Here is a 57,671-nt window from a genome sequence, read left to right on the forward strand (position 1 = left end):
ATGCCATCTGCTGATTCTATTTGGCAAGATCTTCAACGTTCCTTTAAAGAAGAGCTGAATCCGGCCAGTTATAGTGCTTGGATCGAGACTGCCAATGTCTTGTCGTTTGAAAAAAATCAGCTGCTGATCGAAGTACCCAGCGATCTTCATAAATCTTATTGGGAAAAAAATCTAGCTGCCAAAATTGTTGAAATGGGATTTATGAAAACTGGTGAAGAATTGATTCCTAGTTTTGTGACTGTCGAAGAAGCAGAAGCTTTAAAAACAGCCCCTTCTACTATTCAAACAGCTGCAGAAGAAAACGAGCGGCCGCCGAAATCGATCTTAAATGAAAAATACACATTTGATACCTTTGTCATCGGGAAAGGCAATCAGATGGCCCACGCTGCTGCTTTAGTTGTTGCAGAAGATCCTGGGTCTATTTATAATCCGCTGTTCTTCTATGGTGGCGTTGGTTTAGGGAAAACCCACTTGATGCACGCGATCGGTCATCAAATGTTGCTGAAACGTCCCAATGCCAAAATCAAGTATGTTAGTAGTGAAAATTTCACCAATGATTTCATTACTTCTATTCAAAAGAACAAAATGGAAGATTTCCGAAACGAATACCGCAATGTTGATCTTTTGCTGGTGGATGATATTCAATTCTTAGTCAATAAAGAAGGAACCCAAGAAGAATTCTTTAATACCTTCGAAGAACTGTATCGCAATAATAAACAGATCGTCCTGACAAGTGATCGTTTGCCAAATGAAATCCCGACTTTGCCGGAACGTTTGGTTTCCCGTTTTGCTTGGGGCTTATCCGTTGATATCACCCCGCCGGATCTAGAGACGCGGACTGCGATTTTGCGGAAAAAAGCCGAAGCCGAACGCTTGGAGATCCCCGACGATACGTTAAGTTATATCGCTGGGCAGATCGATTCGAATATCCGGGAACTTGAAGGAGCACTCGTGCGGGTGCAAGCTTTTGCTACGATGCAAAACTCAGACATTACAACGAGCTTGGCAGCTGAAGCCATCAAAGCCTTGAAATCAAGCCATGGCTCGACCCAAGTTTCGATTTTGCAGATCCAAGAAGAAGTCGCAAAATACTATCACATTCATGTCAATGATCTAAAAGGGAAAAAACGGGTCAAAGGCATCGTGGTCCCACGCCAGATCGCGATGTATCTCTCTCGAGAATTGACCGATAGTTCTTTACCAAAAATCGGCGGCGAATTTGGCGGCAAAGACCATACAACGGTCATTCATGCCCATGAAAAAATTCAGCATTTAGTCGAAACAGATCCCACGATCAAAAATGAGATCGCTGAAATCAAACAAATCCTCTTCAGCTGATCTGTGGATAAGAAAAGAAGAACCAAAAAAGTTGTCCACAAGTTATTCACAGGCATTTTCGTTAGTCTAATCACTCTTTTCTCGAGTTATCCACATTACTAACAAGCCTATTACTACTATTACTTTTATTTAATAACTATAAATTAAAGGAGTATCGCTATGAAGCTAACTTTAAACCGAACAGAGTTCATGCAAGAATTACAAACTGTCCAACGGGCGATTTCAACCAAAACCACCATCCCGATCTTAACTGGAGTAAAATTATCCCTTTCCGAAAAAGGATTGACCATGACTGGGAGCAACGCCGATATTTCCATTGAAACTTTTTTGAGTGTGGAAAACGAAAAAGCGCAAATGCAAATCGAAAAAACAGGAGCGATCGTTTTACAAGCACGTTTCTTCAGCGAAATTGTTCGTCGTTTACCTGAAAGTACCTTAACGTTAGAAGTTTTAGACAATAATCAAGTAGCGATCACTTCTGGAAAAGCCAACTTTACCGTCAACGGCTTGGATGCCGATAGTTATCCACATTTACCAGTTGTCGAAAGTCAAGATTCGATCGAGATTCCAGCGCACGTATTGAATAAGGTCGTTAGTGAAACAGTCTTTGCGGTTTCGCAACACGAAAGCCGTCCGATCTTGACTGGGGTCCACTTTGTCTTAGAAAATCAAAAATTATTAGCTGTTGCGACGGACTCACACCGTTTGAGCCAACGGGTGATTCCATTGGAAAGCGGAGAAACAGCCTTCAACATCGTGATTCCTGGCAAAAGCTTAACGGAACTTTCTCGTTCCTTAACAGATGAAGAAGAAGCGATCCAAATCAGCATTATGGATAACCAAGTGTTGTTCCAAACGAAAACCATGAAATTCTATTCTCGTTTATTGGAAGGAACTTACCCAGATACCAACCGTCTGATTCCTTCAAGCTTCAATACTGAGATTGAATTTTCTGTCCCAGAATTGTTACAAGCCATCGAACGGGCGTCATTGCTTTCTCATGAAGGCCGTAACAACATCGTTCGTTTGGCGATCTCCGAAGAAGCCGTTGTCTTATATGGAAACTCACCAGAAATCGGGAAAGTGGAAGAAGATCTTTCTTTTGAAAAAGTGACCGGCGACCCATTAGAGATCTCTTTCAATCCTGACTATATGAAAGCAGCACTACGAGCCTTTGGTGACACCAGCATCGTGATCCGCTTTATCTCAGCGATCCGTCCCTTTACGTTGGAGCCAACAGAGAGCAAAGGCAGCTTTATCCAGCTGATCACACCGGTGCGGACCAACTAGTTTTTCATATCTTTTGAAAAAAGTTGAAACAATCATCTGAAAATGAATAAATGAGTTAAAAGGGCTTAAAATCGTTTTTAAGCCCTTTTTTCTATTTTTGCTTCTTTTTTGTCTAAAAGCAGTAAGTCTTCTGAGAGTGAAAAATATGCCGATGAATTTGTTTTCTTGGCAAAAAAAGAGTATAATAGAGCTAAACGCTCTTTGATAGAATTGAGGGGAATTATGAAAATGCAAATACCGTTAGAAACGGAATACATGACACTTGGACAAATGCTCAAAGAAGTCAGTGTGATCAGCAGCGGCGGCCAAGCGAAATGGTACCTTGCAGAGCACACCGTTTTTGTCGACGGCGAGCCAGAAAATCGACGAGGGCGCAAATTGTATGCGGGAATGCGTGTTGAGCTACCTGATGAAGGTACTTTTTTTATGGTGAAGAAGGAAGACGCCGATGCGGCTGAATGAGTTGCATTTAAGCAATTATCGGAACTATGATTCGCTGACACTGACTTTTGAGAAAGGTCTGGTCATTTTTTTAGGCGAAAACGCGCAAGGAAAAACCAATATTTTAGAAAGCATCTATGTATTGGCGATGACCAAAAGCCACCGCACCTCCAGCGAGCAAGAGCTTATCCGCTGGGACACAGAAGGGGCGCGGATCTCTGGCAGTGTCAGTCGGGGACGCTCAACGATCCCGTTAGAACTGTTTTTGTCAAAAAAAGGACGAAAAACGAAAGTAAACCACATTGAGCAAAAAAAGCTCAGTAGTTACATAGGGCAGCTGAATGTCATTTTATTTGCTCCAGAAGACCTCTCCCTTGTAAAAGGAAGTCCCCAAGTCCGCCGCAAATTTCTCGATATGGAAATTGGGCAGATCGATCCAATCTATCTCTATGATCTCGTTCAATACCAATCCGTTTTGAAACAGCGCAATCAATACTTAAAACAGCTGAATGAAAAAAAACAGACCGATGAGATCTATTTAGATGTTTTAACGGAACAGCTGGTGGCTTTCGGCAGTAAAATCATTTTAGCCAGACAACGATTTGTTCAGCGCTTGGCGTATTGGGCAAATCAGCTGCACCAAAAGATCAGCCAAGGAAAAGAAACCTTGCAGATCGACTACTTATCGAATGTGCCTGGTGAGGCGAGTACGCTGGAGGAGATCCAACAGCAATTTGTCAAAGCCTTGGCACTAGTCAAAGACCGTGAACGATTTCGGCAAGTCACGTTGGCAGGTCCCCATCGAGACGATCTGGATTTTTTGATCAATGAGAAAAATGTTCAGACCTTTGGTTCGCAAGGACAGCAGCGAACGACCGCCTTAAGTGTTAAATTGGCAGAAATCGATTTGATGAAAGAAGAAACGGGGGAATATCCCGTCCTTTTATTAGATGACGTCATGAGTGAGCTGGATGATTCCCGACAACTGCATTTATTGGAGACCATTGAAGGAAAAGTTCAGACCTTTCTGACAACGACGACATTAGAACATGTGAAAGACAAAATGTCTGTGGAAGCAGAGATTTTTTATGTAGAGCAAGGACATATTAAAGGAGAATAGACTGAATGACAGAAGAAGAAAAAAGCTTAGTTGAACGTGCGAAAGCCTATGATGCCAGTCAGATCCAAGTGTTGGAAGGACTAGAAGCCGTCCGCAAACGACCTGGGATGTATATTGGTTCTACCAGTTCAGAAGGTTTGCACCACTTAGTATGGGAAATCGTCGATAACTCGATCGATGAAGCACTAGCAGGCTTTGCCTCAAGTATTCAAGTGATCATTGAACCAGATAATAGTATTACGGTCGTCGATGACGGTCGAGGGATCCCCGTTGATATCCAAGCCAAAACAGGCCGTCCAGCGGTAGAAACCGTCTTTACGATCCTGCATGCCGGCGGGAAATTCGGCGGTGGCGGCTACAAAGTATCTGGTGGACTGCACGGGGTAGGTTCCTCCGTCGTTAATGCGTTATCCACGACTTTAGACGTAAAAGTCTATAAAGAAGGCAAAGTGTATTATCAAGAATACCATCGTGGGGCAGTCGTTGATGACTTGAAAGTGATCGATGAAACCGACCGCCACGGAACGACCGTCCACTTTGTTCCAGATCCAGAGATCTTTACGGAAACAACCGTATTCAATTTTGATAAATTAGCGACACGGGTTCGGGAATTAGCCTTCTTGAACCGTGGCTTAAAAATCTCGATCGAAGACAAACGGGAAGAAAAACCCGTCTTGAAAGAATATCATTACGACGGCGGGATCAAGAGCTATGTGGAGCATTTGAATGCAAGTAAGACAGTGATTTTCCCAGATCCGATCTACTTAGAAGGAGAACAACAAGGAATCACGGTTGAAGTTTCCATGCAATATACCGATAGCTACCACAGCAACCTGTTGAGTTTTGCCAACAACATCCATACCTATGAAGGCGGAACCCATGAATTCGGGTTTAAGACTGCCTTGACACGGGTGATCAACGATTACGCCCGCAAGTCAAAATTGATGAAAGAAAACGACGAAAACCTGACCGGAGAAGATGTTCGGGAAGGATTGACGGCAGTTATCTCTATCAAGCATCCAGATCCTCAGTTTGAGGGACAAACGAAAACCAAATTAGGAAATTCGGAAGTGCGGACAGTCACTGATCGTCTTTTTTCCGAACATTTCACGAAATTCTTGATGGAAAACCCGAATGTGGGTCGTCAAGTCGTGGAAAAAGGACTTTTGGCATCAAAAGCCCGTCAAGCAGCCAAACGTGCCCGAGAAATGACTCGCCGAAAAGGTGCGTTAGAAATCAGTAACTTACCTGGGAAATTAGCCGACTGTTCCAGTAATGATCCAGAAAAGTGCGAATTGTTTATCGTCGAAGGAGATTCTGCCGGCGGTTCAGCAAAACAAGGCCGCAGTCGCGAATTCCAAGCGATCTTACCGATCCGTGGGAAAATTTTAAATGTCGAAAAAGCCAGCATGGACAAAATCTTAGCAAACGAAGAGATCCGTTCGCTGTTTACGGCAATGGGAACTGGGTTTGGTGCTGATTTTGATGTAGCAAAAGCCCGTTACCACAAGCTAGTTATCATGACCGATGCCGATGTCGATGGTGCCCATATCCGGACCCTACTTTTGACGCTGTTCTATCGTTATATGCGTCCAATCGTTGAAGCTGGTTATGTCTATATCGCACAACCGCCATTGTACGGTGTCAAACAAGGGAAAAATATCCACTATATCCAACCCGGCAAGAATGCCGAACAAGATTTGAAAAATACGATTGAATCACTGCCTGCGACACCAAAACCAACGGTTCAACGCTACAAAGGTCTAGGGGAAATGGATGACCACCAGTTATGGGAAACCACGATGGACCCTGAAAACCGGATGATGCTGCGGGTCAGCGTAGATGATGCCATAGAAGCCGATCAAATTTTTGAAATGCTGATGGGGGATCGCGTCGAACCAAGACGGGCCTTTATCGAAGAAAACGCGCACTACGTGAAAAATCTTGACATCTAGCCAATCGTAGAGGAGGAAACAGCTTGAGTGAAGAAGCAAAACAAAATATTCATGACGTCAATCTGACCAGTGAAATGCGCGAGTCCTTTATCGATTATGCAATGAGTGTAATTGTTGCTAGGGCTTTACCAGATGTGCGGGATGGCTTAAAGCCGGTTCACCGCCGAATTTTATATGGAATGAATGAATTAGGGGTCACACCAGACAAGCCCCATAAAAAATCAGCCCGGATCGTCGGCGATGTCATGGGGAAATACCATCCCCATGGGGACAGTGCGATCTATGAATCAATGGTGCGGATGGCACAGCCCTTTAGCTATCGCTACATGCTAGTCGATGGCCACGGAAACTTTGGTTCAGTCGATGGTGACGGTGCCGCTGCGATGCGGTATACCGAAGCCCGCATGAGTAAACTAGCGATGGAGATGCTGCGGGACATCAACAAAGATACCGTTGATTTCCAAAGCAACTATGATGATACAGAACGAGAACCAGCGGTATTACCTGCCCGCTTCCCGAACCTTTTGGTCAACGGGACGACTGGGATCGCTGTTGGGATGGCGACCAATATCCCGCCTCATAACTTGAATGAAGTCATTGCCGCCATCGATCTATTGATGGAAAATCCAGAAGTCACAACGAGTGAATTGATGGAAGTCCTACCAGGACCAGACTTCCCAACTGGCGGGATCGTGATGGGAAAATCCGGTATTCGCCGTGCCTATGAAACAGGGAAAGGTTCGATCACTGTTCGCGGAAAAGTCGAAGTGACTGAAATGCCCAACGGCAAAGAACGGATCTTAGTGACTGAATTGCCATATATGGTCAATAAAGCGAAGTTGATCGAACGGATCTCTGAGCTGCACCGTGACAAACGGATCGAAGGAATCACCGATCTGCGGGATGAATCGTCTCGTGAAGGCATGCGGATCGTGATCGACGTTCGTCGCGACGTCAGTGCGTCGGTGATCTTAAACAATCTCTACAAAATGACTGCACTGCAATCTTCTTTTGGCTTTAATATGTTAGCCATTGAAAAAGGCGTGCCGAAGATTTTGAGCTTGAAACGAATTTTAGAAAACTACATCGAGCACCAACAAGAAGTGGTGACTCGTCGGACACAGTTTGATAAAAACAAAGCAGAAGCTCGTGCCCACATCTTGGAAGGATTACGGATCGCATTGGATCATATCGATGAGATCATTGCTTTGATCCGAGCATCAAATTCTGATGATGAAGCGAAAAATAGCATGATGGAGCGCTTCAAATTGTCCGATCGCCAAGCGCAAGCGATTTTAGATATGCGTTTGCGTCGCTTGACTGGTTTGGAACGCGACAAGATCGAAAACGAGTACCAAGGCTTGTTAGAATTTATCGCTGATTTGACAGACATTTTAGCAAATCCACAACGGGTCCTAGAAATCATCCAAACGGAGTTGCAAGAATTAGGCCAACGCTTTGGCGATGATCGGCGAACTGAATTATTGGTTGGAGAAGTCTTGAGTCTTGAAGATGAAGATTTGATCGAAGAAGAAGAAATCGTCATTACCTTGACGAACAATGGGTACATCAAACGAGTAGCTAAGTCTGAATTCCGTGCACAACGCCGCGGCGGACGTGGCGTTCAAGGAATGGGGATCCACGATGAAGATTTCGTGAAGACATTGGTTTCTTGTTCGACTCATGACACATTACTGTTCTTCACCAATAAAGGGAAAGTTTACAAAGCCAAAGGCTATGAAATTCCTGAGTATGGTCGGGCAGCCAAAGGGATCCCTGTGATCAATCTCCTAGGGATCGATTCTAGCGAACGGATCGAAGCGATCATTTCGGCTTCTGGTGGGCCTCAAGAAGGACGCTACTTGTTCTTCACGACGCGTCTAGGTGTGGTCAAACGGACCTCAGTGACGGCCTTTTCAAATATCCGTGCCAATGGTCTGATTGCGATCGGTCTTCGGGAAAATGATGAGTTGGTCAACGTGATCGAAACCCATGGCGAAGATGTCGTGATCATTGGAACCCACGATGGTTACTCTGTGACCTTCAAAGAAGCCCTTGTGCGGGATATGGGTCGGACAGCTGCTGGTGTGCGAGGCATTCGTCTAAGAGATGGAGACTACGTGGTAGGCGCTGCAGTGATCACAGAAGACAGTGAAGTCTTGGTCATCACTGAGAACGGCTATGGCAAGCGTACCAAAGGCTCTGAATACCCAATCAAAGGTCGTGGCGGAAAAGGGATCAAAACAGCCAACATTACGGCGAAAAATGGTCCATTAGCCGGCTTGACGACGGTCAGCGGTGAGGAAGACATCATGGTGATCACCGATAAAGGCGTCTTGATTCGTTTCAATGTAGCGACTGTTTCCCAAACTGGTCGGGCAACCTTAGGGGTTCGTTTGATGAAGATGGAAAACAATGCCAAAGTAGTGACGATGGCAACGGTTGAACCAGAAGTCGAAGAAGAACTAGCGACTGCTGAAGAAACAGCGGTACAAGACGTACCAGTTGTGGAAGAAGCAACGGAAGACACCACGGATACACAAGAATAAGCAATACGTTTTCTAGGAAGACAGCAAGCTGCGAACCTGCAGCTTGCTGTCTTCTTACTCTTTTTCAAAAAATCGGCAGCAGCTGACGTATTTATCAGTGTAAGCGATTGTTTGCGGTGATGGGTAGATGCAGGGACGCAAAAAAATAGCTTGCAGTAGGGACGAAAAAAGTGTATAATAATTATTTGTGAGTAGTCTAATTAGACCACTCTCTCTGCTCCTAGAAAACTAGGGGCCAAAGTCCACAGGGAGGTGAAAAATCAATGGAAAACACGAAATATGAGATCTTATATATCATTCGTCCAAACATTGATGAAGAAGCAAAAGCCGCATTGATCGCTCGTTTTGACTCAATCTTAACTGATAACGGCGCTGAAGTTATCGAATCAAAAGATTGGCAAAAACGCCGTCTAGCGTATGAAATGGATGGATTCCGTGAGGGTATCTATCACATCGTTAAAGTTTCTTCTTCAACAACTGCAAGTGCAATCAACGAGTTTGACCGTCTTGCGAAAATCAATGATGACATTATCCGTCACATGATTGTCAAAGAAGAAGCATAATATTGTTTCACATGAAACAAAAGCGATGAGGAGATGATGAACTTTGATTAATAATGTTGTACTAGTAGGAAGACTAACCAAAGATCCTGATTTACGTTACACTTCTAATGGCACTGGTGTCGCAACTTTTACCTTGGCGGTAAACCGCAATTTTACCAACCAAAGTGGAGAGCGCGAAGCTGATTTCATCAACTGTGTTATTTGGAGAAAACCAGCGGAAACATTAGCAAACTATGCACGCAAAGGAACTTTATTAGGGGTTACTGGACGTATTCAAACCCGTTCATACGACAACCAACAAGGCCAACGTGTTTATGTAACAGAAGTCGTTGCTGACAACTTCCAATTATTAGAATCGCGAAATGCTTCCGAGCAAAGACGCACAACTGATAGCGGATCTGGCAGTAACAATACGTATAACTCAAACAGTTCTTCTGGATTTGGTAACAATAACTCAAATCAAACTCAATCCTCTCAACCATCAGGAATGCCTAATTTTGATCGAGACAACTCCGATCCATTCGGAAACTCATCAATCGACATTTCAGACGATGATTTACCATTCTAAGAAATTGATAGGAGGGAAATAGGATGGCACAACAAAGAAGAGGCGGACGCAAACGTCGTAAAGTAGACTACATTGCTGCAAACCATATTGAACATATCGATTATAAAGATATTGAATTACTAAAACGTTTCATTTCAGAACGCGGTAAAATCTTACCACGTCGTGTAACTGGTACTGGTGCGAAAAACCAACGCAAACTTACCATTGCAATCAAACGTGCGCGTATCATGGGATTACTTCCATTCGTAGGCGAAGAATAAATCAAATGATTTTCATTGACAAGTTTCTTTTGAAGCTTGTCAATTTTTTTATCCATCGAAGAGTAACTTGTTATTTTATATATAGATAGAATAACGAATGATAGAAAATTTTTCCTGGTTGGTTCACCAAAAAAGTTTCACGTGGAACTTTTTTGCATCAATCGCCTATTTGATTGTTTTGTGGTAAAATAAAGAACAAAGCTTCAAAAAAATGGGATGATACATTGAGGGGTAAAAAAGATGGCAGCAATTGGGTTGATTTCAATTGATAATTACGATGATTTGATTGAGAAAAAAGACGACAAACAAGTTTCTTATTTGAACTCGCTGATCACGACATTGATTTCTGATTGGGCAAGTGAGAATCATGTTTTTTACAAACGAATCAATTCCGAGCGGTTTCTTTTCGTCGCGAAGTATTCAGATATTGAGCGGATGAAGGAAGAAAAATTCCAATTTTTGACTAGAGTACGGCAAGTTGCGGAAAAAAATGATCTGCCATTAACAATCAGTATGGGGATCTCCTATGGGGAAGAGTCTTTTGAAGAGATCGGGGAAGTGGCACAAAACAATCTCGACATTGCGTTAGTTCGCGGCGGTGATCAAGTCGTTTTAAAAGAAGCCAAAGAAGAAGCGAAACCGCAATTCTTTGGTGGCAATACAGACGGCACACCCAAGAGAACGCGTGTTCGTTCTCGTGCCATGAGTACGGCGTTGAGAAAGATTTTTGCTGAAAACCAGCGGATCTTTATCATGGGTCATCGTTACCCAGACATGGATGCCTTAGGTTCGGCTTTTGGGGTGGCTTACATGGCGATGATGAGCGATAAAGAATGCTACATCATTTTAAATCCAAAAGAGATCACCGCAGACATTCAGCGGGCATTGGAAGAATTGAAAAAATACCCCGAGCTGGAACGATTTGTGATCACTGGGGAAGAAGCAGTTAATTTATCAAATGAAGAAAGTGTGCTAGTGATGGTAGATTACCATAAGCCATCGATGTCGATCTCGCAAGCGGTCTATGATGAATTTGACAAAATCGCAGTGATCGATCACCATCGTCGCGGGGATGAGTTTCCCGATAAGCCACTATTGACGTACATTGAATCTTCCGCGTCTTCGGCATCGGAACTGGTAGCAGAATTAATCCAGTATCGTGCTTCTCGCAGATCGCAAGTCCCGAAATTTATTACGACTTCTTTATTAGCGGGCATCTACGTGGATACGAAGAACTTCACGGTGCGAACCACTGGTCGGACCTTTGATATTGCTGGTTATTTGAAAAACCAAGGCGCAGATACGTCATTGGTTCAATACATGTTGAGTACGGATCTCGATTCCTATTTGATGATCAGTGAACTGGTTTCTCGCAGCCAGCATTTCCGAGAAGATATCGTGATTGCTGCAGCGGATGAAGATCGGGTGTACGATAGTGTCACCGTTGCGAAAGCGGCCGATACTCTGCTATCGATCAATGGGATCCATGCCGCATTTGTCATTACGAAACAACCAGGAGATTTGATCGGTATCAGTGCTAGAAGCACTGGTAAAGTCAATGTACAAACCTTGATGGAGGCATTAGGCGGCGGCGGACATTTTACCAACGCAGCCACGCAAATAAAGAACAGCAGCATTGGTGATGTAGAAAACCAGCTGCGAGCGGAATTAACGAAAAATGAACAATAACAAGGAGTGACCAAGATGAAAGTTATTTTCTTACAAGATGTCAAAGGTAAAGGCAAAAAAGGCGATATCAAGGAAGTCCCTAATGGCTACGCACAAAACTTTCTGATCAAAAACAACTTAGCCAAACCTGCCAACAATGAAAGCATGGCAGAATTAAAAGGCAAACAAAAAGCCAAAGAAAAACAAGACGCAGAAGTCTTAGCAGAAGCGAAAGAGTTAAAAGCACTTCTTGAAAAAGAAGAAACCGTTGTGAAGATCAATGCCAAAGCAGGGGAAGATGGCCGCTTGTTCGGTTCGATCCCATCAAAACAAATCGCAGATGCCTTGAACAAGCAATACAAAATCAAAATCGACAAACGCAAAATCGAATTGGATCAGCCGATCCGTGCATTAGGCTTTACGCAAGTACCTGTAAAATTGCACCCACAAGTAACAGCAACGATCAATGTTCATACCATCCAAGAATAAGCATTACTCCCAACAGTCACATGTTGGGGTTTTTTTCGGCAAACGTCCAAGCAATCTTGTACTTTGGATGGGAATCTTGTAGAATGAATGGACGAAGGAGCGAATGGCATGAATGAAGTTTGGCAAAATCAAGTTCCCCCACAAGATATTGAAGCGGAACAAGCGGTCCTAGGGGCAGTCTTTTTAGATGCCGATGCGATCATCGATGCAATGGAAGTAATCGCCCCAGAAGATTTTTATCGCCGCAGCCATCAAATAATTTTTCAAGCAATGATCCAGTTGAACGACCGTAGTGAATCGATCGACTTGATTACGTTGAAAGCAGAAATTGAAAAAAGCAACAGTCTTGAAGATGTTGGCGGCCTGACGTATCTGACTGAATTGAGTCAAGCTTCACCATCAGCAGCAAGTATTGCTTATTATGCGAAGATCGTTGACGACAAAGCCACGTTACGCAATCTGATCCAAACAGCGAGCCGCATCGTAACCAAAGGCTTTGAACAAGATGAAGATGTGCAGTCGATCATTGATCAAGCAGAAAAAAGTATTTTAGAAGTATCCGAAAAGCGCAATAGCAATGGCTTCCAATCGATAGCGGAAGTCTTGAATCGGACGATCGAAACGATCGATCAGTTGGCGCAAAACAACGAAGAAATCACCGGATTACCTACGGGTTATGCGGCTTTAGACAAAATGACGGCGGGGCTGCAAAAAGAAGAGCTGATTATTCTCGCTGCCCGCCCCGCGGTAGGGAAAACCGCGTTTGCCTTGAATATCGCGCAAAATGTCGGAACGAAAACCGATCGTTCCGTAGCGATCTTTAGTCTGGAAATGGGGGCTGAATCATTGGTCAACCGGATGCTTTGTGCGGAAGGCTCGATTGAGGCCAGTCACTTGCGGACGGGGCAGCTCTCAGAAGAAGAGTGGCGGAATTTGATCGTTGCCATGGGCAGTCTTTCTAACGCCAATATCTATATCGATGATACCCCTGGGATCAAGATCTCTGAGATCCGGGCACGTTGTCGGAAACTGGCGCAAGAAAAAGGCAATCTCGGCTTGATTTTGATTGACTATTTGCAGTTGATTGAAGGAACGGGTCGCGAAAACCGCCAACAAGAAGTCTCTGAGATCTCTCGCCAATTAAAGAAACTGGCGAAGGAATTGAAAGTGCCGGTGATTGCACTGTCTCAGCTTTCTCGGGGTGTGGAACAACGACAAGACAAGCGTCCTGTTTTAAGTGATATCCGAGAATCAGGATCGATCGAGCAGGATGCCGATATCGTTGCTTTCTTGTACCGAGATGACTACTACCGCAGCGAAGGCGACGATGACGATGAACCAGAAGAACAACAAAACAACAATGTGATCGAAGTCATTATCGAGAAAAACCGGAGTGGTGCCCGAGGGACCGTCGAACTTCTATTCATCAAAGAATACAATAAGTTCTCCTCGGTCTCGCCGCGAGAAGAGTTCGGGTAAGACACCAATTATTTGAAAAACAAAGGCTCCTGCTGCCGTCTGCATTGCGCTGATGGCTGCAGGGCTTTTTTTATGTGTCGACTTTATTCGTTTTTACGTGTATAAATAATTAATGAGAAGAAAATAGTTCGTTTTTTACCCCTGAAAAATGAGAATTTAAAACGATTATTCGATTTTAGATTGAAAGAGCTTGCGAATCTTGTTACAATACTTAAGGAATGCACTAATTAAAGAAAGAGGTCATTATATGTCATCTGTAGTAGTAGTAGGTACACAATGGGGCGATGAAGGTAAAGGAAAGATTACGGACTTTTTGAGTGAAAACGCGGAAGTCATTGCACGTTATCAAGGTGGAGACAATGCCGGCCATACGATTAAATTTGACGGTGTGACCTATAAACTGCATTTGATTCCTTCTGGGATCTTTTATGCAGATAAAATCAGTGTCATTGGAAACGGGGTCGTTGTGAACCCGAAATCATTAGTTAAAGAATTAGCATACTTGAAAGAAAACAATATAATAACAGAAAACTTGAAGATCTCTGATCGTGCACATGTTATTTTACCTTACCATATCCATTTGGATCAGCTGCAAGAAGATGCCAAAGGTGACAACAAGATCGGTACGACAATCAAAGGGATCGGACCAGCCTATATGGATAAAGCGGCCAGAGTCGGCATTCGGATCGCTGATCTTTTAGACAAAGAAATTTTTGAAGAACGTCTGCGTATCAACTTAGAAGAAAAAAATCGTCAATTCGTGAAAATGTTTGATGCAGAGCCAATCGCCTTTGAAGACATTTTTGAAGAGTATTACGAATATGGCCAACAAATCAAAAAATATGTGACGGATACTTCGGTGATCCTTAACGATGCCTTAGATGAAGGCAAACGGGTTTTATTTGAAGGGGCACAAGGCGTGATGCTGGATATCGACCAAGGAACCTATCCTTTCGTGACATCATCCAACCCCGTTGCTGGGGGAGTCACTATTGGTAGTGGTGTGGGTCCTTCAAAAATCAACAAAGTCGTTGGTGTCTGCAAAGCTTACACCTCTCGGGTAGGCGATGGTCCTTTCCCAACGGAACTGTTTGATGAAACAGGTGAACAAATTCGTAAGATCGGTCGTGAATACGGAACAACGACAGGACGTCCTCGCCGTGTGGGCTGGTTTGATACCGTCGTGATGCGCCATTCAAAACGGGTCTCAGGGATTACGAACCTATCCCTTAACTCGATCGATGTTTTGAGCGGCTTAGAAACCGTGAAGATCTGTACGGCTTATGAACTAGACGGCGAATTGATCTATCATTACCCAGCAAGTTTGAAAGAGTTGAACCGCTGCAAACCAGTCTACGAAGAACTTCCTGGCTGGTCTGAAGACATTACTGGCTGCAAAACATTGGCAGATCTGCCAGAAAATGCACGCAATTACGTTCACCGCATCTCTGAATTAGTCGGTGTCCGCATTTCGACCTTCTCGGTAGGACCAGACCGCAGCCAAACCAACATTTTAGAAAGTGTTTGGGCGCAAATCTAATCTGACGCAAAAGCTTCAGAACAAGACGAAGATTTCCTGTGTTAAAAGCAGTCAACGATAAGTTTGGCTGCTTTTGATGAGAATTTCTTCTGTCTTGTTCTTTTTTTGCTATAATAGGGGGTAACGAGAGGGGTGAAACCATGTTTCAAATCATGACAGATTCCTGCTGTGATTTACCAGCAGCAAGATTAGCGGAGCTAGATGTTGCGTATATTCCGATGCTGATCGAATTAGACGGCAAAGAATATATCGATGATATGGGCAAAGAATTTGATACGGAATGGTTTTTAGGAAAACTAAAAGAGCATGCGCAGCCGACAACTTCTCAAATCAATGTCGGACGTTATATGGAGTATTTTCGGCCGTATGTCGAAGCGGGCACACCGGTCCTTTATTTAGGTTTTTCTTCAGGAATGAGCGGCTCATTCCAAAGTGCCGTCCAAGCCGTAGCCTTACTAAAAGAAGAATACAAAGAAGTTGCGATCACCTTGATCGATACGCGCTCTGCGAGTTTAGGCGAAGGCTTCTTAGTGGCTGAAGCAGCCCAACAAAAAGCCCAAGGACGTTCGTTGCTAGAAGTCAGCCAATGGGTAGAAGAAAACAAACTGCGTTTAGATTCATGGGTCACCGTCGACGATTTAAAACAATTGGAACGCGGCGGCAGAATCTCTAAAACGGCGGCAGCGATCGGCGGATTGCTGAACGTGAAACCAATCATTACCGTCGATACTGCGGGAAAATTACGCAGCGTTGATCGAGTGCGGGGACGCAACAAAGCGATCCAAAAAATCGTGGATCAAACCATCGCCAATCTTCACGAATCAAAAACCAATACGGTTTATTTTGCCAATGCTGGCGATGCCGAAGCAGCGGAGAAAGTCATCAAACGTTTGACCGAAAAAGTTCCTGACATTATTATTCATCATTATCCATTAGGTCCAACGATCTCCAGTCATACCGGCTATGGCTGCTTGGCGCTGTTTTCATTCGGCAAAGCCCGTTTAGAACAAGCGTAACCTGCCAAAAAGCGCCCGAAGCACCTAGGTAAAATAAAAGAAACGCTCCAGTTGCAGCCTTGGTGGCGGGCAACTGGAGCGTTCTTTTTTTCAAAAGCAGCTTATTGATTCATTTCTGCTACGCGTTTTTGGACATCTTTGTTTTCTAAGAATTCATCGTAGGTCGTTTCGGCACGATCCACCACGCCTTTGCTAGAGACCGCAATGATACGGTTCGCAAGGGTTTGAATAAATTGGTGGTCATGAGAAGCAAACAACAATGAGCCGGTGAAGGCCATCAAGCCATCGTTTAATGCGGTGATCGATTCTAAGTCCAAGTGATTGGTTGGATCATCCAATACCAATACGTTGGCTTTTGAAAGCATCATTTTCGACAACATGCAGCGAACTTTTTCGCCCCCGGAAAGAACGTTGACGGGTTTTAATACTTCGTCACCAGAGAACAACATGCGACCTAGGAAGCTGCGCAAGAAGGTATTGTCGTCTTCTTCTTTGCTTGCGTATTGACGCAACCAATCAACGATCGGAGTATCCGTATCAAATTCGCTGGTCGTATCTTTTGGCAAGTACGCATGCTGCGTGGTCACGCCCCAACGAACACTACCTGTATCAGGAGTGATTTCCCCCATGATGACTTTGAATAGCGTTGTGGTGGTGATATCGCTATTGGCAACAAAAGCGACTTTGTCGTCTTTGTTCAAGGTGAAAGAGATATTGTCTAAAATCTTTTTGCCGTCGATCGTCACACTGACATTGTCGACTTGCAGCAAGTCATTCCCGATTTCACGTTCTGGTTTAAAACCGACAAACGGGTAGCGGCGAGACGAAGGTTGAATATCATCAAGAGTGATTTTATCCAACATTTTTTTCCGAGATGTTGCTTGTTTGGATTTTGATGCATTGGCACTAAAGCGTGCGATAAAGTCTTGCAGTTCTTTGATCTGCTCTTCTTTTTTGGCATTTGATTGGGATTGTAATTTCGCAGCTAATTGGCTTGATTCCAACCAGAAATCATAGTTGCCGACAAACAATTTGATTTTGCCGAAGTCTAGATCGGCCATATGGGTACAAACTTTATTTAAGAAGTGGCGGTCATGGGAAACAACGATGACGGTGTTGTCAAAGTTGATCAGAAACTCTTCTAACCAGTTGATAGATTGGATATCCAATCCGTTGGTAGGCTCATCTAGGAGCAAGACGTCTGGCTTACCGAAAAGGGCTTGTGCCAGTAAGACTTTCACCCGTTGACCAGCAGTTAGATCTTTCATCAAGACATGATGCAATTCATCGGGAATGTTCAAGCCTTGCAAAAGAACCGCTGCTTCGGGCTCTGCTTCCCAGCCATCAAGTTCCGCAAATTCGCCTTCTAGTTCGGCGGCACGAATCCCATCTTCATCAGAAAAGTCTTCCTTCATGTAGATCGCGTCTTTTTCTTTCATCACTTCGTAGAGACGTTTATGGCCCATGATGACCGTTTCGATCACTGGAAACTCTTCGTAATCATAGTGGTTCTGTTTCAAGACAGCCATCCGTTCATCAGGACCTAAAGAAACATTCCCGGTCGAAGGTTGGATCTCACCAGATAAAATTTTTAAAAAAGTTGATTTACCAGCACCATTTGCACCAATCAAACCATAACAATTACCAGGCGTAAACTTAATATTAACATCATCAAACAGTTTGCGGTCTGAAAAATGCAAACTTACATCACTTACTGTAATCAATTCTTTTCCTCACTTTATATAAATTGACATGGAGTCTCCTAGCATTATAGCGATGAATGTTGAAACTTTCAAGTAAAGCCGAAGATTTCATCGGGAAAGGCTTAGGGCTGGTGAAAGAAAAATTTTGGCTGCTGCTGCCTTCCTAGTAGAACCTGACGGCTTCCTATGCTAGAGTATTGGTAGAATAGTTAGACAAAGGAGCAGACGAATGGTGGATTGGTTGGTTGGATTGTCGCCATGGCAGCAAGCGCTGGTGGGGACGATCTTTACGTATGGTATGACGGCGCTTGGGGCAGCGCTAGTCTTTTTCTTCAAAGAAATCAATAAAAATGTCCTGAATACGATGCTGGGGTTTGCCTCTGGCGTGATGATCGCTGCTAGTTTCTGGTCGTTATTAGATCCTGCGATCGCACGAGCCGAAGAAAATGGCGACATTCCGTGGCTGGTGGTCAGCATCGGGTTTGGTTTGGGTGGTTTGTTTCTATATGCAGCAGATAAGACGCTCCCGCATATGCATTTTGGGCCGAATCATGAAACAGAAGGTTTGCCTAGTCATTTGAAGCGAACGATCTTGCTGGTCTTTTCCATCACGCTGCATAATATCCCAGAAGGCTTGGCGGTAGGGGTAGCGTTTGGGGCGGCGGCTAGTGCCGATGATCCGCGAGCAGCGATCTTAGCGGCGCTTTCGGTAGCGATCGGGATCGGGATCCAAAATTTTCCAGAAGGCGCAGCCGTTTCGATCCCCTTGCGCCAAGAAGGGTTAAGCCGAACCAAAGCCTTTATGTACGGGCAAGCGTCAGGGATCGTAGAACCGATCGCCGGTGTGATCGGAGCTTTGCTGGTAACGAGTATGTCCGCTGTCTTGCCGTATGCGTTGGCTTTTGCAGCGGGTGCTATGATTTATGTAGTGGTGGAAGAATTGATTCCAGAAGCGCAGCAAACCTTAACGAGTCGCCGCCATTTTGCGGTCTTTGGCGTCATGCTAGGCTTTATCTTAATGATGGTTTTAGATGTCGCATTAGGCTGATCGATAAAAAAACACCTGACTGTTGGAAAGTCAGGTGTTTTTGGTTTTCCTGCAATTAACGATAATATTTTCTTGGCTTTTGGCGAATCGAGGTTAACCAGCGAACGATCAAAACGGCTAGCAGCAAAGGAATCCCGAAACGGAAAATCAATCCGATCAACCCACCAACAATACCTAATACGACGGATAAAACAAGGGATGCTGCGATTAAAACTGCCACGACAGTAACGATTCTTCCTAATAAACTTTCTGTATTCATTGTGACTCCTCCTAGACTTTTTTTCTTATCCCTAGCATAGCAAGAAAGAAAAAGAAACACATCCAACTTAAGACGGAATAATTGCTCCGCCGTGCGCCATAGGTTTGTGATAAACTAAACATGAATGAATCATGAAAGGAGTCAAAAAGAATGAATGCAGAAATTCTCACGAGCCAAGTCATCACAGAAGGAGGGTGCAATGCCTGTTTATCTTATGAACTCAATACCTTCACGCTGCAGCTGCCGGATGGTCGTAGTTTTTCGTTAGAAAACTTGGATGCTGCTTCCTTGGTGATGCCCATTGCCCAGATCAATCAGTGGCAGACGCGTTTATTATTAGAAGAAGACGAAGGATTGATCTATCAAAAAGGAACGCAAGAAGTAATTTTCGTAGAGGGCAGCCGTCAGGATACGTTTTCCAGCAAAGGACAGACGATTTCTTGTCCGAAAAAGAGTTGCGAAGCTGACGTCTTTGCCACAACCAATCGAGTGCTGACAGAATTGTTTGGCATCGAACCGATTTCCTTCGTTCTGCGGGCTGCACAAGCATAAGAGGACGAAAAAAAGCCGCTTGCGCATGTACCGACCTTTTAAAGTTAGCTTTTTAGTCTAACTATTGGAAGTCATGACAGCAAGTGGCTGTTTTTTCGTATCGTTACTTACGGATCTGGCCTTCGCCATAAATAATGTATTTGGTAGAAGTCAGTGCTTCTAACCCCATTGGCCCACGGGCATGGAGTTTTTGCGTCGAGATGCCGATCTCGGCACCAAAGCCAAACATAAAGCCATCGGTGAAACGGGTCGAGGCATTGACGTAAACCGCCGCCGCATCAACTTCTTTCAAGAAGCGTTGGGAAGCGAAATAATCATCGGTGATGATCGCTTCGGAGTGCTTCGTATTGTAGCGATTGATGTGGGCAATGGCTTCTTCTAGCGAAGCCACCACTTTGATCGCTAAGATATAGTCTAAAAACTCGGTTGCCCAGTCCTCTTCAGTGGCAAGCTGTGCATTGTTCAAAAACGCCAATGCTTTTTGATCCCCTCGCAATTCGACTTGCTCGGCAAACTGCTTTTCTACCATAGGCAAAAACTCCGCTGCCACTGCTTCATGGACGAGGATCGTTTCGATGGCATTGCAGACAGAAGGGCGTTGAGTCTTTGCATTCGTGACGATCGCCAGTGCCATCGGCAGCTGGGCTGCTTGGTCGATGTAGATATGATTGTTGCCGGTGCCGGTTTCGATCACTGGCACCGTGGCGGTCTCTTTGACACGACGAATCAAGCCGGCGCCTCCCCGAGGGATCAAAACATCCAAGTAATCTGTCAGCCGCATCAGCTCAGCCGCTGTTTCGTGGCTCGTGTCTTCGATAAACTGGATCGCATGGCGGGAGTGTCCATTGGCAGCTAAAGCCTCTTGTAAAATAGTCACGAGGACTTGATTGGAGTGGAAGGCTTCCTTTCCACCACGCAAAATCACGGCATTTCCTGATTTGAAACACAGACTAGCTGCGTCAGTGGTGACATTAGGGCGGGCTTCGTAGATGATGCCGATGACCCCTAAAGGCACTCGTTGTTGACCAATCAAAAGATCGTCAGCATTGCGCCACATTTTATCCACGGCACCGATTGGGTCGGGCAATTGGGCGACTTCTCGGATGCCGTTAGCCATCTCGGTGATCCGTTGTTCTGTCAGCAACAGACGATCTAGCATCGTTTGGCTGGATCCTTTGGCTTTTGCGGCGGCTAGGTCTTGTTGATTAGCAGCTAAAATCGTCTCGGTAGCTTTTTCTAAAGCATCGGCCATCGCTGCCAGTAGGTGTTTTTTTTCGCTGGCACTCAGTAAGCTTAATGTCTGGGCGCTTGCTTGAGCTTGTTGACCGATCGTTTGCAAGTTGCTCATTGCTCATCCTCCGTTCGTTGATAAAAGTGGGTGCCGACAGGTTCCCCTGCGAGCAAGTCAAAAATAATTTTCGGCTGCTTGCCGTTAGCCAGCAGCATGTGACTGTCCAAGTCTAAGATACGTTGGGCGGCTTTTAGTTTACTGGTCATACCGCCGGTTCCATAAGGACTGCCTTTTCCCGTAGCTTGTTCTAAAAGTTCTGGGGTGATTTCATTGATCTCGGAATACAAGACGGCATCAGGATCATTCAGCGGATTGGCGGAATAAAAGCCGTCGATATCAGAAAGCATGATCAAAAGCTCGGCTTTCGTCAACTGAGCGACGATCGCTGACAGCTGGTCATTGTCGCCGAATTTGGTGAGATGGTCCAATTCATCCACTGCTACCGTGTCGTTTTCATTAATGATCGGGATGATCCCCATCGTAAGTAATTGCTCTAAGGTGTTGCTAACGTTTTGACGGCTTTGGGGAAATTCGATGATGTCTCTGGTCAGCAGGATCTGTGCAGTCTGCTGGCTATAGCTTTGAAAACGCTGGTTGTAGATCGTCATCAGTTCCGATTGGCCAACGGCGGCCACGGCTTGCTGCTGCGGGATCTCCACGGGTCGTTCTTTCAAATTCAACTTGTTCATGCCAACACCGATCGCACCAGAAGAAACTAAGATGATTTCTTTGCCTTGGTTTTGCAAAGCTGCTAAGACAAAGGCTAATTCATCGATGCCAGCTAGATTGATGGCACCATTGGGATAAATCAACGAGCTGGTGCCGATTTTTACAACGATTCGGTTTTTGTTTGAAAGATCTGCGCGCATATGCCACCGCCTATTTTTTGATATTTTTTCTATTGTACTCGCAAACGGGCGTTTCGTCATGTCCTTTTTTCTTTTTGGTCTATTTTTAAACGAAGAAATTGTAAAGACTTTTCGATAATTGTGTTTTCCATGAAGAAAATAGTTCTTCCTATGCTAAAATAGCTATATGTTTTATTATTGGAGGAACCCATGAAATTACGAGGATTTGAAATTATTACAGCATATAAAGAAAAAAGCATCACCTTGCCTCAACGTGCCACCCATCATGCGGCTGGTTACGACTTTGAAGCAGCGGAAGAAATCGTGGTGCCAAGCATTTGGAAAGCGGGCGTGATCGACGGGGTCAAAGCGCTTTTTGCTAAAGAGACCGCAAAACAGTTGAAGCCAACCTTGATTCCCACGGGGATCAAAGCCTATATGGGGGAAGACGAGTATTTGCAGCTGACAAATCGTTCCAGCAATCCTTTGAAACGTTTCTTAGTCTTGACGAATGGTGTCGGCGTCATCGACAGCGATTACTATGACAATCCAGATAATGAAGGGCATATCATGTTTCAGTTTACCAATTTCGGCCCCACAGATGTCGTCATTAAAAAAGGCGAACGGATCGGCCAAGGAATTTTCTTGCCGTTCTTAAAAGCTGATCAAGATACAACCACTGCCAGCCGAACCGGCGGCTTTGGCTCCTCGAATCAGTAAATCCTGCCTGGGGGTCTGTTTGATAGAAGTAGTGGAGGAGATCAATGGCAAAAAAAGCAAAAAGTCAATTTGTCTGTCAAAATTGTGGGTATAGTTCCCCTAAATATTTAGGGAAATGCCCCAATTGCGGCAGCTGGAATTCAATGGTGGAAGAAGTGATCCAAGAAACCGCCGATCGTCGAGTACGTACGACATTGACGGGGCAAAAGATGCAGCCGACGAAAATCGCCGATGTCGTACCGAAAAAAGAACCGCGGGTCCAAACGAAACTCGCTGAGTTGAATCGCGTCTTAGGCGGCGGCGTGGTCCCAGGCTCCTTGATTTTGATCGGTGGGGATCCAGGGATCGGAAAATCGACGCTGCTCTTGCAAGTTTCCCAGCAATTAGCAGCGATCGGCGGGACGGTCTTGTATGTGTCAGGAGAAGAAAGTGCCGAACAAATCAAAATGCGGGCGCAGCGCTTAGGCGCCATCGACACAGAATTTTATCTCTATGGGGAAACGGACATGTCAGAGATCAGTAAAGCGATCGAAAACATCCGCCCAGATTATGTGATCATCGATTCGATCCAAACCATGACCCAACCGGATATCACCAGCGTGGCAGGCAGTGTCAGCCAAGTGCGAGAAACGACCGCAGAATTGCTGAAAATCGCCAAAACCAATGGCATCGCCATCTTTATCGTTGGCCACGTGACGAAGGAAGGCTCGATCGCAGGACCGCGGATGTTGGAGCATATGGTGGACACCGTCTTGTATTTCGAAGGCGAAAAGCACCACAGTTTTCGAATTTTGCGGGCCGTCAAAAACCGCTTTGGGTCCACCAATGAGATCGGGATTTTTGAAATGGAAGAAGGCGGGTTGAAAGAAGTCGCCAATCCGTCACAAGTCTTTTTGGAAGAACGCTTAGAAGGCGCAACCGGATCGGCGATCGTAGTAGCAATGGAAGGCAGTCGGCCAATCTTGGTGGAGATCCAAGCACTGGTCACGCCAACGATGTTCGGCAATGCCAAACGCACGACGACGGGGCTAGACTTCAACCGCGTCTCGCTGATCATGGCGGTTTTAGAAAAACGGGCAGGCTTGCTGCTGCAAAATCAAGATGCCTACTTAAAAGCAGCCGGCGGGGTCAAATTAAATGAACCCGCGATCGATCTAGCGATCGCTGTTAGTATCGCATCTAGCTACAAAGAAAAAGGCACCAGCCCGACGGAGTGTTTTATCGGTGAAATTGGCTTGACGGGTGAGATTCGCCGAGTCAACGCGATCGAGCAACGGGTCAAAGAGGTGCAAAAACTAGGTTTTACGAAAGTTTATTTGCCGAAAAATAATCTGACTGGCTGGCAGCCGCCCAAAGGCATCGAAGTCGAAGGCGTGTCTACCTTAGCCGAAACCTTGCGGAAAGTCTTCCGTTAAAGTGGAGTCAATGCAAGAGCAAGGGGCAATCGCCTCTCCTCTTGCCCTGACGCTGTTGATTCATTCGTTTGAACCAACCGACCGACAGCCGCTGACAGGCGGAAGGAGCCTGTCTGGCAGCACGGATTTTTGAACAAAAGAAACCTACTGGAGTATGGAGGAACATGTATGCAGAAACGAGTCATTACCGCACTAATGGTACTTGCCGGAGCAAGTCTGGGGATCTCACTGATGCCTATCGCATGGCAAGCCATTGGGCAAACCCAAAATGAATGGCTGAATAATAACATCACTAATAGTTTGCTTGGAGCCCTTATTTTCTTTTTATTATCTTTACTATTAGCGAAATATATTGCAGCCGGTATTCGCAAAATTGAAGAAAAACTAAGTGAATTGAGCTTAACGTATCTCTTGTTTGGCGCAATTGGTTCGATCATCGGTCTGATGATCGGTGTGATCGTGTCGATTCCTTTTTACAATTGGGATATTCCTTTTATCAACGGGATCGCCCCAATCTTAGTGATGGTCCTGTTAGGGTATCTCGGTTTTCAGATCGGGACGACACGGATCGATGAATGGAAAAAAGTCTTTGCCCCAAAAAACAAAAAGGCAGAGCCCCAAGAGCAAGATGAACAGCAGATGCTGGAAAGAAAAATCGCGGACCATTTCCACAAATACAAAATTTTGGATACCAGCGTGATCATTGATGGTCGGATCTATGACATTGCTAAAACGGGCTTTTTAGAAGGCGTCTTGCTGATCCCGAATTTTGTCTTGTATGAATTGCAATACATCGCAGATTCTGGCGATAGCTTGAAACGGGTTCGGGGCCGCCGCGGCTTGGATATTTTGAATGCTTTGCAAAAAGAAGAAGGCATCGCAGTTGAGATGTATGAAGGCGATTTTGAAGACATCTCCGAAGTCGATAGCAAGCTGATCAAGTTAGCGAAGATGCTGGATGGTGTCGTCGTGACCAATGATTACAATCTAAACAAAGTTTCTGAATTTCAAAATGTGCCTGTCTTGAATATCAATGCGTTAGCCAATGCGGTCAAACCAGTGGTGATTCCAGGAGAAAGCATGCACGTCTTAGTGGTGAAAGCTGGCACGGAGCGCCAGCAAGGGGTCGCTTATCTAGATGACGGGACGATGGTCGTGGTGGAAGATGGCCAGCATTACATGAATGAACACATCGAAGTGATCGTCACCAGCGCCTTGCAAACGGCAGCTGGGCGGATGATTTTTGCCAAACCAGCCCATTCTGGTCGCGGCATCGACAACAAAGAAGGATCGAAATCAGAGAAATAATCCTAGGCAGCTGGCGTAAAATATGCCAGCTGCCTTTACTAATTGGGTTATTGATTGTACAATTCAACTTGAGGGTTCTGTTTTTTACGCGGGTCTTTCCCACTAAACTGAACAATAAGCCCCAAGCAGCTTGGCTGGCTTGGAAATCAGATGAAGGAAGAGGAAAACAATGACAAAAGTACGTGTACGTTACGCGCCAAGTCCAACAGGACATTTACACATCGGGAATGCTCGGACGGCTTTATTCAATTATTTGTTTGCTCGTCACAATGACGGTGAATTTATTATCCGAATCGAAGACACCGATCAAAAAAGAAACATTGAAGATGGTGAAAAAAGCCAGCTTGAAAACTTGCAATGGTTAGGAATGGATTGGGACGAATCACCTGAAAATCCAGGAGAATACGGTCCGTATCGTCAATCAGAACGCGGCGATATCTACCAACCACTGATCGATCAATTGCTTGCAAGCAATCGTGCGTATAAGTGTTATTGTACGGAAGAAGAACTGGAAGCCGAACGTGAAGGCCAAAGAGCTCGTGGCGAAATGCCCCATTATGCAGGGAAATGTGCCAACTTAACACCAGAAGAGCAAGCCGAAAAAGAAGCACAAGGCTTGAAACCAGTGATTCGTTTCCGTGTCTCTCGCAATACTGAATACAAATTCCACGACATGGTCAAAGGCGAGATCGTTTTTGAATCAGATAATGTCGGTGGCGATTTTGTCATCCAAAAACGTGACGGTATGCCGACTTACAACTTTGCAGTAGCAGTCGATGACCATCATATGAAAATCACCCATGTGCTGCGTGGAGATGACCACATCGCCAACACACCAAAACAGTTGATGATCTATGAAGCATTTGGCTGGCAAGCACCAGAATTCGGGCATATGACGTTGATCATCAATAGCGAAACCGGGAAAAAATTAAGCAAACGGGACGAATCGATTCTCCAATTCATCGAGCAATACCGTGAGTTGGGTTATCTACCAGACGCTATGTTCAACTTCATTGCACTTTTAGGCTGGTCACCAGTAGGGGAAGAAGAAATCTTCTCTCAAGAAGAATTGATCAAAATCTTTGATCCAGAACGGTTGAGCAAATCACCAGCTGCCTTCGATGCCAAGAAGTTGGAATGGGTCAATAATCAGTACATGAAACAAATGGATCTGGATGAATTGACGGCAATGTGCGTCCCTTACTTGGTAAAAGCCGGTCGCATCGAAGAAACATTGACCGAAGAAAAAGCTGCCTGGTTGAAAAAAATCGTTTCCTTGTATCAACCGCAAATGAGTTTTGCGGCACAAATCGTCGACCTTTCGGAATTGTTCTTCGAAGAACACCCTGAATTAGATGATGCAGCCAAAGAAGTCTTAGCAGGAGAAACTGTACCGACGGTTTTGACAGCCTTTAAAGAAAAATTACAGGCGATGCCAGTCGTTGAGGCTGCGGCAGTCAAAGCAGCCATCAAAGAGATCCAAAAAGAAACAGGCATCAAAGGCAAGAATTTATTCATGCCGATCCGCGTGGCGGTCTCAGGCCAAACCCACGGACCAGAACTACCAGATACCGTTGAATTATTAGGGAAAGAAAAAGCCCTTGATCATTTGAATAACGTGTTATAAACACAGCGAATAGACGAAGTACTAGCCGATTTTTTTCAGAGAGACCACGGAAGGTGAGAGTGGTCAAAAAAGGCTAGGAAATGCACCTAGGAGTGGCTTTGGCGCAAGTCAAAGACGAAGCAGCGGACGTTACCCGCTTGAAGGCAGTGCCGAACTGCGAACAAAAGTGGGACCACGCAAAAAAGCGTCTTTTGAATAAGGAAACTTATTTGAAAGACGCTTTTTTCGTATCAAGAAGTTTGGATAAAGTAGGTGAGAAGATGACTTGGTTCAAAAAAGCAATTGCGGCAACAAAAAAACATGATCCATCGGTACGATCAACGTTGGAGATCATCATCACATACCCAGGATTTCATGCCTTGTTTTGGCATCGTTGGTCGCATTTTTTGTTTCAGCATCGCTGGTATTTTTTGGCAAAACTGACGGCCCAGTTTTGGCGTTTCTTGACTGGGATCGAGATTCATCCTGGTGCGCAGATCGGCCAAGGGGTCTTTATCGATCATGGGATGGGCGTCGTGATCGGGGAAACGGCGATCATTGAAGATGATGTCGTCTTGTTTCACGGGGTCACCTTAGGGGGAACCGGTAAAGAGCGGGGCAAGCGTCATCCCACGGTTAAAACCGGTGCGTTTCTCTCAGCCCATGCGCAGATCTTAGGCCCTGTCACGATCGGTGAGCGTGCAAAGATCGGCGCCAATGCAGTGGTTTTGAAGGATATCCCTGCAGAAGCAACTGCTGTCGGAATCCCAGCAAAGATCGTTCGAATCAAAGGAAAGAAGGTTATCCACGATGATTAAAATCTATAATACGCTGACACGGGAAAAAGAAGTGTTTCAGCCATTAGAAGAAAAGAAAGTAAAAATGTATGTTTGCGGACCCACCGTCTATAACTACATCCATATCGGGAATGGCCGCAGTACTGTGTCGTTTGATACCGTGCGCCGTTATTTTGAATACCGCGGCTATACAGTGGACTATTTGATGAATTTTACCGATGTCGATGATAAAATCATTCGTGCGGCAAAAGAATTAGGCACGACGGCCCCAGAAGTGGCAGAGCGTTTTATCAACGCCTTCAATGAAGATACCGCAGCGCTGAACGTCAAACCTGCTACGATGAATCCTCGTGTGATGGATCATATCGAAGACATCATTGCCTTTATTGCTGCTCTTGTAGAAAAAGGCTATGCCTATCCAGTCAATGGCGATGTTTATTACCGTACCCGCAAATTTGCTCACTATGGGCAATTAAGCGACCAATCCATCGATGAGCTGGAAGTCGGCGCAAGCCAGCGGACCGGTGAAGAACAAAAAATCAAGGAAGATCCGTTGGATTTTGCTTTGTGGAAAGCGGCAAAAGGCGATGAGATCGCTTGGGAATCTCCTTGGGGAGCCGGTCGTCCTGGCTGGCATATCGAATGCTCGGTGATGGCGACCAAACACCTAGGCGAGACCATCGATATTCATGGAGGCGGACAAGACTTGACCTTCCCGCATCATGAAAATGAGATCGCCCAAAGCGAGGCGAAAACTGGCAAGACCTTTGCCAACTATTGGATGCATAACGGCTATGTGACGATCGGTGAAGACGAAGAAAAAATGAGTAAGTCACTGGGCAACTTCGTCACAGTGCATGAGATGGTCAAAAAAGTTGATCCGCAGGTGCTGCGTTTCTTTTTGGCAACGACCCAGTACCGCCGACCAATCAAATACAGTGAGACTACCTTGCATGAAGCACAAACCAACCTGCAAAAATTGCGGACGACCTATGAAAATGCCAAATTCCGCTTGAATAGCAGTCATTATCAAGCCAGCGATGAGGAAGTCAATGCAGCGGTTCTGGAAGAATTTGAAGAACGTTTCGTCAAAGAAATGGACGACGATTTCAATGCGGCTAACGGGATCACTGTGGTCTATGAATTGGCGAAGTGGCTGAACTTAGCTAGCGAAGACCCAGAAACAGATTTGGCTTTATTAGCCGCTGGATTAGCCAAATTCAGCGAATGGCTGACGATTTTCGGGATTTATTTTGTATCCGAAGAATTGCTGGATGAAGAAATTGAACAGCTGATCAATGAACGGATCGCCGCCCGCAAAGCCAAAGATTTTGCCCGCAGCGACCAAATCCGTGATGAGTTGAAAGAACAAGGGATCATCTTAGAAGATACCCCGCAAGGAACCCGATGGAGACGAGAAGCATGAGAGATTATAAACAATTGAATGGTTTGGCATTGGCCTATGTGGGGGATGCGGTCTATGAAGTCTATATTCGCGATTATTTAGTCGCCCAAGGCCAAACCCGCCCGAACCAACTGCACCATATGGCGACCCACTATGTGTCGGCCAAAGCCCAAGCGGCATTGATCCAAAAGATGTTGGATGAAGAGATCCTGACCGAAGAAGAATATGATTTTTACCGCCGCGGCCGTAATAGTAAAAGCCATACGGGTGCCAAAAATGCCGATGTCACGACGTATCGTATCGCTACTGGCTTTGAATCGCTGATCGGGTATTTGCACCTCACGCAGCAAAAAGAACGCTTAGACGAGCTAATAGACTGGTGTATAAAGAAAGTAGGAGAAGAAGATGCGAGAAAAACCGCAAAGAAAGCGTCCAAATAAAAAAACAGCTGGCCGATCAGAAGCCAGACAAGAAAATAGACCGGATCGCCGCAAAGAAGCCGCTGGAGAAGCCATCGAAGATAATTTTGTCTTCGGCTATCATGCGGTTGCTGAAGCCTTGAAAGAAGGGCGAGGCAACAAGCTATTTCTTTCCGAAGAAGCACGGGGAGAAAAAATCGATCGTTTGAAAGAAATGGCGCGGGAACAGGCAGTTCCGGTCAAATGGGTGCCAAAACAAAAGCTGGATATGATGAGTGACCAAGGGGTCCATCAAGGCATGATCTTGGCGATCACCCCTTATCAGTATTTGACCTTGGATGAATTGTTGGCCCAAACGAAAGAACAGCCGCTGTATCTGATTTTAGATAATCTAGAAGATCCCCATAATTTCGGCTCCATCATGCGAACCGCTGATGCCAGCGGCGTAGACGGGATCATCATTCCAAAACACCGTGCGGTGGGGATCACGCCGATCGTGGTGAAAACGTCGACCGGCGCAGTGGAACATATCCCTGTGGCCCGCGTGACCAACTTGACCCAAGCAGTCCAGCAGCTGAAAAAAGCTGGTTTTTGGATCTTCGGTACGGATATGAGTGGCAGTGATTACCGCACATGGAATGCCAAAGGGGCGGTCGGTTTGATCATCGGCAACGAAGGTCGCGGCATGGGGGAAGGTTTGAAAAAAGAAGTGGATCAAATGCTGACGATCCCAATGACCGGGCACGTGCAGAGCTTAAATGCCAGTGTGGCGGCAGGTTTGTTGATGTATCAGGCCTTTACTAGCCGAAATGGGGCGTCCCAATGAAAACCCCTTTGCTGATCGTGGATGGCTACAATATGATTGGCGCTTGGCCGGAGCTGGTTCTTTTGAAAAATCAGGACCGTTTAGAAGATGCCCGAGAAGCCTTACTGAATCGGCTGTCGAATTATGCAAAATATGAAGGGTTGAAAATCATCGTTGTTTTTGATGCTCAACTGGTGCCTGGTGTGACCCAAAGTTACACCAAATATCAGCTGGAAGTTATTTTTACCGAAGAAGGAGAGACCGCCGACAGCTACATCGAACGAATCGCTGGTGAATTAAACAATCGATTGACCCAAGTCACCGTCGCTACCAGCGATTTAGCCGAACAGTGGGTGATCTTCTCTCAAGGTGCTTTGCGAACTTCGGCACGGGAATTGTACAAAAGCGTGGAAAAAACGGAAAAAGACATCCACGAGCATCAAACCGACTTGCGGTTTGAAAATTTCCGACGCAATTCCCCTTGGTCACCTGAACAATTAGCCGAACTTGAAAAGAAATTGCAAGACCTTAGTTAGGGACAAAGTTGGTCTGGTAAATTAGAAGATGTCCCAGCCATTTATGATACGCTCCTTTTGTAGCAAATGAAGCAAAAACAAAAGGAGTGATCTCGATGCGCACAAAGGAAAGACAAGTATCGCACCGTTCAGATAGATTTGAAGAGTTGTTCAGAAAATATCGACCGATCGTTGAGATTTTGCATAAAAAATATTATCTGCGGGATTATGACTTAGACGATTGGCTGCAAGAAGGCAGGATCGTTTTTAATAAGTGTCTAAAGACTTACGATAAGGACAAAGGAACGACCATCGGTATCTTGTTTAAGCGTTCCTTTGAGAACCGTATCTGCAGCCTGTTGCGGGCGCAGCATGCCCAAAAACGCAAAGCCCAAGTCGATGCCTGCTCGCTGGAAGAAAAGCTTTTACAAGAAGGCAATCGGTTTTTGACCGATCATAATCGCTGTGCGGAAACTGCAGAGACCTACTTGTTCGTTAATGAATCGTTGGCAGAGTATCCGAAAAGTTTATCGTCTTTAGAACGAATGGTTATAATGAATTATTTAAAAGGATTAGAACTTGATCAGATTGCCGCTCAAGAAAAGCTGCCTTATGAAAAAATAAAAAGCGCTTTCAGTCGCGGTCGGACAAAGTTGATAGCGCTTATCAAGGGTGTTTAACAAAAATCTTATTGAAAGTAGAATTATTTTATGGTAAACTTGAAATTTTCTGCTTTTCGTGGTATGATGATGCTCGAGGTGAATGCGATGCCAACAACTTTAGCTACGATCAAGAAAGATTTAGAAGGCCGTATCGGTAGTGAGATTATGCTAGTTGCTCAGACTGGACGTAAGCGTCAAACTGAACGTCGCGGCGTTTTGACAGAAACTTATCCTTCAGTTTTTGTTGTAGATTTGGATCCAAATGAGAATTCATTCGAGCGGGTTTCTTATAGTTATTCAGATATTTTAACTAGAACTGTTGAGATTGAATTTTTATCAGAAGCTGTTTGAAACAAGAAGAGTTGACACTTTGTTGACTCTTTTTTGGTTCAATAAGATAAGGAGTGATGGGATGGCGTTTTTTCTAAAAGAGTTAGGGGAAATGACTGGGGTGGAGTTTTATCAGCTTGCCCGTTTGCGTACAGCGGTTTTTGTGGTGGAACAAGCGTGTGCGTATCAAGAGATCGATGCGATCGATGCACAAGCCAAACATTTATGGGCCCTTGATGAGGAAGGGCAGATCGTTTCGTACGCCCGTATTTTCCAGCAGGAACAAACGGTGCATTTTGGTCGGGTCATTGTGGCACCAGCATACCGAGGGCAAAAAGAAGGCCATCGTCTGATCAAAGAAGTTTTGCATCGCATTGAGCAGTGTTATCCAGCTTTGCCTATTGAGATCGAAGCACAAGCCCACTTAGAAAAATTCTACGGCCAGTATGGCTTTAAAACCATTACACCGCCTTTTTATGAAGACGGGATCCTGCATGTCGGGATGAAAAAAGAAGCAAGCACAGCGACTCTCTAGCGAGGTTCGCGTGCTTGCTTCTTTTAGCGCTATGATTGATGGATCGGATGAATCCGAATCGCTTCTTTCGACCTTATTGACTAAGAGCCGTTTTTTTATCGGATCGTATCGTCCAATGATGTTGGACGTGGATCAACAGTGTTGGCAGGAGGCGTTTGCGCTTTTAGAAGGTCACGAATCTCTTCTAAATAATCCTCTGCAGTGACTTCTGGTACTTCCTCTTCCTCAGGTTGTTGTTTCAGATTGCGTAGTTTGTTGACTGCTTTGACAATCAAGAACAAGACAAATGCGGTAATCAAGAACGTAATAATGGCAGTAATTACGCGGCCGAAATCAAAGACTACATTTTTGGCAGGTTCAAAGACCAAACCAGAAAAGGCATCTGCATTACCAAAGAGTGATAAGATCCATGAAACCAATGGTGTCAGCAATCCTTCAACTAAACTAGTGACGATTGCGGTGAAGGCACTCCCGATCACGACCCCGATCGCCAAGTCAATGACGTTTCCTCGTAAAATAAATTCTTTAAATTCTTTAATCATCCTGTATCCTCCCTTCTAAATCTTACTGACAGTATAGCGAAAAACGCGGGATTTATAAAAAAAAACGCTCGCTGCAGCAGGTTTGATCAGCGAGCCGAGGAGAAAGTTTGTCAGCTATGCTATAATTGAAGAGATAATTTTGCTTCTAGAAGGGGTGTCACATGTCTATTGAATTAAAAAAAGGTGTTCGGTTAACGGTGCTACCGACCAAAAAGTATAAAACGATCCGTTTTTTCGTTCGGTTTACTGCACCATTGCAGGCTGAAATGACCGCCAAACGGACCTTATTGACCAGTTTATTAGAAACGACTAGTTTGGCTTATCCGACACAGACCGCATTTAGCAGTCAGCTGGCAGAGCTTTACGGTGCCAGCTTTGGTATGAATGTCAACAAACGGGGCAATCTGCATCAGATCAATGCAGCGATGTCCTTTGTCAACGGGAAGTACGTGTCAGATGAAGCAGTATTGCCGCAAGCAGCCGCTTTTTTAGCAGAAGTTTTGTTCCATCCGAATGCCCACGAGGAGCAGTTTGAAGAAAAGAACTTCACCATCGAAAAGCACAACTTGATCGCCTATATGAACAGCGTGGCAGAAGATAAGCAAGCATTGGCTTCTTTAGGGCTGCAAGAGTTGTATTTCGAAAACGATCAGAATCAGAAGTATCCGAGCTTTGGCCGTCCCCAAGACTTAGAAGCTGTGACCGCAAAAGAGCTTTACCAAACCTATCGCTCAATGATGGACAATGATCAAATCGATATTTTCGTGATCGGCGATGTGGTTGAAGCAGAAGTTGCGGCACTCTTCCAAAACATGGCTTTTACCGATCGGCCAGACCAAGCAATGCCGGTCTTTTATCAGCAAGCGGCGGAAAACATCATTCGCGAGAAAATCTTGCGGGAACCAATCATCCAAGCTAAATTGAACCTAGGCTATCATACTGGCGTGTATTATGACCAAACCGAGCGGATCGCCTTTATGGTCTTCAACGGGTTGTTTGGCGGATTCCCTCATTCAAAACTGTTTATGAATGTCCGAGAGAAAGAAAGTTTGGCGTATTATGCTTCCAGCAGTATCGATACGTTTCGTGGGTATTTGTCGGTCCAAACAGGGATCGATGGCAAAAACCGCGACAAGGTCTTCAAATTGATCGAACAGCAGCTGCAAAGCTTGCAGCGTGGCGAAGTCACCGCGGAAGAACTGGCACAAACAAAAGCGATGTTGAAAAACCAGTACTTGCTTTCATTGGATAACCCACAAGCACTGATCGAAACAGCCTATCTGAATCAGTGGGTACCGAATACGAAAATGACGGAAGATGAATTTATGCAGAAATTGGCACAAGTGACCGTGGCAGATGTCCAAGCATTGGCTCAAAACGTGTCCTTGCAAGCTGTATTCTTCCTGGATAAGGAGACGACCCATGAATAAAAAAGTCTATCAGCAAATCAATGAGACCCTTTATGAAGAAGTATTGCCAAACGGCTTGAAAGTTTATTTGCTGCCAAAAGCCGATTTCCATAAAACTTACGGACTTTTCAGTACGAACTATGGCTCTGTCGACAATCATTTCGGGTTTTCACCCGAAGCATTGCATCAAGTCCCTGATGGCATTGCCCATTTTCTAGAGCACAAACTGTTTGAAAAAGAAGACGGCGATGTCTTTCAAACCTTTGGTCAGCAGGGGGCTTCTGCCAATGCCTTTACCAGTTTCACGAAAACCAGCTACCTTTTTTCGGCAACCGATCAAATCAAGCTGAACCTTGAAACGTTGATCGATTTCGTCCAAGCCCCGTATTTCACAGAAGAAACCGTCGAAAAAGAAAAAGGGATCATTGGTCAAGAAATCCAAATGTATGATGACGATCCGAACTGGCAGCAGTTTTTCGGCATCATCAAAAATCTGTATCCGAAGCACCCCTTGCATATCGATATCGCTGGTACGGTGGAAAGCATTGCGCAGATCACCGCAGAAGACTTGTATCTTTGCTACAATACCTTCTATCACCCAAGCAACATGACGCTTTTTGTGGTAGGCAATATCGATCCTGAAGAAACGATGGCGTGGATTCGGACCAATCAAGCGTCCAAGACCTTTCCAGAAACGCAGGCGATCATTCGCCAGTTTCCTGAAGAAACCTTTGCCGATATTCAAGCAGAATCAAGTCTTACCATGCCAGTAACACGTGCCAAAGGCGTATTAGGGATCAAAGGGGACTTGAACAAACTGCCGAAATCAGGAAGAGAGCTCTTGCGCTTCAAAAATGCGTTGAATCTTTTCTGCCAATTGGTGTTAGGCAATACTTCCGCCAATTATTTGCGTTTGTATGATCAAGGCATCATCGACGACACATTTGGGTTTGAAGTGAACTTGGATCGCGGCTTTTACTTTGCCGACTTCTCGGGGGATTCTGAAGAGCCAGAAAAAATGTTGGCAGAGATCGAAGCGATCGTAATGAATTTCCCGCAAGATCCAGAGATCAATGAAGAAAACTTGACGTTATTGAAGAAGAAAATGCTAGGGAAATATTTCCAATCACTGAACTCACTGGAGTTTATCGCAAACCAGTTTACCCAAAGCTTATTCGGTGAAACGACGCTCTTTGATCTACCGGAGGTGATCCAATCGATCACTTTGGAAGATGTTCAGCAAGCGGCTCGTTCCTTTATCGATCCTAAAGCGTTTAGCCGTTTTTACATGTATCCAACGGAAAAAGCCTAAGCGAAGGCTGGTTTTGTCAAACAGCTGTCATTTAAGCGACACTGACTGATTCAAGGAGGAAGGCCCAACAGCTCAAGGGCTGCCCAACTCCTAGATCATTCAGTGTTTTCTTTTTGCGTCAAAGGGTGGTTTTTTCTTGCAATTTGATGCCAATTTGGCGAAAAGTATTAAAATTTGTTTGCGAGTTGTGGTTAGGCTATCCTCAGACTTTTTCTTTTATGGTATTCTTTAATTATTGAAGCAAAATCTTTTTTTGTTTTTTTACAAAAATTCACGGAAAAAATGTTATATTTAGTAGACGGCGCGCCCAGATGGCAATCGGCGTGACGGAGTTTTTTTTATTGACGTATACAGGGAACCCCTGTTTTAAAATGATAGAGCAGCTTTGCTGACCTTACGACAAGCAGCGAAGCGATTTTAGGGCTTTTTTTAAAGATGAATAAAAGACTGGAGTAGATGATCGAGTGGCCAACGAAACAACGATTGGAGCAAAATTACGGCAAGCCCGTTTAGATAAAAACATTTCATTGATTGAATTACAACAAATGACAAAGATCCAAAAACGCTATTTAGAAGCAATTGAAGCAGAGCGTTTTGATCAATTGCCAGGCACTTTTTATGTCCGTGCGTTTATTCGCCAATATGCAGCAGCGGTTGGAGAAGACGGCGACAAATTGGTAGCCGTTTTTGATGGCAAAGATACGTTAGACGCCCCCTTACCAAAAAGACCGCAGCCTGAAACCGTCAGCGGCTCACGAAAAGCACAGCACGTAGAAGAAAAAAGCGGCTCATTTGTCGTCCGCTATTTGCCGATGATTCTATTAGGTCTGGTGGCCATTACGATCGTGAGTATCGTGGGCTACATGGCTTGGCAAGACCGGAATACAACGCCGATGATCCAAGGAAGCTCTTCTCTTGTGGTAGAAAATTCAGCGTCTACCGCTTCCACCACGTCAAGTACGGAAGAAACCAGTACTTCGAGTGAAGCGACGGAGTCCTCAAGTACGACGGAATCCAGCGAAGCGAAAATGACGATGACTGCCAGTGATTCGACGCAATCGTCGATCACGATCACGATGAAAGATGCGGAAAATCCTATTGAATTAGCATTTACTGGGCTAGATGCTTCTTGTTGGGTCGGTGTACAAGTCGACAACGCTTATGTGTACCAATACACTGTTCAAGCGGGGGAAACGCAATCGATGACGTTGCCAGAAGGCGCCACGAATGCGACCTTGACCCTGGGCGCAAGCCAAAACATCTCCATCAAGGCCAATGGTCAGGAAGTGGACTTTTCTGATCCGCAATTTGAATTGTTACAAAAGACGGTCCGCCTCGTGATTGAATACCAAGACGATGCGGCTTAAATCTGACAAATGCGCCTTATTGAGGTATCATTAGCTAAAAAGTTATCTGTTGCATCCGACCATTGAAAAGCAGAAGTAGTGGCATGATTTGCCGTTATTTCGTACAATAGTCGGCAGAGAGGAGTCTATTTCGTGAATTTACCCAATCAATTAACTGTATTACGGATCATTATGATCCCCATCTTTATTTTGGTCTTGGTTTTGCCAATCGATCTTGGCACGCTGACCGTTGGTACGACACAATTAGAAAACACGCACCTTATTGCAGCGATCCTTTTTGCGGCGGCCAGCATTACAGACTGGCTAGATGGCAAGATCGCTCGTTCCAGAGGCCTTGTTACCAACTTCGGGAAGTTTGCTGACCCGTTAGCAGATAAAATGCTCGTCATGACGGCTTTTATCATGCTGGTTGAATTAGACAAAGCCCCAGGCTGGGTAGTTTCGATCATCGTTTGCCGCGAGTTGGCAGTGACAGGGTTACGCTTGTTGTTAGTGGAACAAAGCGGGGAAGTCATGGCTGCTGCGTGGCCAGGAAAAATCAAAACCGCGACACAAATGGTTGCGATCATTTTCTTGTTCTTGAACAACATTCCCTTTTCAATGATCGGTTTGCCTATCGATCAAATCATGTTGTATCTATGTTTGATCTTCACGATCTATTCCGGGGTCGATTATTTCATAAAAAATACGAATGTTTTTAAAGATTCTATGTAAAATTTCTAGATCTAGATAAAAAAGCGATAAAAACAAGGATACAAGTCACGAAAGTTCAGAAGTTTTCTGGACTTTTTTTGTCAATATGAAAGACTTTTACGTATCTGATAAATGAAGGAGTAAACGAATGAAAGCAGAAATTATTGCAGTCGGGACCGAATTACTTTTAGGACAGGTGGTGAATACGAACGCGACCTTCTTGTCAGAAGAACTGGCAAGTCTTGGGATCGATGTTTTTTATCATAGTGTTGTCGGGGACAACCCCAATCGCTTAGAAGAATTGCTGACGATCGCCGACAAACGCAGCGACTTGATCGTATTGTGCGGCGGCTTAGGGCCCACCGACGATGACTTGACGAAACAAGTCACTGCCCGTCATGTGGGACAAGAGTTAGTCAGAGATGAACCAGGTTATCACCAATTGAAAGCCTTCTTTGAAAACAGTCAACGGAGGATGACGGAAAACAATTTGCGGCAGACCCTCGTTTTTAAGGACGGTGTGTCTTTGCCAAATCCCAATGGACTAGCGATCGGGATCTTTTATCAGACAGCCGCTACCAGTTATTTGCTGCTGCCAGGACCACCAAGTGAACTACAAGCGATGTTTCTTACCCACGCAAAACCACTTCTGTTAGAGCAGTTTCCCCAAGAAGAAGTCTTGCTTTCTCGCGTTTTGCGCTATTACGGGATCGGGGAATCGGCGTTGGTCACAGAATTGGCCGATTTGATCGAGAATCAAGTCAATCCCACCATCGCTCCTTATGCCAAACCCAATGAGGTCACGCTGCGTCTGACGGTCAAAACCGCAGACGAGGCGCAAGGGATCAAACAATTGGATGCGTTAGAAGAAACCGTCCAAGCACGGGTCGGTGCGTATTTCTATGGGTATGGGGAACAAAATTCGCTGGCAGAAACAGTCGTCGAGCGACTGATCGAGAAAAAGAAAACCGTCACCGCAGCGGAAAGTTTGACCGCTGGTTTGTTCCAAGCGACCCTAGGAGGGATTCCTGGCGTCTCTGAGGTGTTTCCCGGTGGATTCGTGACATATTCTGCTGAAACAAAAAGCAAGCTCTTAGGCATCGACCCAGGGCTTTTGGAAAGCTATGGGACTGTTAGTCAGGAATGTGCAGAAGCAATGGCCGTCTATGCCCGCAAACAAGCCGAGACTGATTATGCGGTGGCGTTTACTGGTGTTGCTGGTCCAGACGAGTTAGAAGGTCAGCCTAAAGGCACCGTTTGGATCGCCTTAGCTTCTGACAAAGGTGTCTCGAGCCAGCTGTATCACTTCAACCGTGACCGCGCCTATATTCGGCATAGTGCCGTCATGGCGGGCTTAAATCAAATACGTAAGGAATTATTAAATTAATGCGAATGTTTGTTCGTTTTTTCTTGCAATTTCCCGTCAGAAGGACTATTATTATCTTATGAACGACACACGAAAGTGATGAATATAAGGAGGATTATCCGTTTGGCAGATGATCGTAAAGCAGCCTTAGATGCTGCACTAAAGAAGATTGAAAAGAACTATGGTAAAGGTGCCATCATGAAGCTTGGCGAAAAAGTTGATCAACAAATTTCAACGATCCCAAGTGGTTCATTGGCCTTGGATGTTGCATTAGGTGTAGGTGGTTACCCACGAGGACGGATCGTAGAAGTTTACGGCCCAGAAAGTTCTGGTAAAACGACAGTTGCTTTACATGCCATTGCGGAAGTCCAAAAAAATGGCGGAACAGCAGCATTTATCGATGCCGAACATGCGTTAGATCCTCAATATGCGCAAAAATTAGGCGTAAATATCGATGATCTTTTGTTATCACAACCAGATACAGGAGAACAAGGATTAGAGATCGCTGACGCCTTAGTTTCAAGTGGTGCGGTTGATATCGTGGTCATTGACTCGGTAGCAGCTTTAGTCCCACGGGCGGAGATCGATGGTGAAATGGGTGATACCCACGTTGGTTTGCAAGCTCGTTTGATGTCACAAGCATTACGGAAACTTTCTGGTTCCATCAACAAAACGAAAACGATCGCGATCTTTATCAACCAAATTCGCGAAAAAGTTGGGATTATGTTTGGGAATCCAGAAACGACACCTGGTGGACGTGCGTTGAAATTCTATTCAACCATCCGTTTGGAAGTACGTCGTGCTGAGCAATTGAAATCCGGTACAGATATCATCGGGAACCGCACGAAGATCAAAGTAGTCAAAAACAAAGTAGCGCCACCATTTAAAGTAGCGGAAGTCGACATGATGTATGGTCTAGGTATTTCACAAGAAGGTGAATTATTGGATATGGCCGTGGAACAAGACATCGTTGATAAAAGCGGTGCGTGGTATGCCTATAAAGGGGATCGCATCGGTCAAGGTCGTGAAAACGCCAAAAACTATATGCGTGAACACCAAGAAATGATGCTAGAAGTTTCTGCTCGCGTCCGCGATGCTTACGGGATTGGAACAGGAGAGACCGTAACCCTCGAGGAAGCGCAAGAAGAATTACCATTAGACGAATAAGTCTTGAAAAAGCCAAACAACGAGGTTGTTTGGCTTTTTTGTGGCTTTTTGCTAGATTCATCTATTGTTGAAAAAACATCCGTAAAAAGGAAGGGTTGCGAAAGTTTACTTTATTATTTAAAGTTGACACTCTTGTGTTCAAACATTAGAATAAACGTATGTGGATTTCCACATAAGAAGTAGCGAATTGATAATTTTGTTATCCTTTGTTAATCAAAATTACAAAATATTTAAAAAGATAGTATGGAGGTGGATTCATTGGAACTACTTTACATTCTCCTCGCTATCATCGGTTTAATTGTCGGTCTTGGATTAGGAGTTTATGTGACGAAATCTCGTCATGAGAAAGAAATCAACGGCGCCCAAAATTCTGCAGCTGGAATTATCGAAAGCGCTAAGAAAGAAGCAGAAACTCTTAAAAAAGAAGCATTGTTAGAAGCTAAGGAAGAAAATCAGAAGTATCGGTCAGAGATTGAAAGTGAGTTGAAAGAAAGCAAACTTGATTTAAAATCACAAGAAAATCGTTTACTCCAAAGAGAACAAGTTCTTGATCGTAAGGACGATTCTTTGGAAAAACGAGAACGCTCACTTGAAGATAAAGAAGGCAGACTTAGTGAGAAACAACAATTAATTGACGAGCGAGAAAAAGAAGTAGAAAACTTAATCGATGGACAACAGAAGGAATTAGAGCGCATCGCTGCGCTGTCTAGAGATGAAGCAAAAGAGTTGATCATGAAATCAACGGAAGAGGAATTGAACCATGAATTAACGATCATGGTCAAAGAATCTGAACAGCGTGCGAAGGAAGAAGCAGATCGAAAAGCAAAAAATCTCTTGTCCTTAGCAATCCAACGTTGTGCCGCAGACCAAGTGTCTGAAACCACGGTATCGGTCGTATCATTACCAAACGATGAGATGAAAGGTCGAATCATCGGAAGAGAAGGTCGGAACATTCGCACCCTTGAAACATTGACAGGGATCGATTTGATCATTGATGACACGCCAGAAGCAGTCGTCTTATCAGGATTTGATCCGATTCGCCGTGAAATTGCTCGTATGACCCTTGAAAAACTGATTCAAGACGGCCGGATCCATCCAGCTCGAATTGAAGAAATGGTCGAAAAATCTCGGAAAGAAATGGATGAGCATATTCGTGAATATGGGGAACAAGCAGCCTTTGAAGTCGGCGCCCACACCCTTCATCCAGACTTGATCAAGATTTTAGGTCGTTTGCGTTTCCGTACCAGCTACGGACAAAACGTCTTGAACCACTCGATCGAAGTCGCAAAACTAACCGGTGTTCTTGCCGCAGAATTAGGCGAAGATATTCAGTTAGCCAAACGTGCTGGACTCTTGCATGATATCGGGAAAGCCCTTGACCATGAAATTGAAGGCTCTCACGTTGAGATCGGGGCTGAGTTAGCTGCCAAATACAAAGAAAATGGTGTGGTGATCAATGCGATCGCTTCTCACCATGGAGATGTTGAAGCAACATCGGTTATCTCTGTTTTAGTTGCAGCCGCAGATGCCTTGTCAGCAGCCCGTCCAGGTGCCCGCAGCGAATCATTGGAAAATTATATTCGCCGCTTGCAAAACCTAGAAAATATCGCCAACGGCTTCAAAGGGGTCGATTCCAGTTTTGCAGTCCAAGCCGGACGTGAAGTCCGTGTAATGGTCAAACCAGAAGAGATTTCTGATTTGGATGCTGTACGATTGGTTCGCGACATCCGCAAGAAGATCGAAGACGATTTGGATTACCCAGGTCATATCAAGGTAACCGTTATTCGCGAGACTCGCGCAACGGATTACGCCAAATAGCAAGCAAAGGGGGCGTGACATAAGTTAACTAGTTACGCTCTCCAAAATATAAGGAGTACTCGAAAATCATGTGATTTTTCGAGTGCTCCTTGTTTTTTTTATTCATTTTGGGTAGTTCAAGTACCTATTTTTGTCAATTTCATCATATTGATTGCCGTAATGAGTAAACCCGTCTGTTTTCTGACTTTTTCTAAGCCCCGAACCGTGTATCGAGTGAAACCCAAACAAGCCTTCATAAATCCGAAGACTGTTTCCACGTCGATCTTTCTCCGACCATATATTTTTTGAATTTCAGGCGTTGATAAGCGCTCTTTTTGTTTTTCTTTATGGTATTCCCAAGACGGATTTACAGTGATCTTTCTGCGATTCCCCTTTGGGGTTAAGGCTTCAGGAATGAGCGCTTGGTTCGCATCCGTTTTTTCTGCTTGGTATTCTTTAAAATCTCGGACAAAGCCATCCGCATCTGTTCGTTGACGGTAAGCATGAAAATTGAATCGTACCCCTTTGGGGTCGATGTAAAAGTCCTCCTTAGGCTCATAATCCCAATTCATTACTTTCCGATCATCTGTCTGCCATTTCTTGCTTTGTTCTTTAAACATCGTTCCATAAGGAATCAGTGCAGTATGCTGGGGAAGTTCGTCTTCTATATAGCGGTAATTGCTTTCTGAACCATAGCCTGCATCGGCGACCAAATAATGAGGGGACTTTTGTGCGATCTTCATCTTTTCCAGTAATGGTTTCAGCGTCTTAGTGTCTGTTGGGTTTTGAAAGACATCGTAGCCGAGTACAAATTGATTACAAGTAGCGATCTGCAGGTTATACGCAGGCTTAAGTTGGCCATTTTTCATAGGGTCTTCTTTTACGCGCATGAATGTCGCATCATGATCAGTTTTTGAATAACTGTTTCTTGTCCCATAAGTAGAAAACTGCGTTTGATGTTCCAGAAGTTTTTCTCGTTTTGTATTTAATTTGCGTACTTGGCTTTTCAACGTTCGCCGTTGTTGTTTCGCTGGATTTGGCGAAAGACGTTTCGTTGCCTCAACTTCTTTTTCTAGTTCTTCCAGACGTAGTTCCATCCGTGTTAACAGTTCATCTATCATGTCTACTGTCAAGGTCGTCCCTTCGGGAATCTGTTTCAGGGCATACGCTTCTCTTAGTTCCGTCATCATAGTAAGCAGTTTTTCGCGATTCATTTGATCGAATCGGATCGTGTTTTTCTTCCAGACAAAGCTGTACTTATTCGCATCTGCCAAAATTTTTGTACCGTCAATAAACAACGCATCATCAATCAGATTCCGTGCACGCAGATACTCTGTCAACTGATCTAAGCCTTTATTGGTCAACTCCTGCACATCGTTAGATACACAAAAACGGGCGATCGTTCGATAAGTCGGAACCCGTTCTTGCGTCAACCAGCGAGCATATAGGTTTTCTTCAGCTAAGCGTTCAATCTTGCGACTTGTAAAGGTTTCTCGCGTATACGCAAAAAGAACCAACTTCAACATGGCACCTAAATCATATTCTCTTGGTCGACCAAAAAGATAGGGGTCATTAATCTGAAGCGCTTCGACCAGTTCATGGATAAAAACGGCGACATGATTTTCTTTTGGAGAAAATGAAGTAGATAGATCCAAAGTGAGTTGATTCATGTTATAATTAGTATACATTTTGTTTAGTCCTTTCAGGATTAAATGATGGGGCATTGGCGGCAACCGGTGCTCCTTTTTATTTTACCCAAAAAACCGCAAGAAATGAACGATTTCTCGTCATTTCTTGCGGTTTTCTTCTATGGACTTATGTCACAGTCCCTTTTTTGTGTGGCTGATTGTCAATAAGGACGGCTGAGTTGTGCAAATTCAACACTATTTCATCAGTCCCATAAATGATCGTGCCTTTTTTATTCGTCGGCAATAGAAAAACGAGCAAGCAAAAGGATGAATCGTTAGCGACAGAGGCGAAAAGAGGAAGGATCGATCCAGCATCATCTCGAGAGGGGGGATTGAAAGATAAAACAGACCCAGACTTCTCGGTGAAGTCTGGGTCTGTTTTATGTTTTTCACGTCTATACGTCCTTCAAATCTTGCGCCGACGGGCGAAGTCCACAAAGCGGAATTTATCCAGTCGGTGGATCGATTCGGTGTATTCAAAACAGCGGGTGTCTTCTAGATACACGAGGCTGCGAACCGTAACGACATGCTGATCTTCAGGACGCAGATCCATTAGATCCCGCAATTCTTTGTTGACGGGGTCAACAGTGATTTCTTTTTGTGCATAAGCGATCTCAAGGCCAAGGTCATTTTCAAAGTAATCAAAAATCGATACTTTCGCTCGGTTTTCTGGCAACTCTTCGATGATAGAAGCATCAAGGTAATCTTTATCCAAAATCACCACTTCTCCATCGATTCTCCGCTGACGGATCAGTTTCCATGCCTCAGAGGCGACAGGCCAACCAGTAGTCTCGTGCAGCTTTGGCGAGACGGCGATCTTACGGATCTCGACAACCTTTGTTTCACTAGGAATGCGTTGGGTATCTTGCAGCTCTCGAAAACTCGTCAAGCCAGAAATCGGGAAATCAAAGCGATTCAAGTCTAAAACGATTGAACCTTTCCCTTGTTTCTTTTGGATATAACCAGCATCCCGCAATAAATTCAATGCCTTACGGACAGTCTCGCGGGAGACACCATAAGTTTTGATCAATTGGTTTTCGCTAGGCAGCAAAGAATGCGGAGGGTATTCGTTTGCTAGAATTTTTTGTTCTAAATCTAAAAATATTTCTTTGAACTTGTTCATCGGATTGCCCCCTCTTTGGCTATTATAGCGAGGCCAATTTGGAAATGCAATCGACTATTTCGCCAAAAGTTCGTCAATGTTTAGGTCCGTTAATTTTTCAACGATCACATCTGCACCGTGTAATTCTTCTCCTGAATAAACGCCTACCGCATACATACCAGCAGCTTTGATGCCGTCGATCCCTGCTTGAGCATCTTCAAAGCCAACTGCTTCTGCCGGTTCAATGCCTAGTGCCAGCGCTGCTTGGATAAAGATTTCTGGATCTGGTTTGCCTTTTTTCAAGGTTGCTGGGTCAACGATCGTATCAAAGTCTTGCATGACCCCAAGTTTGTCCAAAATAAACGGCGCATTTTTGGATGCTGAAGCGATCGCACAAGGAATGTTTTTTGCTTTGGCTTCATCAAGGAATGTCTTTACCCCTGGCAATAGATCATCAGGAGTCAAGCTTTGTAATAATTGTACATAGTGGGTATTTTTCTTCGTCGCTAACGCTTCTTTTTCGACTTCTGTGTAGGCATCATTTTTGTTGCCTAGGGTTAAGATTCGCTCTAAAGAATCCATGCGGCTGATGCCTTTTAACTGCTCGTTGAACTTCAAATCGATCTCGATCCCGATCTCCGCAGCTAATTCTTTCCATGCAATGTAGTGGTATTTGGCCGTATCCGTGATAACGCCGTCTAAATCAAAAACAAATCCTTTTTTCATGTGTAACACTCCTTTTAGTAAGTAATCGTTGCTTCTTTGTTTGCTTCTAGAGAAACTTGTTGCCCATTCACTAAGATTGTGACTGGCTGATCAGCGGTGATCGTCAATGTTTCATGTGTAACATTCATTACAAAGCGGGTGCCGCGAACTTCTAGCTGAAAGGCTAAGCTGTCCCAAGCTTTCGGCAAGTTTGGTGTGATCTGCAGCTGCTCTTCTCGAATATCGATCCCAGCAAAAGTGGTTAATGGAATAAACAACGTAGCAGCCATGACACCGGCGTGAATGCCTTCTGCTGTAGTCCCGCCTTGGATATCACGGTAATCAGAAGAGAGGGCTTCTTGGTATAATGACCAAGCCAACTCCTGATCATCTACCATTGCCGCCAACTGGGCATGAACGATGCGTGACAAAGTCGAGCCGTGGGAGGTACGAGCCAAGTAATAATGGAGATTTTTTTCAATATAGTCTGTTGGCAGTTGGTAAGAAAGATCCGCCAAAATCTGATTGACTTGCTCTTTTGAGAAATTGTAGAAAATCATCAAACTATCCGCTTGTTTCGCGACTTTGTAGCTGTCAGCACTCTTGCCTTCAGCGTTCAAGATGCGGTCCATCCGATAGATGTTGCCATATTTCTCTTTGTAGTGAGCCCAATCCAGATCTTCCAGCTGGAAGTACCCTTCAAATTGTGCAATGATGCCTTCTGGATCGATCTCTAAGCCCAGCTTGGTACGAATATCTGCCATAGCAGCAATATCTGCAGGGGTTAAAGCCGTTTTCTCTAATACCGCTTGGAAGCTCTCTGCGGAAAGTTGTTGTTGAAGGTTCTCGATCTCTTCAAACAACCATACTACCATCATATTGGTATAGGCGTTGTTTTTCAAGCCGCCTTGTTCACTATTTGGGTAGCTTTCATGAAATTCATCTGGTCCCATGACTTTATCGATAAAGTAACGTTGAGCAGCATCATCCCAGGTGGCAGCACTTTGCCAGAAATGAGCGACTTCTAACATCAATTCTAACCCATATTGTTCCATGAAGACTCGATCTTGCGTGTTGTGCCAGTATTGCCAAATGTTATAAGCGATCGCTAAGGAGACATGGCGTTGCAAGCGACTGTGATCTTCTTTCCATTCGCCGCTGATAGGGTTCAAATGCAGTTCTTGGGATTGCTCACTGCCATCCAATCCTGATTGCCATGGGAACATGGCGCCTTGGTAGCCAGCTTTTTGGGCATCTTTTTTGGCAGCAGCTAAGCGGCGGTAGCGATACAGCAAAATTTCTTTGGCGGTGTCAGGAAAATGTAGAATGTAAAACGGTAAGATAAACAGTTCATCCCAGAAAATATGACCGCGATAGGCTTCACCATGTAGGCCACGGGCAGTGATACTGGCATCTAAGGACTCCTGATAAGCATTCGGTGCGGCGGAGACCAGCAGATGATACGTATGCAGATTCAGCATTTTTTGCGACATCAAGTCACCAGTGACTTCGATGGCCGCTTTTGCCCATAATTCAGCCCAGGCTTGTTTTGAGGCGGTATACATCGTCGCAAAATCAGGTAATGCTAAGGAAGAAAACGTAAATGCCGGTTGCGGCTCTTCTTGGCGATAAGCGGCAACAGTGACTGATTTTTCGACCCGATAAGTTTGTCCTTCCGTCACCTCAAGGGTTACTTGCTGACGGACGAGCTGGTCGTTTGTTTCAGCTTGCAGCTCAGCCAATGGCAGGTCCTGTGAAAACAGTTCAGAGGATTGGACAACGGTAATCTGTGATTGGTTAGTGGTGACCACTAAATGCGCTTTGTTTTGTTCAGCTGCTGCCTCTTTCACGGTCAAATGCTGGTTGGTTAAACTACGGTAACGAGCGACGTTATAGTTATAGACCGATCCGTCGGCTTCACTGACGAAGGTAACGGTGCCAGAAAAGTTCAGCGGGGTAAACTGATAGACCAAGCTGTATTGGTGAACGTCTTGCATATTGGCGATTTTCTTCGTTTCGATTCGCAGACGCTTTTGTTTTTTTGTTTCAATTTCTGCCACTGATTGGAACAAGCCGGTCTTCAAATCCAATGTCCGTTTAAAGGAAAGGAGCTGATTGTTGGCGATATCGATCACTTCATCATCGATCTTTACGTACATTTTTTGCAGATTCGGTGCATTGACGAAGTCTTCATTGCTGATGGAATGACCAGAAACATCCGATTCCACCGTATTGTAAAGACTTGCTAAATACAGCCCTGGATAGTTCGCTTCACAAATGGTCATCTCAGGCGTTGTGCCTCGCAGCCCTAAATAGCCGTTACCGACGGTTAAAAGTGACTCCACCGAGTATTCATCTTTACCAGGGGTGTAGCCATAGTATTCGAGGCGCCAAGGAATTTCAGCACTTTTTTCTTCATACTGTTCTTTCGTAGTGCAAACAAAGGGACGATTCAATTTTTCTGTCAACCATTGGTCCAGTGAAAAAGTCCCTTCTTCATTCGTAAACACCAGCGAGTCAGAGACGATCCCGCCACCTTCCATTTGCTGAAGCTGCGCGGTCAGTGCGGCAACGCGTTCACTGTCAGTCCCAGAAAACGGATAGGTCGTACCAGTTTGATCCGTTAACAGCCATTGTTCCTTAGACAATATAATCGTATTCACAGTAGTTGTCCTCCTTTAAACTTGTCTATACATGCAAAATGATTATAACGTAAATTGTAAGCTATTTCAATTTATCTAGCCTGTTTTTTTATTCTTTTTTGTCAAATAAACAGTAAATAAAGTTATTGGCAATATTATTTTATATTAATGAAACATTTTAAAAAACCTTTATTTATCAAGGTTTTTATATGGTGCCTTTGCTATTTGCTTGTATTGTTTATAGAAAAAGTGAAAAAAATTGGTTTGAAACGCTTGCAATATCAAAACTATCAAGTTATGATTAGTGCGTAATCAAAACATATATATACAAGTGGATATGAAAGGGGTTTATTAATTATGGGAAAGTATCGTGATGATGCTGAGAAGCTGCTGGAATATGTTGGCGGTAAAGAAAATATCGCCGCAGTAACACATTGCGCGACACGGATGCGTTTTGTTTTGAACGATCAGTCAAAAGCAAACGAAAAGGCAATTGAAGAAATTCCAAGTGTCAAAGGAATGTTTACCAATGCGGGACAATTCCAAGTCATTATCGGCAATGATGTCTCAACGTTTTACAATGATTTTACCGATGTATCAGGAATAGAAGGTGTTTCTAAAGAACAAAGTAAAGCGATTGCAAAAAACAATCAAAATATCGTGCAACGAGCGATCGCTACGTTAGCTGAGATCTTTACCCCGTTATTACCAGCGATTATTGTCGGTGGTTTGATGCTAGGGCTGAGAAATTTCTTAGAAGGTGTACCGCTAGAAGCCCTAGGTGGACAAACCATTACACAAGCTTCTACTTTTTGGAACGGTGTCAACGGCTTTTTATGGCTGCCCTGTGAAGCGATCTTTCACTTTCTACCAGTAGGGATTACTTGGAGTATTACACGTAAGATGGGAACCACGCAAATATTAGGGATTGTTTTAGGAATTACATTGGTTTCACCGCAATTATTAAATGCTTATTCAGTAAGTTCAACTTCTGCTGCAGAAATTGCTCAAAATTATACGTGGGACTTCGGGTTCTTCACTATTGATAAAATTGGGTATCAAGCACAAGTGATCCCAGCAATGCTGGCAGGTTTCTTATTGGTTTATCTTGAAAGATTCTTCCGGAAATGGATTCCAGAAGCGGTTTCAATGATCTTCGTTCCATTGTTCTCATTGCTGCCAACTATTTTAGCAGCCCACATGGTGTTAGGTCCAATCGGTTGGCAAATCGGATCAGGCATTTCTTGGGTCGTAAATGCTGGCTTGACCTCACCATTAAACTGGTTATTTGGTTTCATTTTCGGTGGCTTGTATGCGCCTTTGGTTATTACCGGATTGCATCATACAACGCTAGCGATCGACTCTCAATTAGTAGCGGATTTTGGGACAACCAACCTTTGGCCAATGATCATGCTGTCAAATATTGCGCAAGGTACGGCAGTATTGGCGATTTGGTTCCTTCACCGTGGCAATAAAAAAGAAGAACAAGTCTCTGTTCCAGCAACGATTTCTGCTTACATGGGGGTTACTGAACCAGCGATGTTCGGGATCAATTTGAAATATGTTTACCCATTTGTCGCAGCAATGGTAGGTTCTGCCTTTGGTGGTATGCTGATCACTGCAACGAATACCCGTGCATTAGGTATTGGTGTAGGGGGACTACCTGGCTTCTTATCATTTAAAATTGAAAACTATCCAATGGTCTTCATCTCGATGGCGGTGACGATTGCGATCACGTTTGTTTGCACCATCATCTTTAGAAAAGTTACCTTCTTAAATAAATTAGAACCGCAATTGGCTGCTGATACAGCTGCAGCAGCGGCTGTTGCACCAACGACGGCTGCACCGACAACTGCAGCCCCAGAAGCAGCACAAGTTTCAGAAGAAACCCTTTATGCTCCAGCTGATGGGAAAGTAGTTGCCATCACTGAAGTTTCTGATCCTGTCTTTTCTCAAAAAATGATGGGTGACGGCTTTGCTGTTCAGCCAACGAATGGAACGATTTATGCTCCTGTTGCAGGTACGATCTCTAGCATTTTTGAAACGAAGCATGCAATTGGGATTTTAACGCCTGGTGGCGCGGAAGTTCTTGTTCATATGGGATTAGATACTGTGGAATTAAAAGGTGCGCCATTTGAGGTCCTTGTTGCTGAAGGTGACACGGTCACACCAGAAACGAAGATTGCAGTGATGGATCTAGATGCAGTGACCGCAGCTGGCAAACAGACAGATGTTTTGACGGTCATCACGAATGCCGAAAAAGTGCGTCAGCTTTCATTGACGACTACAGGCACAGTGACAGCCAAAACAGCGGTTGGTTCAGCTGAATTAAACTAAAAAAATAATCCGTTTCCGAGAGCGCCCTTTGACTAAGAAGGGGGATCGGAAGCGGATTTTTTTATGGCCGCCCTCAAGGGAGAGCGGCTTTTTCTTGGTTTTCAATGGGTAAAGCCGCAGTTAGCTGACGGCTTTTTTGTCGGTGCTTTTGCGGAAGTAGTTGATCGTTAATAGGAAAGTCAGTAAGACTAAGGCCCACAAAAAGAATAAGGCGATTTGAGAGCCGATGACCGTCCCTTGGGTGTAATCGGTCGCCGCATTTTGTGCCAAATTGATAATGGTCGCCACCACAGCCGTCGCCACTGCACCAGAAAATTGCTGCAGCGTATTAAAGATCGCATTACCGTCCGCGTACAACGCAGGAGTCAGCTTGTTTAAGCCGGTGGTCATCATATTGCTGTAGGCTAAGCCGATCCCGATCATGTAAAAGACATGTCCAGCAACTAGGCTCCAAATGAAAGGCGAACGCAAAACGAGGGCTAAGGCAAGCCAACCGATGGCAATCAACGTCAAACCAGACAGGATCGGTTTTTTCGGTCCAACTTTATCCAGCAACCGACCAGAGATCGGCGCAAGGATCGCCCCGATCGCCGCCCCAGGAAGCATAACTAATCCTGCAGTAAAGGCATCTTTTCCCAAGGCGAGTTGGACAAAGTTCGGCAAGACAAAGGAAATGCCCAGTAAAAGGAACTGACAAACAAGAAAGCCAAACAGAAACAAACTGAAGCTGCGGTTTTTCAAAACAGCCAAACGAATCAAAGGGTTCGGGCCTTTTGAGCGTTGATAAAACAAGCCAGCACCAATGAAACCGAAAAGCAGCGGCAGTAGACTTGCTAAGGTGCCTACTTGATTCAAGAACAATAAGAAGCCGCTGAACATCAAGACGATTCCTAATACACTCAGTAAATCCAGGGAAGTGTCTTTTGCCCCAGCCGTTTTAGGGATCGAGTAAAGGCCGAGTACTAGGGAGATCAGCAAGACTGGGATCAAGAAAAGAAAGATCGCATTCCAAGACCAATGGGCGGTCAATAAGCCCCCATATGTCGGTCCGATCGCTGGAGCGATAGAAGTGGTCAAATTCCCTAAGCCGATTGCCGCTCCCCGTTTTTCAAAGGGGGAGTAAGTCAAAATGATGTGGAACATCAAAGGCAGTGCGATCCCTGTGCTGGCACCTTGGAAAAAGCGGCCAATCAGCAAAATGGCAAACGTCGGCGATAAAAAGTCGATCACCAAGCCAACAAGGAAAAAGGCGTTGGCAGCTAGAAACAAGGTTCTCAATGAGAAGCGTTTCAAAAGGTAGGTCGATATTGGGACAATGATGGAGATGACCAGTAAGTAGATGGTCGTCACCCATTGAACATCGGATGTTGAAAGCGTAAATTGATCGATCAATGTCGGAAACGTTACATTCATGGCTGTTTCAATCAGCACGCCTGCAAATGACATCAATCCGATTGCGAGGATCGCCCCCACGAGTTTTTTGTTGTTTTCCATATTCTCACCTCTAAAAATTCGCAAAAAAAGAGACCGTTTCTATTCTCATAGAAACCGCCTCTCTCTCGACAAGCGAACCCGCTTGTTATCTGTACGATTTAATCTATCGCTATTCTACTGACTTCATAAGAAAGTGTCAAGAGAAGTGGATAAAAAAATAGCAAAAAACTTTTTTGAAAGTTTTCAATCTTTTGCTTACACGAAAAATTTTCTTCTGCTAGAATAGTCGAGTACGAAAAAGAGAAAGGAAGTTGTTACATGCCCATCAACAAAAAAGAAAGTTTGATCTATACGACACTTATGTGTATTTTCATGGTGTATTTTATGAGTGTTTATAACCTCATGTTTCAAGTCGGTGTTTCGGCATTGGCATTCCAATTGGCGTGGAATGAATTACCATTAGCCCTTTGTGTCGCCTTTATTTTGGATTGGTTCATTGTTTCTGGCCCAGCAAAAGGTTTGGCGTTTCGATTTTTGGACCATCAATCAGCTACTTGGAAAAAAATCGGTTTGATTTCTTCATTGATGATCGCCGGCATGGTGATCTGTATGTCACTCTTTGGTGCGTTGATGCACCCAAACCCTGATCACTCGGTGTTCGTCAATTGGCTAAGCAACATTGGGAAAAATGTGATCGTCGCATTGCCGTTGCAATTGTTCATTGCAGGTCCAATCGTTCGCCGGGTGTTTCGCGCCTTGTTTCCTATTGGCACTGTGCAAGAACAGCCAGTACTAGGGGAATAATCGATCATTAGAAAAAACGTACTGCAGACAGGTTCTGCCAAGGTTAGCTAAAACAGCTGGCTTGGCGATACCTGGACTTGCGGCACGTTTTTTTGCTTTTATAGACAGCAAAAAAACCCATAGGATGGTATGGGTTTTTCTGGTTACCCTATGAAATAGGATACAGGATGTACCTATATAGTAATATGGTTCCGTCAAAAAGAGAAGTTCAATTTTTTCACCGATACATGAAATTAATGCAAATCGATTGTTTTTCTGACCAAAAAATCAACTTATAATTATTTTCCGTCTGTTATTCCGTATAGAAACCAACGAGTTGATACCAGCGACGATGCTCAATATGGTAGGCATCAGGTGAGTAGCCTGACATTGAAAAACCGATAAAGGTGATGACCAGTCCGAGAATAATAAACAACAGACTGAGAAAAACGAAAAAGCGCTTATTGATTTTGATCATAGGACTGCCTTCTTTCGATAGTTTTGAACAAATGATTTCGGCCAAATGACAAGGGAGTGGGTAAGACGTGAAAAAGGTCGGCTCATACTATAAGTGGCGATCAGGCAAAGCAGCCCTAAACCAAATAAGAAAATCCCCACGCCTAACTGACTTAAAAAGAGATAGAAACCATCCGCCATCAGCATGGGACTTAAGACAACGCTGGCGATCCCACCGATAAACGTAGTGACACCAATCATGCCAGTGGTGAAAGGCACACACCAGATGATTATTAAAAAGCTTAGGATCAGCAAAGCGGCACTTAACAAGAGGCTGCCCCACAATGGGAAGCCCAGTACTAAAATCAAGAGCAAGAAGGGATGAAAGCGGCGAGGAATCTCTACTACGACCTCTTCCGTTTCGGTGACTGCTTGGATCAGTTCTTTTGGGGAGCCAAGGCGTGCCACGGCTTCTTCTTCGGTGTATCCTTCTTCCATCAAATCTTCGATCATCTCGTCATAATAGTTGATCAGCTGATGAATCTCGCTAGGTCTGACTTTTTCAGATAATTCCGCAGCCAATGCCTTGATAAAATCAACTCTGTTCATCTAATGTTCCTCCTTTAATAAATCGCTGGATCAATGTCAATTGGGGCCAGTCGTTGGTTAAAAAATCGTCGATCCGCTGTTTTCCGATTTTGGTCAAGCGGTAATATTTTCGGGTCCGTCCTTGATGGCTTTTATTATAAGTCTCAACCGCTCGGCTGGCTTCTAAGCGCTTCAAGATAGGATAGAGCGTTGATTCTGAGATTGGCAGTAAAGGAGATATGTTTTTGACTAATTCATAGCCATAAGAGTCACCATGCTGCAAATAAGCCAAAACACAAATTTCCAATAATCCTTTTTTTAATTGGGCATCCAAAGGCTCTCCTCCTGTTCATACTCATACTATACATTACATAGTATCATTCCACAAGTAGTATCAAAAAAATCAGTCTTAAGACTTAGCCGAGGAAAACAGGAAGGTTTTTCGTGAAAATGGTCAAAAATAAAAAATAAAATTAAGAAAATCGGCGGAAAGTATAGGTTAACGTTCTCTTTTTTGTTAAAGTAGAAGTATAAAGATTACTTTCAGTAAGAAAATTGGATGTTGGTGGTGTTTCACTGGAAGAAATCAAGTGAGAGTAGAGGTGCGTTAGCGAGAGCTGATTGCCTCAAGAAAGGAAGGGGTATTATGAGAAAAGCAACGATTACGAAAAAATATTTGATCAATTGCTTAAAAAAATATCTGGTGGAATATCTTTATCGACCAATCACTGTCCGCGACATTGCTAAATATGCACGAACATCGACCCAACCGATCTATTTAAATTTTTCAAACATGCAAAATTATAAACAGGCGATGGTTGATGATGTGTTTCGCGACATTCACGAAACAAAAAAAGAGTCAGAAGAGACACTCGATTCCTTATACAGCTTTTGGCAGGACTATTACGTATTTGCCAGCCGCAATCGCAACCTCTTTTTCGCACTTTTTTTAAATGATATTGGCTGTGGTCCTTACATAAAAGAGCGTTCTTTTGCTTATTTTCAAGAAGCAATCGCTGAATCAGCTGTTTTTCAATGTGCGCATAAAAGCGATCTGAGAAAATATCATGAAGAAGCCTTGATCTTTTTTAGTGGGTTGGTATTGCTGTTTATTCGTGAAGGGTGTAGTGACAGCAAGAATGATTTTATGAAAGATACCATTGAGTATTGGGAACGAATGCTAAAGGAACCAGAAAGCGCGCCACGTGATCGGGGACCGCAAGCATTGTTAGAGGCTGGTGCGTTTGCTGTAGAAGAATAGGTACTTGAAATCAAGCATTAAAATAAATATCTGAATATTTCGACACAAAAAAACCGTTAGTGATCAAACATTCTTCACTAACGGTTTTTTTTGAGGAGGTAAGTCTTGCGGTATGAGTAGAACAATTGTGGTTTTTTCACCTTTTACTGATTGAATTGCTAAGGAAGCTTGCGTGCCATAGTACAGTGCTAGCCGCTGGCGTACATTGTTGATACCATAATGTTGATCAGAAGGTTGCTCCAGTTGTTTTAGCTGTTCAGGATCAATCCCGGGACCATTGTCTTGAATCTCAAACCGCAGCCATTGGCCTTCTTTGAGGCAGCGGATCGTCAATACACCTCTGCGGTCATCTTCAATATGATCCAGCCCATGAAAGACGGCATTTTCGACAAACGGCTGCAAGAGTAGATTGATCATCGGATATTCATCGATATTTGAGTCGATTTCGAGGACTAAGTCAAAGGAATGGTGATGCATTTTTTGCTGAATTTTAGCATAAGTGATCGTCAAATCGAGTTCTTTGCTGACGGATAACCGATTGGATCCTTGGTTTAGGCTGAGACGGTAGAATCGAGACAGCAGCTGAGCCATCTCACGGATTTCGTGGTTGCCGTTTAGTGTGGCAGTATTGCTGATCAATGCTAAGGAATTATAAAAGAAATGCGGATTGATCTGGGCTTGCAGAGCCCGCAATTCGTATTCTTTTTGTTTCAGTTCGGCTTCATATACTTCATTGATCAGCTCAGCGATTTTATCTAGCATTTTTTGAAAATTGGTGTATAACTGTCCAACTTCATCTTCTGAAGAATAACTATGCTCGATTTTGAATTGATCCATTGATAAAGAAGCCATTTGCTGGGCCAAAGAATTGATCGGCTGTACCACTGTTTTTGCTAGCCACCAGCTGGATAAAACCAATATCACTAATACAAAACCAAAGATAATGAGTGCCGCACCAACTAGATACAGTAGACTGCTGAAAAATGACTGTGCGGTTTTAACAAAAACGATTTGCCAATGATTATCCAGCAATACAGGGGCTTCTTCAATAACTGCGCTTCCAACCAACCACTGTTTTTGAGTACGCTGCTGCTTCGTCAAATAATCAATGCGGTAAAGCGTCTGCCCGGTCTCTGACTGGATCGTCAAATCGTATGGTTCCTCAGTGACTGCATCAAGATTCGTGAACAATGCTGCTCGATCGATGGTCAAAACGATGTAGTTTAGGGAATCTGCGGTATGGCCTTTTAAAAAAAGGTTGGTATAAAAAGAAAGTTCCTCCCGTTCTTTGTCAAAATACGTGCGAATTTCAGTCGAGGGTTTTTCTTTTAGAAAAGGCAGTGCTGTATCAGCCGTGATTTTTTTGACGTATTGCCCATGATCATAAAGATCGATCGTGGTGTATAGCGTGATGCCTTTAATATCTGCTTGCGGAAAACGAACACTGTGAAACAAAGGCACGATCGTATTTTGAAAGAGATTGTATTGATCAAAGTTTGAGAAGCGTTGACTAGAAAGTTCTTGCGTCAAGGCGGTATTGTTGGCTAAGAAAAGCAGGCTGTCCCGATAGGTATGGATCTTGCTTTCTAACTGATAGCTGATACTTTTGAGATTATCGGAGTAAGCACTTTTTTCCTGCTGTTGGATAAAGGCTCGGATGATAGATACCCCGACAAAGGTCAAAACGATCAGAGGAACAATGCTTGAAAGAATCGAAATAAGGGCGATCTTTTTTTGAAAACGAAAATTTTTAAAACAATCGTGGACTTTTCTTAACAAGAGGGACCTCTCTTTCTATAGGCATCCGGCGTCATTCCGACAATTTCTCGGAACGTTTTGCAAAAATAGGAATAATGATTAAAGCCAACTTGTTTGGAGATAGTTCGAATGCTGCAGTTCGAGTTCTTTAAACGCTTCTGAGCCTGTTTGATACGGTAAGACTTGATGTATTTGGTGATACCCATGCCTTCAGAAGTACTGAATAATTCGCTTAGGTAGTTAGGATTGATATTGACTTCCTTTGCTAAGCGCTCCAAGCTCAACTCTTGGTGAAAATGAGCGAATATATAGGATTTTACTTGGCGCACATAGTCATTTGACTGACTCCCGTTGATTTGAAGCAGTGCATCATGGATATAACGGAAGAGGGCATCAAAAATATCCGCAATTAATTGTAGACTTGACGCTTCCAGTATTTTTCCGATCTGATTAGCGCCATGCTCCGCTTCAAAGGCGATCGTGCACTGATCGATGATGGTTTGATAAAAGGTCGCAAAATAAAATTTGGTATTGGTTGGTTCCTCACGTCCATTTGTTTCAAAGCAGTCGAAAACTGTTTTCACAAGCGCGTGTGCTTTTTTACTTTCATATTGATTCACATACGAAACGGTTTTTTCAAAAAGAGCTTTCTTGACGATGTAGTGATCTCCCGGAAGCAGCTGGCAGATTTTCCCTTTGTTTTGCTGATAAAAAGACCGCTGACTGGTCTTCAGTAAGTCATGATAGGTGCCGTACACCCCGGAATGATG

The 57,671-nt window shown here is 44.3% G+C and carries 53 protein-coding genes and 1 other annotated feature (1 of these 54 running past the window's edge); of the genes, 38 read left to right on the plus strand and 15 right to left on the minus strand.

Going from position 1 to position 57,671, the window contains the following annotated elements; translation table 11 throughout:
- The 14 genes from dnaA to IGK61_RS00070 all read left to right on the plus strand — a co-directional run bounded on the left by dnaA (window position 1) and on the right by IGK61_RS00070 (window position 16,276).
- Window positions 1-1,338 carry a chromosomal replication initiator protein DnaA gene (gene dnaA / locus IGK61_RS00005; RefSeq protein WP_015508676.1) on the plus strand — a complete coding sequence of 446 codons (1,338 nt, stop codon included), beginning with the start codon at window positions 1-3 and terminating at the stop codon, window positions 1,336-1,338.
- Window positions 1,339-1,497: 159 nt separating this feature from the next.
- Window positions 1,498-2,628 (plus strand): DNA polymerase III subunit beta, encoded by a 1,131-nt coding sequence (gene dnaN, locus IGK61_RS00010; RefSeq protein WP_005226354.1) that lies wholly within the window; start codon window positions 1,498-1,500, stop codon window positions 2,626-2,628.
- A 222-nt stretch (window positions 2,629-2,850) separates the two neighbouring features.
- Complete coding sequence (yaaA, locus tag IGK61_RS00015) at window positions 2,851-3,090, plus strand: S4 domain-containing protein YaaA (RefSeq protein WP_008376781.1); 240 nt, start codon at window positions 2,851-2,853, stop codon at window positions 3,088-3,090.
- Window positions 3,077-4,189, plus strand: a complete 1,113-nt coding sequence (gene recF, locus IGK61_RS00020) for a DNA replication/repair protein RecF (protein ID WP_010748471.1) — start codon at window positions 3,077-3,079, stop codon at window positions 4,187-4,189. Before yaaA ends, recF begins: the two co-directional genes overlap by 14 nt.
- A gap of 5 nt (window positions 4,190-4,194) precedes the next feature.
- Entirely contained in the window at window positions 4,195-6,144 is a 1,950-nt protein-coding gene (gyrB, locus tag IGK61_RS00025) for a DNA topoisomerase (ATP-hydrolyzing) subunit B (RefSeq protein WP_005226359.1), read from the plus strand.
- A 23-nt stretch (window positions 6,145-6,167) separates the two neighbouring features.
- Window positions 6,168-8,693 carry a DNA gyrase subunit A gene (gene gyrA, locus IGK61_RS00030; protein WP_010748472.1) on the plus strand — a complete coding sequence of 842 codons (2,526 nt, stop codon included), beginning with the start codon at window positions 6,168-6,170 and terminating at the stop codon, window positions 8,691-8,693.
- 263 nt (window positions 8,694-8,956) lie between these two features.
- On the plus strand, window positions 8,957-9,256 hold the full coding sequence (gene rpsF, locus IGK61_RS00035; protein ID WP_005226363.1) for a 30S ribosomal protein S6: 300 nt from the start codon (window positions 8,957-8,959) through the stop codon (window positions 9,254-9,256).
- 43 nt (window positions 9,257-9,299) lie between these two features.
- Window positions 9,300-9,824 (plus strand): single-stranded DNA-binding protein, encoded by a 525-nt coding sequence (ssb, locus tag IGK61_RS00040; RefSeq protein ID WP_005226365.1) that lies wholly within the window; start codon window positions 9,300-9,302, stop codon window positions 9,822-9,824.
- 23 nt (window positions 9,825-9,847) lie between these two features.
- A complete protein-coding gene (gene rpsR, locus IGK61_RS00045) occupies window positions 9,848-10,084 on the plus strand; it encodes a 30S ribosomal protein S18 (RefSeq protein ID WP_005226367.1) in 237 nt (78 codons plus the stop codon).
- Between the two features lie 240 nt (window positions 10,085-10,324).
- The gene (locus tag IGK61_RS00050; protein ID WP_015508681.1) at window positions 10,325-11,773 is read left to right on the plus strand and encodes a DHH family phosphoesterase; all 1,449 of its coding nucleotides are present in this window, start codon (window positions 10,325-10,327) and stop codon (window positions 11,771-11,773) included.
- A gap of 15 nt (window positions 11,774-11,788) precedes the next feature.
- Entirely contained in the window at window positions 11,789-12,241 is a 453-nt protein-coding gene (rplI, locus tag IGK61_RS00055) for a 50S ribosomal protein L9 (RefSeq protein ID WP_005226371.1), read from the plus strand.
- Between the two features lie 108 nt (window positions 12,242-12,349).
- Window positions 12,350-13,720 carry a replicative DNA helicase gene (gene dnaB / locus IGK61_RS00060; protein ID WP_005226374.1) on the plus strand — a complete coding sequence of 457 codons (1,371 nt, stop codon included), beginning with the start codon at window positions 12,350-12,352 and terminating at the stop codon, window positions 13,718-13,720.
- A gap of 247 nt (window positions 13,721-13,967) precedes the next feature.
- Entirely contained in the window at window positions 13,968-15,260 is a 1,293-nt protein-coding gene (locus tag IGK61_RS00065) for an adenylosuccinate synthase (RefSeq protein ID WP_005232916.1), read from the plus strand.
- A gap of 140 nt (window positions 15,261-15,400) precedes the next feature.
- A complete protein-coding gene (locus IGK61_RS00070) occupies window positions 15,401-16,276 on the plus strand; it encodes a DegV family protein (protein WP_016611673.1) in 876 nt (291 codons plus the stop codon).
- A gap of 101 nt (window positions 16,277-16,377) precedes the next feature.
- On the opposite strand, the gene IGK61_RS00075 is transcribed toward IGK61_RS00070, so the two are convergent.
- Complete coding sequence (locus IGK61_RS00075; protein WP_005226380.1) at window positions 16,378-18,000, minus strand: ABC-F family ATP-binding cassette domain-containing protein; 1,623 nt, start codon at window positions 17,998-18,000, stop codon at window positions 16,378-16,380.
- 208 nt (window positions 18,001-18,208) lie between these two features.
- Here IGK61_RS00075 and IGK61_RS00080 point away from each other — a divergent pair, with 208 nt between their 5' ends.
- A complete protein-coding gene (locus IGK61_RS00080; RefSeq protein ID WP_074535556.1) occupies window positions 18,209-19,027 on the plus strand; it encodes a ZIP family metal transporter in 819 nt (272 codons plus the stop codon).
- A 55-nt stretch (window positions 19,028-19,082) separates the two neighbouring features.
- On the opposite strand, the gene IGK61_RS00085 is transcribed toward IGK61_RS00080, so the two are convergent.
- The gene (locus IGK61_RS00085; RefSeq protein ID WP_008376766.1) at window positions 19,083-19,286 is read right to left on the minus strand and encodes a hypothetical protein; all 204 of its coding nucleotides are present in this window, start codon (window positions 19,284-19,286) and stop codon (window positions 19,083-19,085) included.
- 150 nt (window positions 19,287-19,436) lie between these two features.
- Between IGK61_RS00085 and IGK61_RS00090 the strand changes: the two genes are divergently transcribed.
- Window positions 19,437-19,838, plus strand: a complete 402-nt coding sequence (locus tag IGK61_RS00090; RefSeq protein WP_074535557.1) for a DUF4809 family protein — start codon at window positions 19,437-19,439, stop codon at window positions 19,836-19,838.
- Between the two features lie 103 nt (window positions 19,839-19,941).
- Here the strand turns inward: IGK61_RS00090 and IGK61_RS00095 are convergent, their stop codons facing one another.
- Both IGK61_RS00095 and proB read right to left on the minus strand, forming a co-directional pair.
- The gene (locus IGK61_RS00095) at window positions 19,942-21,186 is read right to left on the minus strand and encodes a glutamate-5-semialdehyde dehydrogenase (RefSeq protein ID WP_074535558.1); all 1,245 of its coding nucleotides are present in this window, start codon (window positions 21,184-21,186) and stop codon (window positions 19,942-19,944) included.
- Complete coding sequence (gene proB / locus IGK61_RS00100; protein WP_074535559.1) at window positions 21,183-21,998, minus strand: glutamate 5-kinase; 816 nt, start codon at window positions 21,996-21,998, stop codon at window positions 21,183-21,185. The genes IGK61_RS00095 and proB overlap by 4 nt, the downstream gene beginning before the upstream one ends.
- Window positions 21,999-22,187: 189 nt before the next feature.
- Here proB and IGK61_RS00105 point away from each other — a divergent pair, with 189 nt between their 5' ends.
- From IGK61_RS00105 to IGK61_RS00160, 12 genes are all read left to right on the plus strand, one after another.
- A complete protein-coding gene (locus tag IGK61_RS00105; protein ID WP_010748479.1) occupies window positions 22,188-22,697 on the plus strand; it encodes a hypothetical protein in 510 nt (169 codons plus the stop codon).
- 44 nt (window positions 22,698-22,741) lie between these two features.
- Window positions 22,742-24,112 (plus strand): DNA repair protein RadA, encoded by a 1,371-nt coding sequence (radA, locus tag IGK61_RS00110; RefSeq protein ID WP_005226394.1) that lies wholly within the window; start codon window positions 22,742-22,744, stop codon window positions 24,110-24,112.
- A 168-nt stretch (window positions 24,113-24,280) separates the two neighbouring features.
- Window positions 24,281-25,420 (plus strand): PIN/TRAM domain-containing protein, encoded by a 1,140-nt coding sequence (locus IGK61_RS00115; protein WP_005226396.1) that lies wholly within the window; start codon window positions 24,281-24,283, stop codon window positions 25,418-25,420.
- Between the two features lie 169 nt (window positions 25,421-25,589).
- Window positions 25,590-27,047: a glutamate--tRNA ligase gene (gene gltX / locus IGK61_RS00120; RefSeq protein ID WP_016608945.1), complete on the plus strand. Its 1,458-nt coding sequence runs from the start codon at window positions 25,590-25,592 to the stop codon at window positions 27,045-27,047.
- Window positions 27,044-27,242, plus strand: a binding site (T-box leader). Its footprint overlaps the gene before it by 4 nt.
- A gap of 65 nt (window positions 27,243-27,307) precedes the next feature.
- Window positions 27,308-27,844: a serine O-acetyltransferase EpsC gene (gene epsC / locus IGK61_RS00125; RefSeq protein ID WP_034695645.1), complete on the plus strand. Its 537-nt coding sequence runs from the start codon at window positions 27,308-27,310 to the stop codon at window positions 27,842-27,844.
- Window positions 27,837-29,249 carry a cysteine--tRNA ligase gene (gene cysS / locus IGK61_RS00130; protein WP_015508686.1) on the plus strand — a complete coding sequence of 471 codons (1,413 nt, stop codon included), beginning with the start codon at window positions 27,837-27,839 and terminating at the stop codon, window positions 29,247-29,249. Before epsC ends, cysS begins: the two co-directional genes overlap by 8 nt.
- On the plus strand, window positions 29,246-29,668 hold the full coding sequence (locus IGK61_RS00135; protein ID WP_010748484.1) for a Mini-ribonuclease 3: 423 nt from the start codon (window positions 29,246-29,248) through the stop codon (window positions 29,666-29,668). The genes cysS and IGK61_RS00135 overlap by 4 nt, the downstream gene beginning before the upstream one ends.
- Window positions 29,634-30,473 (plus strand): 23S rRNA (guanosine(2251)-2'-O)-methyltransferase RlmB, encoded by an 840-nt coding sequence (rlmB, locus tag IGK61_RS00140; protein ID WP_074535560.1) that lies wholly within the window; start codon window positions 29,634-29,636, stop codon window positions 30,471-30,473. Before IGK61_RS00135 ends, rlmB begins: the two co-directional genes overlap by 35 nt.
- On the plus strand, window positions 30,470-30,988 hold the full coding sequence (locus tag IGK61_RS00145) for an NYN domain-containing protein (protein ID WP_010748486.1): 519 nt from the start codon (window positions 30,470-30,472) through the stop codon (window positions 30,986-30,988). The genes rlmB and IGK61_RS00145 overlap by 4 nt, the downstream gene beginning before the upstream one ends.
- Before the next feature lie 95 nt (window positions 30,989-31,083).
- Window positions 31,084-31,647 carry a sigma-70 family RNA polymerase sigma factor gene (locus IGK61_RS00150; RefSeq protein WP_015508689.1) on the plus strand — a complete coding sequence of 188 codons (564 nt, stop codon included), beginning with the start codon at window positions 31,084-31,086 and terminating at the stop codon, window positions 31,645-31,647.
- An 87-nt stretch (window positions 31,648-31,734) separates the two neighbouring features.
- Window positions 31,735-31,980, plus strand: coding sequence for a Veg family protein (locus IGK61_RS00155; RefSeq protein WP_005226417.1), 246 nt, complete (start codon window positions 31,735-31,737; stop codon window positions 31,978-31,980).
- Window positions 31,981-32,041: 61 nt separating this feature from the next.
- Complete coding sequence (locus tag IGK61_RS00160; RefSeq protein WP_010748489.1) at window positions 32,042-32,494, plus strand: GNAT family N-acetyltransferase; 453 nt, start codon at window positions 32,042-32,044, stop codon at window positions 32,492-32,494.
- A gap of 95 nt (window positions 32,495-32,589) precedes the next feature.
- Here the strand turns inward: IGK61_RS00160 and mscL are convergent, their stop codons facing one another.
- Window positions 32,590-33,036: a large conductance mechanosensitive channel protein MscL gene (gene mscL, locus IGK61_RS00165; RefSeq protein WP_005226421.1), complete on the minus strand. Its 447-nt coding sequence runs from the start codon at window positions 33,034-33,036 to the stop codon at window positions 32,590-32,592.
- 161 nt (window positions 33,037-33,197) lie between these two features.
- Here mscL and yfmF point away from each other — a divergent pair, with 161 nt between their 5' ends.
- From yfmF to rny, 7 genes are all read left to right on the plus strand, one after another.
- Window positions 33,198-34,466: an EF-P 5-aminopentanol modification-associated protein YfmF gene (yfmF, locus tag IGK61_RS00170; protein ID WP_010748490.1), complete on the plus strand. Its 1,269-nt coding sequence runs from the start codon at window positions 33,198-33,200 to the stop codon at window positions 34,464-34,466.
- A complete protein-coding gene (yfmH, locus tag IGK61_RS00175; RefSeq protein ID WP_074535561.1) occupies window positions 34,459-35,757 on the plus strand; it encodes an EF-P 5-aminopentanol modification-associated protein YfmH in 1,299 nt (432 codons plus the stop codon). The genes yfmF and yfmH overlap by 8 nt, the downstream gene beginning before the upstream one ends.
- Before the next feature lie 464 nt (window positions 35,758-36,221).
- A complete protein-coding gene (locus tag IGK61_RS00180; RefSeq protein ID WP_074535562.1) occupies window positions 36,222-37,124 on the plus strand; it encodes a helix-turn-helix domain-containing protein in 903 nt (300 codons plus the stop codon).
- A 132-nt stretch (window positions 37,125-37,256) separates the two neighbouring features.
- Window positions 37,257-37,838, plus strand: coding sequence for a CDP-diacylglycerol--glycerol-3-phosphate 3-phosphatidyltransferase (gene pgsA / locus IGK61_RS00185; protein WP_005226440.1), 582 nt, complete (start codon window positions 37,257-37,259; stop codon window positions 37,836-37,838).
- A gap of 127 nt (window positions 37,839-37,965) precedes the next feature.
- The gene (locus tag IGK61_RS00190; protein WP_074535563.1) at window positions 37,966-39,204 is read left to right on the plus strand and encodes a competence/damage-inducible protein A; all 1,239 of its coding nucleotides are present in this window, start codon (window positions 37,966-37,968) and stop codon (window positions 39,202-39,204) included.
- A gap of 102 nt (window positions 39,205-39,306) precedes the next feature.
- Complete coding sequence (gene recA / locus IGK61_RS00195) at window positions 39,307-40,350, plus strand: recombinase RecA (protein WP_008376737.1); 1,044 nt, start codon at window positions 39,307-39,309, stop codon at window positions 40,348-40,350.
- Window positions 40,351-40,593: 243 nt separating this feature from the next.
- Window positions 40,594-42,168, plus strand: a complete 1,575-nt coding sequence (rny, locus tag IGK61_RS00200) for a ribonuclease Y (RefSeq protein WP_005232891.1) — start codon at window positions 40,594-40,596, stop codon at window positions 42,166-42,168.
- A gap of 116 nt (window positions 42,169-42,284) precedes the next feature.
- Here the strand turns inward: rny and IGK61_RS00205 are convergent, their stop codons facing one another.
- The 4 genes from IGK61_RS00205 to IGK61_RS00220 form a co-directional block, all read right to left on the minus strand.
- Complete coding sequence (locus tag IGK61_RS00205) at window positions 42,285-43,835, minus strand: IS1182 family transposase (RefSeq protein ID WP_074536951.1); 1,551 nt, start codon at window positions 43,833-43,835, stop codon at window positions 42,285-42,287.
- Between the two features lie 406 nt (window positions 43,836-44,241).
- Window positions 44,242-44,958 (minus strand): trehalose operon repressor, encoded by a 717-nt coding sequence (treR, locus tag IGK61_RS00210; protein WP_005226457.1) that lies wholly within the window; start codon window positions 44,956-44,958, stop codon window positions 44,242-44,244.
- 54 nt (window positions 44,959-45,012) lie between these two features.
- On the minus strand, window positions 45,013-45,663 hold the full coding sequence (pgmB, locus tag IGK61_RS00215; RefSeq protein ID WP_005232889.1) for a beta-phosphoglucomutase: 651 nt from the start codon (window positions 45,661-45,663) through the stop codon (window positions 45,013-45,015).
- Between the two features lie 14 nt (window positions 45,664-45,677).
- Window positions 45,678-48,305 (minus strand): glycoside hydrolase family 65 protein, encoded by a 2,628-nt coding sequence (locus tag IGK61_RS00220; protein WP_074535564.1) that lies wholly within the window; start codon window positions 48,303-48,305, stop codon window positions 45,678-45,680.
- Window positions 48,306-48,641: 336 nt separating this feature from the next.
- On the opposite strand from IGK61_RS00220, the gene treP reads away from it, so the two are divergent.
- The gene (gene treP, locus IGK61_RS00225) at window positions 48,642-50,621 is read left to right on the plus strand and encodes a PTS system trehalose-specific EIIBC component (RefSeq protein WP_074535565.1); all 1,980 of its coding nucleotides are present in this window, start codon (window positions 48,642-48,644) and stop codon (window positions 50,619-50,621) included.
- Between the two features lie 120 nt (window positions 50,622-50,741).
- Here the strand turns inward: treP and IGK61_RS00230 are convergent, their stop codons facing one another.
- Complete coding sequence (locus IGK61_RS00230) at window positions 50,742-52,115, minus strand: MFS transporter (protein ID WP_074535566.1); 1,374 nt, start codon at window positions 52,113-52,115, stop codon at window positions 50,742-50,744.
- Between the two features lie 258 nt (window positions 52,116-52,373).
- Between IGK61_RS00230 and IGK61_RS00235 the strand changes: the two genes are divergently transcribed.
- Complete coding sequence (locus IGK61_RS00235) at window positions 52,374-52,859, plus strand: hypothetical protein (RefSeq protein ID WP_005226468.1); 486 nt, start codon at window positions 52,374-52,376, stop codon at window positions 52,857-52,859.
- Window positions 52,860-53,151: 292 nt separating this feature from the next.
- On the opposite strand, the gene IGK61_RS00240 is transcribed toward IGK61_RS00235, so the two are convergent.
- Genes IGK61_RS00240 through IGK61_RS00250 form a run of 3 tightly spaced genes read right to left on the minus strand, consistent with a single transcriptional unit; the run spans window position 53,152 to window position 54,216 of the window.
- Entirely contained in the window at window positions 53,152-53,316 is a 165-nt protein-coding gene (locus IGK61_RS00240; RefSeq protein WP_005226470.1) for a hypothetical protein, read from the minus strand.
- Complete coding sequence (locus IGK61_RS00245) at window positions 53,313-53,903, minus strand: DUF1700 domain-containing protein (RefSeq protein ID WP_074535567.1); 591 nt, start codon at window positions 53,901-53,903, stop codon at window positions 53,313-53,315. The genes IGK61_RS00240 and IGK61_RS00245 overlap by 4 nt, the downstream gene beginning before the upstream one ends.
- Window positions 53,890-54,216, minus strand: a complete 327-nt coding sequence (locus tag IGK61_RS00250) for a PadR family transcriptional regulator (protein ID WP_005226473.1) — start codon at window positions 54,214-54,216, stop codon at window positions 53,890-53,892. The genes IGK61_RS00245 and IGK61_RS00250 overlap by 14 nt, the downstream gene beginning before the upstream one ends.
- Window positions 54,217-54,528: 312 nt before the next feature.
- On the opposite strand from IGK61_RS00250, the gene IGK61_RS00255 reads away from it, so the two are divergent.
- Window positions 54,529-55,143, plus strand: coding sequence for a TetR/AcrR family transcriptional regulator (locus tag IGK61_RS00255; protein ID WP_172462561.1), 615 nt, complete (start codon window positions 54,529-54,531; stop codon window positions 55,141-55,143).
- A gap of 63 nt (window positions 55,144-55,206) precedes the next feature.
- On the opposite strand, the gene IGK61_RS00260 is transcribed toward IGK61_RS00255, so the two are convergent.
- Window positions 55,207-56,922: a sensor histidine kinase gene (locus IGK61_RS00260; RefSeq protein WP_015508701.1), complete on the minus strand. Its 1,716-nt coding sequence runs from the start codon at window positions 56,920-56,922 to the stop codon at window positions 55,207-55,209.
- On the minus strand, window positions 56,916-57,671 hold the 3' portion of the coding sequence (locus tag IGK61_RS00265) for a response regulator transcription factor (protein WP_074535569.1). It continues 750 nt past the right edge of the window; the window shows 756 of its 1,506 coding nt (coding positions 751-1,506); its start codon lies off the right edge, out of view — the gene reads right to left on this strand; the stop codon is at window positions 56,916-56,918. Before IGK61_RS00265 ends, IGK61_RS00260 begins: the two co-directional genes overlap by 7 nt.

This window comes from Enterococcus sp. AZ063 (assembly GCF_051715045.1).
Classification (GTDB): domain Bacteria; phylum Bacillota; class Bacilli; order Lactobacillales; family Enterococcaceae; genus Enterococcus_D; species Enterococcus_D casseliflavus.

Coding starts and splice junctions, on each gene's coding strand:
- IGK61_RS00050 (WP_015508681.1), top strand. CDS start 10,325: ATGGCAGCAATTGGGTTGATTTCAATTGATAATTACGATGATTTGATT.
- treP (WP_074535565.1), top strand. CDS start 48,642: ATGGGAAAGTATCGTGATGATGCTGAGAAGCTGCTGGAATATGTTGGC.
- IGK61_RS00235 (WP_005226468.1), top strand. CDS start 52,374: ATGCCCATCAACAAAAAAGAAAGTTTGATCTATACGACACTTATGTGT.
- rpsF (WP_005226363.1), top strand. CDS start 8,957: ATGGAAAACACGAAATATGAGATCTTATATATCATTCGTCCAAACATT.
- dnaB (WP_005226374.1), top strand. CDS start 12,350: ATGAATGAAGTTTGGCAAAATCAAGTTCCCCCACAAGATATTGAAGCG.
- IGK61_RS00205 (WP_074536951.1), bottom strand. CDS start 43,835: ATGTATACTAATTATAACATGAATCAACTCACTTTGGATCTATCTACT.
- rny (WP_005232891.1), top strand. CDS start 40,594: ATGGAGGTGGATTCATTGGAACTACTTTACATTCTCCTCGCTATCATC.
- IGK61_RS00230 (WP_074535566.1), bottom strand. CDS start 52,115: ATGGAAAACAACAAAAAACTCGTGGGGGCGATCCTCGCAATCGGATTG.
- dnaA (WP_015508676.1), top strand. CDS start 1: ATGCCATCTGCTGATTCTATTTGGCAAGATCTTCAACGTTCCTTTAAA.
- IGK61_RS00095 (WP_074535558.1), bottom strand. CDS start 21,186: ATGAGCAACTTGCAAACGATCGGTCAACAAGCTCAAGCAAGCGCCCAG.
- proB (WP_074535559.1), bottom strand. CDS start 21,998: ATGCGCGCAGATCTTTCAAACAAAAACCGAATCGTTGTAAAAATCGGC.
- yaaA (WP_008376781.1), top strand. CDS start 2,851: ATGAAAATGCAAATACCGTTAGAAACGGAATACATGACACTTGGACAA.
- IGK61_RS00080 (WP_074535556.1), top strand. CDS start 18,209: ATGGTGGATTGGTTGGTTGGATTGTCGCCATGGCAGCAAGCGCTGGTG.
- rplI (WP_005226371.1), top strand. CDS start 11,789: ATGAAAGTTATTTTCTTACAAGATGTCAAAGGTAAAGGCAAAAAAGGC.
- IGK61_RS00065 (WP_005232916.1), top strand. CDS start 13,968: ATGTCATCTGTAGTAGTAGTAGGTACACAATGGGGCGATGAAGGTAAA.
- radA (WP_005226394.1), top strand. CDS start 22,742: ATGGCAAAAAAAGCAAAAAGTCAATTTGTCTGTCAAAATTGTGGGTAT.
- IGK61_RS00105 (WP_010748479.1), top strand. CDS start 22,188: ATGAAATTACGAGGATTTGAAATTATTACAGCATATAAAGAAAAAAGC.
- IGK61_RS00150 (WP_015508689.1), top strand. CDS start 31,084: ATGCGCACAAAGGAAAGACAAGTATCGCACCGTTCAGATAGATTTGAA.
- IGK61_RS00085 (WP_008376766.1), bottom strand. CDS start 19,286: ATGAATACAGAAAGTTTATTAGGAAGAATCGTTACTGTCGTGGCAGTT.
- IGK61_RS00240 (WP_005226470.1), bottom strand. CDS start 53,316: ATGATCAAAATCAATAAGCGCTTTTTCGTTTTTCTCAGTCTGTTGTTT.
- IGK61_RS00145 (WP_010748486.1), top strand. CDS start 30,470: ATGAAAACCCCTTTGCTGATCGTGGATGGCTACAATATGATTGGCGCT.
- IGK61_RS00160 (WP_010748489.1), top strand. CDS start 32,042: ATGGCGTTTTTTCTAAAAGAGTTAGGGGAAATGACTGGGGTGGAGTTT.
- recF (WP_010748471.1), top strand. CDS start 3,077: ATGCGGCTGAATGAGTTGCATTTAAGCAATTATCGGAACTATGATTCG.
- IGK61_RS00245 (WP_074535567.1), bottom strand. CDS start 53,903: ATGAACAGAGTTGATTTTATCAAGGCATTGGCTGCGGAATTATCTGAA.
- epsC (WP_034695645.1), top strand. CDS start 27,308: ATGACTTGGTTCAAAAAAGCAATTGCGGCAACAAAAAAACATGATCCA.
- IGK61_RS00155 (WP_005226417.1), top strand. CDS start 31,735: ATGCCAACAACTTTAGCTACGATCAAGAAAGATTTAGAAGGCCGTATC.
- gyrB (WP_005226359.1), top strand. CDS start 4,195: ATGACAGAAGAAGAAAAAAGCTTAGTTGAACGTGCGAAAGCCTATGAT.
- rpsR (WP_005226367.1), top strand. CDS start 9,848: ATGGCACAACAAAGAAGAGGCGGACGCAAACGTCGTAAAGTAGACTAC.
- dnaN (WP_005226354.1), top strand. CDS start 1,498: ATGAAGCTAACTTTAAACCGAACAGAGTTCATGCAAGAATTACAAACT.
- gltX (WP_016608945.1), top strand. CDS start 25,590: ATGACAAAAGTACGTGTACGTTACGCGCCAAGTCCAACAGGACATTTA.
- pgmB (WP_005232889.1), bottom strand. CDS start 45,663: ATGAAAAAAGGATTTGTTTTTGATTTAGACGGCGTTATCACGGATACG.
- IGK61_RS00070 (WP_016611673.1), top strand. CDS start 15,401: ATGTTTCAAATCATGACAGATTCCTGCTGTGATTTACCAGCAGCAAGA.
- yfmF (WP_010748490.1), top strand. CDS start 33,198: ATGTCTATTGAATTAAAAAAAGGTGTTCGGTTAACGGTGCTACCGACC.
- yfmH (WP_074535561.1), top strand. CDS start 34,459: ATGAATAAAAAAGTCTATCAGCAAATCAATGAGACCCTTTATGAAGAA.
- IGK61_RS00190 (WP_074535563.1), top strand. CDS start 37,966: ATGAAAGCAGAAATTATTGCAGTCGGGACCGAATTACTTTTAGGACAG.
- IGK61_RS00115 (WP_005226396.1), top strand. CDS start 24,281: ATGCAGAAACGAGTCATTACCGCACTAATGGTACTTGCCGGAGCAAGT.
- cysS (WP_015508686.1), top strand. CDS start 27,837: ATGATTAAAATCTATAATACGCTGACACGGGAAAAAGAAGTGTTTCAG.
- treR (WP_005226457.1), bottom strand. CDS start 44,958: ATGAACAAGTTCAAAGAAATATTTTTAGATTTAGAACAAAAAATTCTA.
- rlmB (WP_074535560.1), top strand. CDS start 29,634: ATGCGAGAAAAACCGCAAAGAAAGCGTCCAAATAAAAAAACAGCTGGC.
- IGK61_RS00135 (WP_010748484.1), top strand. CDS start 29,246: ATGAGAGATTATAAACAATTGAATGGTTTGGCATTGGCCTATGTGGGG.
- IGK61_RS00090 (WP_074535557.1), top strand. CDS start 19,437: ATGAATGCAGAAATTCTCACGAGCCAAGTCATCACAGAAGGAGGGTGC.
- mscL (WP_005226421.1), bottom strand. CDS start 33,036: ATGATTAAAGAATTTAAAGAATTTATTTTACGAGGAAACGTCATTGAC.
- IGK61_RS00255 (WP_172462561.1), top strand. CDS start 54,529: ATGAGAAAAGCAACGATTACGAAAAAATATTTGATCAATTGCTTAAAA.